This window comes from Gluconobacter sp. P5E10 (assembly GCF_018812145.1).
Taxonomy (GTDB): Bacteria; Pseudomonadota; Alphaproteobacteria; order Acetobacterales; family Acetobacteraceae; genus Gluconobacter; species Gluconobacter cerinus.
On the sequence record NZ_JACRVZ010000004.1, the window covers coordinates 1 to 57671 of the forward strand.

A 57671-nucleotide genomic window follows, 5' to 3' on the forward strand; every position below is an offset into this window, starting at 1 on the left:
GTGATACGCTCGCGTGTCGAGCATGTTTTTGCCGACCAGCAGTCTCAGACGGGGCTGTTCATCCGAACAATCGGCATCACCCGGACCACAATGAGGATCGGACTGGCCAATATCGTCTATAATATGCGCCGCTTCCTCTTCCTGGAGCGGATCGACGCGAGCGCGTAGCAATTTTGCGGATGAAAACTCCAGATCTGCGATAAACGCAGAGCGAAAATCAGCTCCAGAAACCAGAAACCAGGACACAACAGTCGTCATCCTGATTTCGCCACATATGGCAAGCAGTCTCGAGTAAAGTCCAGCCACTCCCGTCCACCGGACATCGCGAGGATGCCATGCGACTTGTCAGTGCCATAAACAGATTCGGCTGGGGCCAACGAGAGAGCGGCTCTTCCGACATACCTCTCCGGGAATGGCTTTCCCGTCAGCTCGATGCACCTGACACGGCCATGTTCAGGACTGTCGGTCCATGTTCGGACGGACTGATCGCCCTGCGGGAGCAGCGCAAGGCCAAGCTACAGGGCGACCCTCTGGTCAAACCAATCTTTCAAACGGAAGTCACAACCCAGCTCGACAATCTGCTTGTAACGGACCAGCCTTTCCGAGAACGGCTTGCATGGTTCTGGTTTAATCATTTCACGGTTAGCCTGCGTCAGGGCGGCACAAGATCGGTCATTGGCGCCTATATGCGTGAGGCCATTCGCCCGCATGTAACCGGGCGCTTCTCGGACATGCTCCTCGCCGTGATGCGTCACCCGGCCATGCTGATGTATCTGGACAATGCATCGTCCATCGGACCCACCAGCCCGGCAGGACGAAAAAGCCATCACGGGCTCAATGAAAATCTGGCCCGTGAATGTCTGGAATTGCATACGGTCTCGCCGGCCTCTGGCTACACCCAAACAGACGTCACGTCCTTCGCAGCCATCCTGACAGGCTGGAGCATCGACATGAAGGCCGAACAGCCCGGCTTCGTGTTCCGGGAAAAAGCCCATGAACCGGGTGAAAAAACCGTCATGGGTCAGACCTTCCCCGAAGGTGAAGACGGCGGCGTGCAGGCCCTGCACTTTCTCGGCACGCATCCTGCAACGTACCGCCATATCGCAACCCAGATGGTCGGACACTTCATTTCCGACACGCCTTCGCCGCAGGATATCAACCACATTACCTCCGTCCTTCGGGACAGTGACGGAGACCTGCGCGAAGCCTCTGTCGCCTTGGCAGACCTTCACGATACGAACCGCTCTGGCAGCAAGTTCCGCTCCCCCATGGACTATGCCACAGCCGTCATGCGAGCCCTGTCTTTAGGGGGCGAACCCAGCCAGCCGGACGACCAGCACTCCCCGGCCCATCAGCTTTACGCGGCCTTCGCTTCACTGGGACAACCATTATGGACGGCCCCCTTGCCCAACGGCTGGAGTGATAATGCGGCAGACTGGAGTGCGCCTGCGGACATGCTGGCCCGCACGGACTGGGCGTGGCGAATGGCGGCTCATGTCCGGGCGGGAGACCCGATGGAGATCGCCCATATCGCCATCGGCCCGGCGCTCCGACCACAGACACAACTCGCCATGCATCATGCCGGCTCCCGTCAGGATGCACTGGCTCTGCTTTTCTCTTCACCCGAATTCCAGAGGCGTTGACCCATGATGATCCATCGTCGCACTGCCCTGCTGGGTCTGGCTGCAAGCTGGACGCTCGGGCGTTCCTCTCTCGCGTTTGCCGGGTCACCCGGAGGTCCGGACGATCCACGTTTTGTGGTCATTATCCTTCGGGGCGCACTGGATGGCCTGTCGGCTGTCACCCCATACGGAGATGCCGATCTCAGAACACATCGCCGGGACCTTGTTCTTCCTGAGCCTGGACAGGAGGGCGGCCTCCTTGATCTGGGTGGCTTCTATGGTCTGCATCCGTCTCTTCAGACGCTTCATAGCCTCTATGGTGAAGGCCAGATGCTGCCTATCCATGCCGTAGCAGGCCACTACCGCAGCCGCTCCCACTTTGAAGCGCAGGACTATCTGGAAAGCGGTGCCGATAACCGCCTGAGCAGCGGCTGGCTGAACCGGGCCGTTTCCGCCCTTCAGGGAAAGGCCAACAGACCGGATGGGTATGGACTAGCCATGGGGCTAACGGTTCCACTTCTCCTGCGCGGGGCTGCCAAGGTCGGAAGCTACGCACCAGCAGGAAGCCAACATCCGGACGAGGATCTTTACAACCAGATCGTTGCCCTGAACGCGTCCGACCCCATCACGGGCCCCGCTTTCAGGAACGGCCTGAAAGCCCGGGGTTTTTCGAACGCCACCATAACGGGAATGAAAAACGACTCTGAGACCGGGAAACCCCGCAAATCCGATGCCTTTACACAACTTTCAACCGCCGCGGGGCAAATGCTGGCCACACCCCATAGCCCCCGGATCGCCGCACTGGAAATCGGAGGATGGGACACGCATGCCGCTCAGCTTGGACGACTGGGAAGCCCCCTCGCCCAGCTTGATCGCGGGATTGGAGCCTTACGTGAGAGCCTTGGGGGCAGCTGGAAACGCACAGTCGTCCTCGCCCTGACGGAGTTTGGCAGAACCGTCCGCATGAACGGAACAGGCGGAACGGACCACGGCACCGGCACTGTCACATTCCTTGCCGGAGGTGCCGTTGCGGGAGGAAAGGTCGGCGGCACATGGCCTGGCCTGCGCCCCAGTCAACTCTTTGAAAACCGGGATCTTGCACCGACAACAGACCTGCGCGCTGTAGCCGCCGGTGTGCTGTGCGACCATCTCCACTTGCCTTCGCAAGCGATTGGCACCGTGTTTCCGGGACCGAAGACTGAAGCCCAGAAAGGCCTGATAGTGTTCACCTGACCAGATACTGGCCAAGTTACGCGCCTACCAGGACCTCGGGATGGAAGCGTTTATTCTATCTGGATATCCTCATCAGACCGAATGTGATCTATTCGCCAGACATGTCTTGCCGCATCTGAACCATGCGCCGTTGTCCCGATTTGACTGACCATCGCCTCCACAATTCCGTACGCAATCAGCAAAGTTAGGAACTTCTCATGAGTTGGACACCAAACCCATCCCGTTATGAAGCGGCAGAATTTCGTCGTTGTGGCCGTTCGGGCCTTGATCTGCCGCCAATTTCTCTCGGCCTATGGCATAATTTTGGAGGTGTCGACGTTTTTGAGACGGGGAGAGCCGTTATCAGGCGTGCCTTTGATCGAGGGGTTACTCACTTCGATCTGGCTAACAACTATGGCCCTCCTTATGGTTCTGCCGAAGAAAATTTTGGCACGATCCTGAAAAAGGATTTTGCGGCCCACCGTGACGAAATGATCATCTCGTCAAAAGCTGGTTGGGATATGTGGCCTGGCCCGTATGGAAATGGCGGATCACGTAAATATCTGTTGGCTTCGCTTGACCAAAGTCTTCAACGAATGGGGCTTGAGTACGTCGATATTTTTTACTCACATCGTCCAACGCCTGATGTGCCTCTTGAAGAAACGATAGGCGCTCTGGTGCAGATGCATCGTCAGGGTAAAGCGCTTTACGTCGGTATTTCGTCCTATGGGCCGGAGCGAACAAAGCAGGCAGCAGCTATTCTGAAATCTGAAGGCGTGCCGTTACTCATCCATCAGCCGTCATATTCAATGTTAAACCGCTGGGTTGAAGTTGAACTGCTCGATACGCTTGAGAGCCTTGGAGTGGGCTGCATAGCCTTCTCTCCCCTCGCCCAAGGTCTCCTGACTAATAAGTATCTGAATGGTACGCCGGAAAACTCACGTGCGGCGGCAGGTGATTCTTTTGCGCGTGCGATGCTCTCAGATGAAAACATCGCCCATGTTCGCGCTCTGAATGATATTGCCCAGAAGCGTGGTCAATCCTTGGCGCAGATGGCCATAGCGTGGATCCTGCGCGACCCGCGTGTCACGTCTGCGCTCATCGGTGCCCGGAATGTTCAGCAACTTGATGATTCATTAAACGCTCTGAAAAATTCAGCATTCCAAGAGGAAGAACTCAAGCTTATCGACCAATATGCACGCGAAGGAAATATCGATCTCTGGCGTAATCTTTCGGACTGATGCTTGAAAATCGTCTGATTTTATAGGTATTGCGACGCAGGTGGCCAAGAGAATGACTATTGGCCACCTGTCTGGGATTGCCGCACAGGCCTGTTGCTGGCCCTACGATTAGATAGCTCTGGCTTGTAACGTCTTCGGTAAAAAACTATGGGTCGTTTCTACAGTTACGCGATGTAGTGGGACAACTTAAACACCCGTGTATCTTATGAGACGCACTTTCCGTCAGCTTAAAAATGCTGATCTAGCCTGATTGGGTGTGCCGGTTCCGCGGCTATTGTCAGCTACATGGATAACAGTGTGCTCTCGTTTTCCTGACATTATGCACGCGGCTTTTGCTCCAGAACCATTGATATGCGCCGTTTTGGCGGCTCCAAAAAATCTCAACCCTAATGATGTTAATCACATCTCCTTGACGCTGATTTAACACAGTGCCGGATAATCCGAGTAAGTCATTAAAATGTATCAACTTATTTATGTAGAAGTAATTTTATATATCGAAAATATATGGATAGCGCGTTTTTATGCGAATGGATGTTAAGACTCTTTTCTTCCAGACAATGCGTTAGGCAGTCCGTAAAAAAACCGGACTTATGGAATGTTGGAAGAAGCGGCTGCGGAATGGCAAAAGCCGCAACAGGAGAGTTGCAATGATTATTTCAGCAGCGACAGATTATCAAAAAGCCGCCGCTCGGAAACTTCCACCTTTCCTGTTCCATTACATCGATGGCGGATCGTATGCCGAGCATACACTCAGACGAAATACTACCGACCTCGCAGATCTTGCTTTGAGGCAGCGTATTCTACGCAATGTCTCCGATCTGGATACCTCTATCGAATTATTCGGACGTAAGCTGGCTTTTCCAGCTGCGCTAGCCCCGGTGGGCCTGACTGGCATGTATGCTCGTCGCGGCGAGGTTCAGGCAGCTCGGGCAGCAAGTCGCAAGGGTATTCCGTTTACGCTGTCCACCGTATCGGTGTGTCCGATTGCGGAAGTACAGGCAGCAGTTCGAGAGCCCATCTGGTTTCAGCTTTACGTTCTCAAGGATCGCGGCTTCATGCGTGACGCTCTGGAACGTGCAAAGGCAGCGGGGGTGACCACTCTTGTTTTCACTGTGGACATGCCTACCCCAGGAGCACGTTACCGCGACGCTCATTCGGGTATGTCCGGGCCGTTCGCCAAGTGGCGTCGCTATGCTCAAGCCGTGACGCATCCACAATGGGCGTGGGATGTCGGTTTGCGTGGACGTCCGCATGATCTGGGCAATATCTCGACCTATCGCGGTACGCCAACCGCCCTCGAAGACTATATCGGTTGGCTCGCTGGTAACTTCGATGCTTCGATAAGTTGGAAAGACTTGCAGTGGATCCGGGATTTCTGGGACGGCCCGATGATTATCAAGGGGATTCTAGACCCTGAAGATGCAAAAGACGCAGTAAAATTCGGCGCAGATGGTATCGTGGTATCCAACCATGGTGGCCGCCAGCTTGACGGCGTTCTTTCGACAATTCGCGCCCTGCCCCCGATCGCAGATGCCGTCAAAGGCGATCTGAAGATCCTTGCTGATTCAGGAATTCGTAGCGGTCTAGACATAGCACGTATGATTGCATGCGGCGCTGATTCTGTTCTGCTGGGTAGAGCGTTCGTTTACGCACTTGCGACCGCGGGAGAGCGTGGCGTCGCAAATGTCCTGGATATCATAGAAAAAGAACTGCGCGTCGCGATGATCCTGACCGGAGCGCGCTCAATCTCGGAGATTACATCGGACAGTGTAGAGAAGCTCGCGCGAGAACGCTGACTTTATAATTACTCGGTAATACTGTCTTCAGGTATGTCGCGTGGCATATTGACTGCGCGCTTATCTGTTCATTGCGTCTTCAAGAAACATTATATGTTTCGTTTACGGAACGTAATAGCGATGTTGCATGTTTTTTCCGAATGCTGGCGGCCGTCGTTATGCGACTCTGGAAGCAGAAAATGTTTCCGAAACATCTGGTATTCAGCGGTAATGCTGTTGGCGGTCTTGATTACAGCTAATTCTGCGAGAAGCGCTCCTGATGGATCAGACGCTGTCAAACAGCCGCGCGCAGGAAAGAGCAGTCAGGTTGACAAGAGTGCGTCTTCTCAATCGAATGGGAACAAAGGTGTAAGAACTCACGTGGATCTTAAGCGTAGTGAGCACCTTGCAGACCCTAACCAACTTGAAAGTCTTTTCAATACTGAGAGTCTGTCTGCGCTCCTCAACCACAGGGATGACGCTTTAAGGGAACGTGATCTTTCAGCTGGCTATTTCGTGCCGGCTCAGGCTTTCGGTAATCTGGTCACGCAGTTGTCCCCCGCACGGGCATGGCTCGCCAAGCGGGGTTACACTTTCCAGTTTGCTTACAAAGGAGAAGCCTTGGCGAACGTAAGCGGCGGCCTGAGCAGAGGCATGTCTTACGCTCATGAACTGACCTGGGTGAACAACTTCGATCTGGGCAAGTTGCTTGGTCTGGACGGCTGGATCTTGCATGGCGTTTTGATGGAACGAGCCGGCCGTCAGATCAGCTTTGATCACGTTGGCGAACGACGCATTCTGCTATCGGAAGTGTACAGCCTTTCCGGCCACATGGCCGCACATCTGGCTGACTTTTATGTGGAAAAAGCGTTTCGTCGCAACAGCATCAACATCAATCTTGGTCGCATTACTCTTACACACACCTATGGCACGTCGCTGTTGTTGTGCACCTTCATGATTCAGTGCTCGGCTCCAGTGGGTATCAAAGGGGTTCAAGGATGGAGCGTCTATCCGAAAGCAACGTGGGGCGGCACGATCCGCCTGCGCCCGACACGTGATCTTACGTTGAGAACAGGTGTCTATGCCTCCTCTGTCCTGACATCCAATCCATCAGGCTGGGCATGGGGTAGCGAAAAACAGACGGGTGTGATGTTGCCGATCGAATTGACATGGGAACCGTTCATCGGACCCCGAAAGCTACCCGGCCATTACAAGCTTGGCTTCGGCCACGATACCAGCGGCTTTGCAGACATGATTGGCTCCGTCCCCTCTTCTATGGCCTTGCGATACGCGGTGCAGAAACCTCAGCCACGCGATACATTTTACATTGAGGCTGACCAGATGATTTACCGCAGCCATGGTTTGCATCAGATGGCAGGAGGCTACCTGATGGCGGGCTATATTCACAATACACCGCAAGTCTCGGTCTTTTCTGATCAGTTTTATATTGGAACGTCGCTTCTCGGCATTATCCCGTTCCGTCCTCTCGATCGCTTCGGCGTGATGTACGCCTATTATCAGATCAGTAAGCGACTAACGCTCGGGCAGCATCTCCTGCAGGATGCAGGTCTGCCGTTCCCAGCGGGAGTCAACAATCCCCAGACGCATACGGCAACACTGGAGGCCTATTATGGCATCCCGGTTGTACCTGGTGTGCTTCTTCAGCCGTCTTTTGAATATCAGATGCGACCCGGAGAGACGTCAGTCATCCCGAACGCAACAGTCATCGGCCTCAAAGTTATCGGAAATCTGTAGACCCCCGCATCCAGAGCCGGAAACCGGCATGGATAAACATTAACGACACGACGTCAGGAGAATTGATCCATGTCCCCCTGGAAGCAGATATACGATCCCGCTGGAAACATTCTTGTTTCAAGTCTGGTCGCCCTCATCCCGATTGCATTTTTCTTCGTTGCGCTGCTGGTGCTTCGCATGAAGGGACATGTCGCCTGTACTATTACGGTCATTCTTACTGCCATCATCGCTGTGGCTTTCTATGGGATGCCGATACCGTATCTGATTGCGACGGGATTATATGGTTTTCTCTACGGTTTGTGGCCTATTGCGTGGATCATCTTGGCTGCAGTCTTTCTCTATAAACTGTCAGTCAAAACCGGATACTTCGACATCATTCGCTATTCGATTGTCACAGTCTCTGACGATCAGCGTATTCAGATCCTACTCGTTTCGTACGGCTTCGGTGCTTTCCTCGAAGGGGCTGCTGGTTTCGGTGCTCCGGTCGCGATTACCACAGCGCTCCTCGTCGGCCTCGGCGTGCCTCCACTGTACGCGGGCGGACTTTGCCTCCTTGCCAATGCTGCGCCTGGTGCTTTCGGGGCGATGGGCATTCCGGTCATTGTCGGCGGTCAGGTGATTGGAGCAGACCCGTTTTTGATCTCTCGGCTTGCGATGCCCATGCTTGCCGTCCTGGCGTTTGTCATTCCGTTCCTTCTGGTGATGATCGTGGACGGCCTGCGTGGCCTACGAGAGGTCTGGCCGATTATCCTCGTTGCGGCGCTGACCTTCACCGTCACGCAGACTTTGGTAGCTGTTTTCGTAGGGCCGGAGCTTCCTGATATTGCGGCGGCTCTGGCAACGCTGCTGGCTATTCCGCTTTTTTTGAAGTTTTGGAGGCCAGCAGTCAGTTTCCGGTTTTCTCAGGGAAACAAGGAGGCGTCCATCACTGGAGCAGAGCAGCATTACAGCGGAAGTGACATTATCCGGGCATGGATGCCATTCGTCATTCTAACCGTTCTTGTTGCACTTTGGAGCATCGCGCCATTCAAAAACCTTTTTAAGTCTGGCGGCCCGCTCGCTTCCACGGTCATCACCTTCCCCTTCCCATATCTTAATGACCTAATCATTAAGATGCCGCCAGTCTCGCTAGAGCCCGCGCCTTATCACTCGGTATTCAAGCTTGATCTTCTCTCCTCAGTTGGCACGAGTATCATGCTAACTGCCATTCTTTCGACATTTGTGTTGCGCGCGCGTCCCCGTGATGCGGCAGTGATCTTTCTGCAGACACTGAATGAACTGAAGATTCCGATCTATTCCATCGGCATGGTTCTCGCTTTTGCTTATTTGGCCAACTATTCCGGCTTGTCTGCGACGCTGGCTCTCCTGTTCGCAGCGACAGGTTCTGCATTTACGTTTCTTTCTCCAGTCCTCGGTTGGCTCGGTGTTTTCCTGACAGGATCGGACACGTCCTCAAACGCGCTGTTCGGAGGACTGCAGGCCGCGACAGGTCAGCAGATCCACGTCAGCGGCCCACTTCTCGTTGCCGCGAATGCCGTTGGAGGTTCAGTTGGGAAGATGATTTCCCCTCAGTCGATCGCTGTCGCCTGCGCCGCAGTTGGCCTGGTTGGAAAAGAAGGGGAAATGCTAAAATTCACGCTGAAATGGAGTGTTCTTCTTGTTCTTATGGTGAGTTGTCTTCTTACCGTGCGAGTGTATTTTTTTTGAAAAAAAATCTGGAGATTATTTGGTAGGATGGAATGTTTGTTTTCAGATGTTGAAATGCTAAATTGCGATCTTCGGAAGGAAGGTTATTTAGTTTTCGTTAAAATAATAATATTATCCTTCTAAATCTAGAGTTTTGGTAAGAGATTTTTTAAAGTGAATATTCATAAATTTAATCGTTCAGATTTTTCTGGTTTTTCTAATAATAAATCATATCCTCGTATTTTTATTTTTTTATTCGGTGTAAGTATCACAACGGTCATTTACCTTTTAGGATACCTCCATAACCCCGCTCGCCCCTCGCCTGCAGCGCGTTTTCCAGAGGGATGGTGGGGGTGGTTCGATCAATCGAAGTACTTGCAATCAGCGCAGGCGATCTCCCATTGGGATTTGTCTCCTGCTCAACATTGGTATCCGTTTGGATATGCATTGCTTGGGGCGCCTTTTGTCTGGATGGGGAATAACTGCTACCTGCTGCCTGATCTTCTGTGCCTTCTCGCAACGGTGGGGGCGATAATTTTTCTTGCAGAAGGTTTAGGGTTGTCTGTGTTTGCAGGCATGTTGATTGCCATCGGCACGACCGTGTTTCCCGCGCCAATTTTGAGTGTTTGGGTCGTACCTTGGAACACAACGCTCTCTGTTCCCCTGATCTGGTGGGCATTCGCACTCGCGACGCGTTTAGTGCTGTTGAAGGATGGCGGCAGGCTTTCAATTGCTCGTCTACCGTTATTTGCCTTGCTGGGGGCCTTACTGGCGTTTATTCCCGTTACCCGGCCGACTGATCTTCTCATTTCAGGAGGTGTAGCCGCGACCTGCTTTCTGACAGCATTGTGGGAACGTGAGTTACGTTGGAGGGAGCTTCTGGTCGCGGTTGCTGGTGCTACGGTCGTGTTGGGCATCGCTGGTGCTCTTTACGTCCAAATTTATGGGTTCCATGCATCGGAATACATGGTTCACTCAAAAGAGCTTGGTTTCCGTACCGACCTTTTGTGGTGGAAAATTTATCTGCTGCTTTTAACCCCGCGCCCCTGGTTTCCTGATGGCGAAGGCTTGATGGAGCAAATCAATTGGCTGTTTTTCGGTATCGTGGGCATCGCAATGTTACCGTGGACTGCTCGCAGCCGAAAAGATATTCCCTATATTCTGCTGGCAGGCCTCTGTATCGGATACAGTCTTCTGTTCTTTTCATACATTGATCTGATTCCGAGCGGTCTGTGGCGCTACAACAACGTCCACTATTTCAAGTGGGTTCTGCCTGCGATGGGTCTGCTGGCATGGCGTTGTGTGACGGCTCTGTTTTCTCCACGGTGGAGGGTGGCTCTTGGCACAATAGCTGCGGTGTTCGTCCTGTCATGCATTAGATTGTTGCCTGTACAGGTGCCAAATGGCAGTTCTGGCGTCTGGATGCTTACACTCCATGAGGCGCCTCCGTCGTGGCCAGACAGCTATTTTCAAGATATGACTGTCGCGGATCAGGATGGGAAACTTGCAAATATTACAGGTTTCAGATCTTTACCGGACACGCAGGGAGAACGATGGATCGCCCTCGCCCGTCCGTTTGATGGTGTGGTGCGCAATCTCACCATGCAGGATCAGAATTCGTTACCCGTGACATCTTGGGGCATGAAGCTTGCATTGAGGCCCAATCCATGTTGGCTCCCCCCATATGCTTGCCACTATAAAGCGCCGGCGCCTTAAGGTTGGTTGTCTAGAATCAGACTGCGGTAGAAAACTGGTTTATCGCCGCGGTCTGTTCAGACCTATGCTTCGTCAACTATGATAACTCTTGGCGACATCGCACAATTTGGCAAATAGAGAGCTTCAAAGCCTCCGAATGTCGCAGTCAATGGACATCACGTGATTTGATCGCGATGAAATCAAAGAGAGCCTTGCGCGAATTTTTGCCAGATTCCTGTAAAGATCAGTTTGCAACGTCAGCCAGTATTTTGGACAAGTCGTAGATTGTCCTGTCCACTAGATGGACGACCTTCCCTTCTTTCTGAAGAATACCTTTCGCACTGAGCATGTTTCCGCCCAAAAATATCCGTCGATAGACCTCGAAGATATTAGGCCGCATGATGATGTTCATGTTCACGGTGTCGGTCTCTAACGTCACAAACATCAAGCGTCCTAGGCCGACCGAGGTCTCTGACGCACCAGAACTAATTTTGCTACTGCTAGATGCTTTTCGTCTATTAAAGACAAAGCCGTTCGACAAGTTGCAACGCCCTGTGTGTTCAGCCCTAGACGTAGCAAGGCCAGTGTATGAGGTTACAGCCTCCTACAACTCGGGCTCCCTACAGCACCATAGTGACCAAAATTACCGAGCCGCTAAGATTGTAGGAAGCAAGAGCTGGTATCTCAGCATTAGAGCTTTCTGGTGCTAAGCCATCTGACTTTCTCCGGATCGCGGTGATCGAAGAAGCTGCTGGCTTTCTGATCAAGCGTGATAATCGCCTCCACATCAGCATCGTCCAACGTAAAGTCGAAGATAGCAAAGTTTTCGGCCATACGCTCTTTACGGACTGACTTGGGGATCGCGACAATCCCGCGCTGGTTTAACCAACGCAGCACGACCTGAGCGATGGTCTTCCCATGTTTCTGCGCAATTGACTGAAGCAGATCATTCGAGAACAGCCCGTTTCGTCCCTCTGCAAATGGTCCCCAGGCTTCCGCCTGAACATCATATTGCTTCAGGATTTTCAGCGCATCGTCCTGCTGATGAAAAGGATGGAGCTCAATCTGATTGATCGCTGGTGTGATTTGGTTGTGCAGGACAAAATCCACCAGTCGGTCAGGATAGAAGTTGCTGACGCCGATCGCCCGAATACGGCCCGCACGATACAGTTCTTCCATTGCGCGCCATGCCCCATAGACGTCACCGTAAGGCTGGTGGATCAACCAGAGATCGAGATAGTCCGTCTGGAGTTTGTTCAACGAGCGCTCAAAAGCTGCCTTGGCTCCCTCATAACTGGCATCTTCAATCCAGAGTTTGGTAGTGACGAATAAGTCGCTGCGGTCGATCCCGTGGTTGCGGATCGCATGTCCCACTGCTTCCTCATTGCCATAGGACGTTGCTGTGTCCAGAAGCCGATAGCCGACATCAATGGCGTCCCGAACACTTTGCTCACATTCGGCAGGATCAGGGACCTGGAACACACCAAAACCAAGAGACGGCATCTGAACGCCATTGTTTAGCATGACTGCAGGCGGGGTGAGTGTCATGATTATTCTTTCCGAGACTGTGGCTTAGCGATTGATCAGGTTCTGATATGAGGCAGGATATCGGTCTCCTTGCAGGGTGATCCCGTTGAGTGCCTCTTCAATGCGGGTCAGATCATCAACCGTCAGACTGACATCAGCCCCTTCCAGATTTTCTTCGAGACGATTAAGTTTCGTCGTACCGGGAATGGGAACAATCCACGGCTTCTGGGCCAGAAGCCACGCCAACGCGATCTGCGCAGGCGTGCAGGATTTTTCAGATGCAATGGCTTTAACAAGATCAACAAGAGCCTGGTTCGCAGCCAGTGCATCAGCCTGGAAACGGGGAACAGAGCTTCGGAAATCATCTTTGGCGAACACGACCTTTGGGTCGAGTTTTCCAGTCAGAAACCCTTTGCCAAGAGGCGCAAATGGCACGAAGCCGATACCCAGTTCTTCAAGGAGCGGCAGAATCTCCAATTCAGGCTCGCGCCAGAACATCGAATATTCACTCTGGAGAGCTGCAACCGGCTGTACGGCATGTGCACGACGGATTGAATCCGTCCCGGCTTCAGACATGCCAAAATGCTTGACCTTGCCCGTTGCGATAAGGTCTTTCACCGTTCCGGCAACCTCTTCGACCGGCACGTTTGGATCGACGCGATGCTGGTAAAGGAGATCAATTCTGTCAGTCCGCAGGCGCTTAAGGGCTTCATCCGCAACCTGTCGAATACGCTCCGGCCGACTATCCAATCCCTGTGCTGGTACGCCGTTTACGAAACCAAACTTGGTGGCAATCACGACCTGATCACGAACCGGCTCTAGTGCCTCCCCAACGACTTCTTCATTAATGCCTGGTCCATAAGCTTCGGCAGTATCGAAGAAAGTGACCCCACGCTCATATGCTGCGCGGATCAGCGCAATAGCATCCTTGCGGTCGGTGGCAGGGCCATAGCCATAGCTCAGGCCCATGCAGCCGAACCCAAGCGCTGATACTTCCAGACCACTCTGGCCTAATAGACGTTTCTGCATGTTTCTTGATCCCGCGTGTTTATCCTTGGGCGTCTGCCAAGGCTCTGAACATGCAAATCATAAGCCCAAACTCATCAATCTATTAGACAAGGTAAATTTCTTGGGTCTATGACTTTTAGTCATGAAACCTGTGAGAAGGCCTGAGCATAATGCGGCGTGAAGAGCTTGGAAGTCTGGCTATGTTCATGGCAGTTGCTGATGAAGGCAGTTTTACCAAGGCCGCAGGCAAGCTTGGGATTTCACAATCTGCGCTCAGCCATTCTCTTCGGCGGCTTGAAGCCAGACTGGGCCTACGGCTCCTTACGCGTACAACCAGGAGTGTCGCACCGACACTGGCTGGTGAACGCCTTATAGAAACACTCCGTCCTGCCTTGGAGGATATTGATCAGAAGCTTGCCGCACTGACCGAGTTGCGTGACCGCCCTGCTGGCACTGTTCGGATCACGACAAGTTCTCACGCGGCGTACACGGTGCTGTGGCCAGCTATTGATCGTCTCACAGCCGAGAATCCTGACATCAACGTGGAAATCAATATTGAAGGAGGCCTCGTCGATATCGTGGCTGAGCGATATGACGCAGGAATAAGGCTTGGAGAAAGACTGGAGCAGGACATGATTGCTGTGCCAATCAGTCCACGCCTTCGGATGGCGGCTGCGGCCTCGCCATCGTACCTGAGCGGAAAGAATATTCCGGAAACGCCTTACGATCTTGCGCACCATAACTGTATCAATCTGCGTTTACCGACTTCCGGTGGATTATATGCCTGGGAGTTTGAGCGCGATGGCAAAGAGATCCGGGTTAGAACGCAAGGACAGCTTGTGTTCAACGATGTCAATCTGATTGTGGAAGCCGCCCTCACCGGGCATGGCATTGCTTTCATGCTTGAGGATCACGTCAAAGATCACCTTTCTTCCGGAACTCTGGTGCGAATGCTGGAAGAATGGTGCGAGCCATTCAATGGCTATTATCTGTATTATCCAAGCAGGCGGCAGCCCTCTCCGGTGTTCACCCTTGTTCTGGACGCTTTGCGTTACCGAGGCGGATAAATTTTAGGGCTGGATGAATGTTCGAAAACTAGATTGACGCTTGAATGGATTGCTCTGCTTCTCGGCGATACCTTCTGGGAGTGACCCCTTTTTCTTCCAAAAATGCTCGATTGAAATTGGATAGATTACTGAAGCCAGATTCTGCGCTTATGACGGAAATGGGGTCTTTCGTTGTCATCAGAAGGTTGCATGCACGACTGATCCGCAATCGGCGCACAAAACTGGTGAAAGTGCCCCCTGTTGCTTGCTGGAACAGACGCGAGAAAGCAGACGGACTCATTTTAACGCGATGGGCGATCTCTGCCTGTTTGATCATCTTTAAATCTGAAGACAACAAGCACCGCATGACCTGATCGATCACCCTGGACTCTTCTGCTTTCGAAGAGCGGGGGTTCCAAGACTGGCATAGAACGTGTCGAGGCACTTGAGCCAAATTTACAAGAAGCGCAATCAGTTTCGAGACCCGCTCTGCTGGGTTAGAGAGCTCTAGGTCTTCCATTTGGTGGCAGAGCATTTCCAGCGATGGCCCATGAAATTCCACCCCGTTGGCCGCGTCCTCAATTAGGTGCAGGATTTCCCCAAATTCCGGGCATAGTTGAATCAATCCCTGAAGCCATGCTGGCTGGATCTGTACGATCAGATCGCGCCCATGACAGACCTGTTCTTGCCCCAGATTGCTTAACCAGTTGTGAGGTAAGTTGGGCCCTATCAGAAACATGCTTCTGGCGTAGAAGGTACCGACATGGTCACCCACGACATACCGCCCACTCCCCGCTGTAATCAGGTGCAGTTCATACTCAGGATGGTAATTCCACTTAGCGCACTCAGCGGGGTAATCATGCCTGGACAGAGTAAAACTGTGCGCTGGCTTGGCCGTAATGAGCTCGTAAACGGGTTGAAGGGGCTGCATGGCAAAGGGTTTTCGGCGATGGGACATGCAATGCCTAATATAACGCTGCCCTAGGGCAAGGCTCTAAAAACTACGGATGATATGAGGATCTGCATTCGGGATCATGGCTTCCAGTAAGGTCTGATTCGTCGCAGTATCATCAGGAATTTTCCTGTTAGCATCTAGCGTTTGATTTTTATTTTTTCGATACTTTTTTGCGGTTTCGTTCAGCGATAAGAGCGGCTCGTCCTTCAGTCTTTTTGCGTTTCTGAAGTAGAAATTTTCCTATAACCGTTACGTTATAATAATGTTATAGTTATTATCAGTTTTGAACCGCTTTATCGCAGCATTGCTCTCACGGTTTCTTGTGGTCTATCGCGCCTCGCTAACTTTCTTGAAATTTTTCCTCAAAGAGACCGCATGACTATCGCAGTACCGCCCGAGAACTCGTCTTTGACGAACGTTCCTTCCCCCCGCACATCTCTCATTTTCTTTGTGCTCGCTCTGGGCGCTTTTGCTATAGGAACTGCTGAATTTACAGCCATGAGTCTGGTGCCTCTGATCGCACGCGAACTTCAGGTTACGGTTCCTCAGGCCGGGCACGCGATTGTTGCTTACGCGATGGGTGTTGGCATTGGAGCGCCGCTCATTGCTGTTCTCAGCGCACGTTTGAGCCATAAAAAAACACTCATTGGGCTCACTGCCCTCTATATGGTTGGAAATGGGCTCACAGCATTTGTCCCATCTTATGGCTACCTTCTGATATGCCGATTTGTCAGCGGCCTTCCCCATGGCGCCTATTTTGGAATAGCTGGCATCATCGCTTCGTCACTCGTTCCTCCAAGTCGCAGGACACAAGCGGTTTCGCGTGTCGTGCTTGGTCTCACTGTTGCAACAGTTGCAGGTGTGCCCCTAGCCAGTATCATCGGAAGTGCCCTGGGATGGCGCTGGTCCTTCGGTTTGATCGCGGCTCTGGCACTCATCACAACTGTCCTTGTCAGTGTGGTTATTCCCACAGATCCTTCATGTCCCCATGCAAATGCAATGGCGCAGCTCAGAGGCCTTAAAAACCGACAAGTGTGGCTCACCCTTGGAATTAGTGCCGTAGGGTTTGGTGGAATTTTTTGTGTTTATACTTACCTGACGGCCATTATGCAGGAAGTTCTACATGCATCGTCCACGATGATTGCTATTATGCTGGCTGTCTTCGGAACGGGAATGACCACAGGAACGGTTGTTTGCGCCTGGGCTGCTGACCGGAAGATGATGTTGACCATGGGCGGTATCTTGCTCGTCAACGCTTCAGCCCTCGCCGGTTTCGCAGGATCGGCGCATAACGTCTGGGAGCTTATGCCTGTTGTGTTCATGATTGGGTGTGGCGGAGGGCTGGGAACAGTGATTCAGTCGCGCCTCCTTGAAGTCGCGGTAGGTGCAGAAGCTATGGCTGCGGCCTTGAACCAGAGCGCTTTCAACCTGTCTAATGCCGTTGGTCCCGCACTGGGTGGGCTTGCCATTGCAGCCGGTTTTGGATGGACCTCCGTAGGCTGGGTTGGCAGTGGCCTGGCTTTTGGTGGTTTCATGATCTGGCTGCTGACTTTGGGTGATATCAAGTCGAAACAACAGCGACCGATCTAATATTTGATAAGGTATCTTTTCATAGACCCGAAAATCGGAAATTTACGTCAAATAACCAGACATTTATTATGCTGCCATCCCGAAAGGGGCTTCTCCACAGGCGTTGGCTTCATCAATCGTGAGTAGAAGCCTTATGCGCTCCTTGGAAGGGCGATGAGAAAGTGGCGGCGAGCGATGGAGGACCTTCTCTGCGTGGTCCCACTGAGGAAAGTGTTTCCCTTTCAGAAGAACAATTGCCCCAGTGGAAGCTTCTTGGATGGTTGACCCGTTGTCGGTTGTCCATTGAACTCCTGGTCCGACATAGGCGCGAAGCAAACGGAGATCGACGCAATCAACATGAAATTTCCTGCAACTATCGGTCGTTATTTTTTCCAAACGAACGCGGAGTGCCTGATGTCGGGAGATATCGCCGTAAAGAGTAGCGATCTCCAGGATATCTTTCTGCAGAGGCAATGTACCTTCTGGAAATGAAGCCTGTAGCTGGGCAGCAATGTCCGCCATTTGACCCCGTGCTATCCATAATCGAGGTCCGTCTTTCAGATAGTCTTTCGCCGCCTGTGTCAGTGATGCCGACAAGCTGTCTTGATGAACACTGATGCTACAGTGAGGCAACAGAATGTCTTTGAGTAGCGACTGACGAGCCAGACGGGTACGAGTGGAACACTGCGGCATGGAAAACGCTTCCTTGCTATTGATATGTTATAACATAACTATTATTGATGCCTCTATCAATCCCCTCTTCTCTTCAGGTGCTTGCCTCATGTCGGACAATCGATTGCCTGTGACCGTTCTTTCCGGTTTTTTGGGAGCTGGAAAAACTACTCTTCTCAATCATGTTCTGAATAATCGCGACGGTCTGAAAGTTGCGATCATTGTCAATGATATGAGTGACGTGAACATTGATGCCGAGCTGATCCGCAATGGCGGTAGCAATTTGTCCCGGACAAATGAAAAGCTCGTGGAAATGACGAATGGCTGCATCTGCTGTACGTTGCGGGATGACCTTCTGACTGAGGTGACACGGCTGGCAGAAGAAAAAAGATTCGATTACCTCCTGATTGAATCAACCGGGATTGCAGAGCCCCTGCCCGTCGCAGCTACTTTCGAGTTTCGAGACGAAGAAGGCCGCAGTTTGAGTGACATCGCTCGGCTCGATACGATGGTAACTGTTGTGGATGCCGTGAACCTGCTCAAAGACTACGGATCAACCGATTTCCTTCGGGATCGAGGTGAGGTTGCGGGAGAAGAGGACGAACGCGCGCTCGTAGACCTCTTCGTCGATCAGATCGAATTTGCGGACGTCATCGTTCTGAATAAAATCGATACCGCCACTCCCGAGCAGGCAGAGGCAGCAAGATTGATTATCCGTTCTCTCAATGCTGACGCAGCTGTGGTTGAAACGAGCCAAAGCCAGGTTCCCATACACCAGCTTTTGAACACTGGCCGATTTGATTTTGAGCGTGCACACCAGAATCCCTTGTGGTTCAAAGAGTTGTACGGGCATTCTGAACATCGGCCGGAAACGGAAGAATACGGAATTTCCAGCTTTGTCTACCGTGCCCATCGGCCTTTCAAACCGAATGCTTTTGCAGACTTCATCGAGCAGTCATGGCACGGTGTGGTGCGCGTGAAAGGCTATTTCTGGCTTGCAACCCGACCGGATTGGGTCGGAGATCTGAGTATTGCGGGGGCTTTAGCGCGCCATCAGGCGGCTGGGCGGTGGTGGGCAAGTGTCCCGCATGACAATTGGCCTGATGACGAAGGCTGGCGAGCGACATTGGCCAAATACTGGGACGATGTTTACGGAGACCGACGTCAGGAACTGGTCTTTATTGGAACCGGAATGGACGAGGCTGCAATTCGTACCGCGCTCGATAATTGCCTTGTTGCACCACCACAGGACGCAATTTTCATGCCTTGGCACTACGATAATCTTCCTGACCCATTTCCTCAATGGTCGTAAATATCTGAGTCATTTTGACGTACGCGCACATATTTTATGCCACATGGCCTGGCGATTAGGACAGCAATTGGAGGGGCTTTCTTCTTAGCCCGTCCCGAACACTCACGGACCCGTAAAATAACCATTCGCTCTGATGCATATCTCGGCAACTATTCTTTCGAACAATGCAGTCAAACTCAGAAATCCGATGAGACCGTCCCCGTCATTGAAAACCTTGGAAGCACATAGAAGGATGCTCCGCTGCTGCCTGCTAGGGTACTGCCATCGAGCAGTGTCACATTATGGTAGTTGTTGGTAATGCCCGTTGTTCCGACACGAATGATCGATCCCGTCAGATTGGAGAAATTCAAACGGAACGTAGGGGTTTTCAGGAAATAGAGCGGTTTGAAATGATACCCAAGCGCGAGGGTATTGGTAACAAACCCTGGCATTCTCTGATCGCCCACAAGCGTTACTGACTGCGGACCGGTATAATGAAGGCTGAAGTTTCCAAAAAATCCTGCATTGCTGTAGGTCAGGCCAAAATTTGCAAGCACTCGTGGCGTGAGAATGGACTGTTTTCCTTTGGTGGGAAGGTATGTGTCACCATAAGGAATATTTGAGTCAAAAGTGCCATGCAGGTACTCCACTGAGGCGTAAGGGCTGAAATGGTGGAAATCCCTTCCCGCAATCATGGCATCAAATCCGCGGATCGTCTGGTTTCCTGCATTGGAAACTGCGTAAGCGGTATTGGGCAGATAGGTGGTGAGAAGACGGTTGGTGATATTGGAATTGAATGCCGAAATATCTAACGTCAGGTACCGGTTGTTATAGCGATATCCAATTTGTTCCGTGATGGAATACTGGTTTTTGGGGAGTGACGTCGAGCCAGACAGCTGTGACGGAGACGGCTGGCGGAAATCACCCTCGGCATTCATGTAAACCTGACTGTGAGAGTCGATTTTATACGATACAGAAAGATGCGGAAGGGGCGCGGTTGAGTTCGCTCCGATCGTAAATTGGCTGAGCCCGGAAGCACGATCCCAATAGTTGGACATGATGTATTTGAAGCCACCGTTTATGGTCAGGCGATCATTAAAATATTTAGCGGTATCTTCGATAAAGAAAGAATTCAGCTCGTAGCCCGCATTGTACCTGTAAATCGCTTCCTGACCATCTGCTGTATAGAGCTTATAGGCATTGTCATTTGTTTTGGCATTTCGTCCGCCAGGTTGTGTTGCCATGGTTGGAAAGAAATAGTCGACGGCGTTGTTCTCATACCAGTATCCGAAAGACAGATGGTTATGACGATCAATGTCGTAACCCAGTTTGGCGACAAGCCCGACTTGCGGGGACCAGTGCTGCGCCCAGTATGTGCTCAACGGTGTAGAAGGGTCAGCTTTCTGCCCGTTTCCATAGAAATATGTGGCGCCCGTCGAGGCTGGCGTGCCGGCAGTTGAGCCGTCCCAGCCGAAGCCTGTCGCAAAATAGGGAGAAAGGTCGAAGGTCAGGCGTTTGTTGATAATGATATGCGCTTGTGTTGTGACGAAAAACTGGTTCCAGGAGTCAATATTGCCTTGCCAGTAATTTCCGGCGGACGTGGAATTCCTGTCCCAGACATTTGTACGGTTATATCCCTGCCCCGTATGCTTATAATTATAAAATGTTTGAGCATCTGGATATGCATCAATTGTGAACATGGAATTGTTCCATGAACCAAAAAATTTGACAGTTGAGCCGTTGGTAAATTCTTTAAAAAGTCCAACGTCTACATGTGTCCGGCGGTTTGTACCTGCACCCATCCATTGTCTCGAATGGGTATTTGAGACTGAGATATAAGACCGAATACCGGAATTTCCGATTTCTCCGGATTCCAGCCGGACGAATTCCCGGGACATGTTGTTGGTGCCGTAAGAAAAATCCATGCTGCCCCCAGCTTTCTTCCCGGGGGTGAGTGTGCGCTCATCAAGCGTACCTGCCGTTGCATTGGATGCAGGCGCATCGATAGGAGAACTCCCAGGCGTCATGGTGACGCTTTCGATGTTCTCTGCGTCAACGTTCTGCTGAAGGTACGCTGCAAGAGATGCAGGAGCCCCATCCAAGAGTAAAGCCGTATCGGCATCAGTAAAACCGCGCATATACAGTGCGCCGCCTTTGATTCCGGACGTATCTGGCATGGCAATGCTGACACTTGGAAGATTTTGGACAACATCAAGGCCGGTTGATGTCGGGCTTCTCATCTCAATATATTGGCGCCCTACAGACTGCACGGCATAAGGTGCAGTTTCGACGCGCATCATGCCTCCCCCAGAGTTGCGTGTGCTTCTCGATCCATGAACACCGACGCTCTCTTCGTTGGCTGCCATCATGGACGTTCTACGGGAACGTGGTTTTGCGGGTGTGCCAGATGTCGCATGATGAGAGCTTGTCACATGACGAGGATGATGGGTCGGAGCAGCACTGGAGCGTCCAGCCTCTGCGGAAAGGAGTACGGAACTCAGAATAGTACCGAGGAACAGACGAGAAGCCAGTGTCTTCACTTTTTTTCTCCGAAAGCTCAGTTGGCGTAACTGAATAATATGCACTCAAACATATTTCGTTTTAATAATGAAACACTAAATAATCTTTGGAGAAAATAAATATATAAATTTAGTATTTTAGGTTAATTCCAGCGCGTTTAGCCGAATGATGCTTCCATCATTCGGCTTTCTGAGGATTACTTCTGAATTCTGAAACTAAAATGAATATTTAGAAGTCTTTTTCGCAGCTCATAATAACCTTTCTAACTTGGGCTATCATTCCTCTTATTTGGTCTGGAGTCGAAATAAATGGAGGGCCAAAAGAAATCGTGTCTCCTGTGACGCGAAGCAGAACGCCCTCTTCAAGCCCTCGCTCAAAAAGCTGAACGCTTCGAAGGGCAGATTTGTCAGAAAGAGGATTGAGTTCGATCGCGGCGGTAAGACCGATGTTCCGTAAATCTTTTACGGACTTCAGGTCCTGCAGTGCATGGATCTCTTCTTCCAGAATGGGTTCCAGCGCCCTGACGGCCGCATTGGTCCCTTCTTCTTCCATGATGTCGAGCACCGTATGGGCCACGGCCGCCGCCATTGGATGCCCTGAATAGGTGTAGCCGTGAGCGAACTCTATGGCTGCGTCCGGGCCGTTCATGAACGTTTTGTAGATTTCTGAAGTGACGATAACGCCTCCCATGGGAATGATCCCATTCGTGACCGCCTTGGCGAAGGTAATCATATCCGGTATGACGCCGAATCTTTGGGAGGCAAAGTTTTCTCCCATACGCCCAAAGCCCGTGATGACTTCGTCGAAAATGAGGAGAATCCCGTGTTTCGTACAGATTTCCCGCAGCTTCTGAAGATATCCGACGGGAGGGACAAGAACGCCGGTTGATCCCTGAACTGGCTCGACAATGACAGCCGCGATTGTGGAAGCATCATGGAGTGCCACCAGTCTTTCGAGATCGTCCGCCAGATGGGCGCCCCACTCAGGCTGCCCTTTTGAAAAGGCGACATGGGCGTGATCGTAAGGGTGTCGGATGTGGTCCACGCCAGGGACCATCACCGTGGCGAACATCTTGCGGTTCGGGACAATGCCGCCGACGGACATGCCCCCAAACCCTACACCGTGATAACCCCGTTCGCGTCCAATGAGACGAAAGCGGCCGCCCTCACCTTTAAGCTTGTGAAAGCCGATCGCAATTTTCAGTGCAGTATCAACAGCTTCCGAGCCAGAATTCGCGAAGAAAACATGCTCCAAGCCTTCGGGGGCCATCTTTGCGATGCGTGCTGCCAGCGTTACAGCCGGTGCATGCGTCATCTGGAATCCGGGTGCAAAGTCCAGCGTTTCTGCCTGCTGACGAAGCGCATCCGCAATGCGTGGATTTCCATGGCCTAAAGGCGTACACCACAGCCCAGACAGTGTATCGAAGACCGTTTTGCCATCGGCCATCGTATAGTAAGGCCCTTTGGCAGAGGCTACAACGCGATGATCGCCCCGACCGTTAACCAGTCTGTTCGCAGTAAAGGGCATCCAGTTGCGTCCCTCACTCATGGCAAGGGCGCACAGGCTTTCGTTCGTCAATGTAGTCACGATACTGCCTCCGTTAGGCTGTCAGATGTTTTTTTCTTAAAAGGTGCTCTCTCGACATACCGGCCCTGCCCGCGCTCGGCACGCAGTGTACCGTCATCCCAAAGGATACGGCTCTGGCTGATTGTCTTTTTTGCCGCGCCTGTAACGGTCATACCTTCATAAATATTGTAATCGACATTCTGATGATGTGTGGCGGCAGAAATGGTTCGTGAGGTCGATGGATCCCAAAGCACAATATCCGCGTCTGCACCCTCAACAATCATACCTTTCCGGCTATGGATATTGAAGATACGGGCCGTATTGGTGGACGTGAGGGCAACAAACTGCTCCGGAGTTATCTTGCCGCCGACAACGCCGTGATGCCACAGAATGCTCATGCGATCCTCAATTCCGGGAACACCGTTGGGGATGCGCGTAAAGTTGGTGAGGCCCATTTCTTTCTGGGAGCGGCAGAAGCAGCAGTGATCCGTTGCGGTGGTGTGGAGCTGGCCGGAAGAAAGGCCGCCCCAGAGCGCTTGCTGATGCGATTTTTCGCGGAAAGGCGGGCTCATGACATAGCGCGATGCCTTCAGCCAGTCTGAAGACTGGTAAACGCTTTCATCGAAAACCAGATGCTGTGGAAGTACTTCGCCATAAACCTGTAGGCCGCGAAGGCGGGCAGTTGCGATGGCTTCGGTCGCCTCGCGTGTTGACACATGCACGATATAGAGCGGGGTATTGCTGACGGCCGCCAGTGTAATGGCGCGCTGAGCAGCCTCGCCCTCCACGCTGGATGGGCGGGAGAGCGGATGCGCCGCAGGGCCTGTGTTTCCTGCTTTCAGGAGAGTCTCCTGAAGAAACGAGACGGCATCTCCATTTTCGGCATGCACAGTGCATAAAGCGCCCAGCTCTCCCGCTCGGCGCATGGAGTTGAGGAACGTCTCATCATCCACCATTAGGGCGTTCTTGTAGGCCATGAAGTGTTTGAAGGAATTAACCCCGCAGTTCCGCACCAGTGTTTCCATATCCTGGTGAACCTGCTCATCCCATTGCGTCACCGCGACATGGAAACCATAGTCAGCAGACGCTTTTTCGGCTTTGCTCCGCCATGTTTTCCATGCGTCATGTAACGACTGCCCGTGTTCGGGAATGACGAAATCAATAATGCTCGTTGTGCCTCCGGCGAGACCGGCGGCGGTGCCTGTATAGAAATCGTCACTGGCCGTCGTGCCCATAAAGGGCATTTCCATATGCGTGTGGGGATCTATCCCCCCTGGCATGACAAGCAGGCCATCTGCATCAACGATGGTACAGCCGGTCGGCGCTTCCATATCCGCCTGAACAGCCGCGATTTTCCCGTCATCGTCACATAGGACGTCCGCTCTGAAACGCCGCTCAGACGTAACAACTGTTCCATCCTTGATCAGGAGCATGACATCCCTTCCCTTCAGGAAAAGTGGTTGGCATTATGTCGTTGTCTTACCGAAACTGTATGGTTAATCTGACCAGCCGGTCAACATAACGATTGCGCTTCCGGAATTTTTTCGAGAACGAGGATCACCAGAATGACACAGTCACCGGACGCGTACGCTACAGGGCGCCTGACCAATGCGGATCTTGCGCCTGTTCAGGACCGGAGCTGGGCATGGAAGGACTTTCTCTTCCTTTGGATGTCTGATGTACACAGTGTCGCCGGGTACATGACGGTTGGTACGCTGTTCATGATGGGATTGCCAGTCAGCAGTGTGCTCATCGGACTGCTTGTTGCAATTGTTGCCGTGCAGCTTCTCTGCAACCTGATCGCGGTTCCGAGCCTGAAGTCCGGCGCCCCTTTTCCGGTCATTATCCGAAGTGTCTTTGGCGTGTACGGCGCGGTCGTTCCGGCACTGGTGCGTGGGATCATTGCCGTCGGCTGGTACGGAATCCAGACATGGCTGGCATCCAATGCCGTGGTTCTGTTTGTTCTTCGAATGATGCCGTCGCTGGCAGACTATAGCGATGTTCATCACCATGGACTGATGGGGCTGTCGCTTCTCGGCTGGTTGGCCTTTCTGCTCATCTGGGCTTTACAGTTGGCGGTATTCTGGCGCGGAATGGAGTCCATCCGGCATTTCATAGACTGGGCCGGCCCAGCCATTTACGTCATGATGGTCATGCTTGACGGCGTGCTTCTCTGGAAAACGCGCGGACAGATCAGCTTTTCAGTCCTTCCCCACTCTGCTCTTTCCGTCGGACAACATCTGACCGGCGTACTGAATGTGATCTCTCTGACGATAGCATTCTTTTCCCCGATTATCCTGAATTTTGGCGATTTTGCCCGCTACGGCATTAGCCCGAGTGCGGTACGACGCGGTAATTTCTGGGGCCTGCCGATCAATTTCATGGCCTTCTGTGCGCTTGCACTTACAACAGTAACCCTCACCCAGCCTGTTCTGGGACAAATCCTCGTTGATCCGGTGGACACTGTGACGCGTCTGGATAGTCAGACAATCATGATCGTGGGAATTTTAACTTTCGTTCTCGCGACCATCGGGATCAACATTTCCGCCAATTTTGTCTCAGCGGCGTTTGATTTTTCCAATATAGCCCCGGCATCCATTTCATGGCGCGGCGGCGGTGTCATTGCGGCGATTGGTGCCATCGCTCTCACGCCCTGGAACCTCTATGCCCGGCCGGATCTGATCCACCTGACACTCGACATACTGGGTCTGTTCATCGCTCCTGTGACAGGAATTCTTCTGGCTGACTACTATTTCGTTCAGCGGGAAACCCTGGACGTGCCTGCGCTGTACAGTACAGACCCATCGGCAGCTTACTGGTACCGAAGTGGCGTAAACCCTACTGCGATCTGGGCCTTGGGTCTGGCTGTGCTGGTGGGGCTCGCAAACGTCTTCCTGCCAGCATTAGCTGTATTCCAGAATTTCGCGTGGTTTACAGGCTTCTTTTCAGGGTTTTGTTTTCATCTGCTTCTGACGCGCCTGAGGCCGGTTGGGAGAACAGCGGACGGACAAGCGTCATAAGAGTGTTGACGGCAGTTTCATAATCGCCGTCAATAAGAGGTGTACGGTCCAGAACAGCCTCATACTGGACCTGCATATCCGCATATGCCTGCGTACCCGACCACAAGAGAAACAACAGATGCGTCGGGTCGATAGGCGCCATGATGCCCTTCGCCTGCCATTCCAGGAAGATTGCGACATGTCGGGCTACATGGGCTCGCAGTTCTCCACGTAAGAAGTCCTGAACCATGTGCCCGCCTGAGAGCACTTCCTGTGCGAAGAGACGCGATCCTTCTGGGCGGGTGCGGGAGAATGCAATCTTGGCTTCTATGTATCCCCTGAGCCCGTCCAGCGGGTCCTTGTCAGAAGAAAGCCAGTGATCGGCATCTGTCAGCCACACATCCAGCAGGCGTGACAATGTGGCGTTGTACAGGTCTTCCTTGGAGCCAAAATAGTAGAGAATATTGCCCTTGGGGATGTCACAGACCTTGGCAATATCTTCAAGGCGCGTTCCCTTAAGGCCGCGGGTGCCAAAGGTCCATTCCGCAGCATTCAGGATTTGCGGAACGGTGGCACGGCGTGGCGCACCGGCACGAGTTCTTTTTCTGGGGCTGGGAGACGCCTCCAGACTGTCTTGTGGCATTGTCTTTCTCCCAGCCTGCTTTGCGGGAGGCGATTTTTGACAGCAGACAGGCTGGACGACAAGCCCCTGATTGGCAGAACCTTAGAGCGTGCTGTCTGCTCGCAAAACAGCACCAAGCAGAACATTGGCTCCGGCTTCGGCCTCGCTTTCCGTAATGCTTTCTTCTTCGTTGTGGCTCAGGCCATCTCTGCAGGGCACAAAAATCATGGCCGTTGGTGCAACGCGTGCGAGATACGCAGCATCATGCCCCGGGCCTGAGACAATCGAAAGGGGATCGTAGCCCATCTGGCGCGCAGAATCCGCGACCATCTCCACGCACCGCGTATCAAAATGAACTGCGGGAGCATCCCAGATGGAGACGATCTCCAGCGTCACTCCGCCAGCTTCAGCAATGCTGTGGAAGCGATCCATAAACTCCCGCTCCATGGTCGCGACGACGGAATCATCCGGGTGACGGATATCCACAGTGAAGAACGTCTCGCCAGGCACGACATTATTGCTGTTCGGGCGATTTTCAATCAGGCCCACTGTACCCACGGCCCCCGGAGCATGGCCCAGTGCTATCTCTGACAGGGCAACGACCATCCGGGACGTTGCAAGCAGGGCATCGTGACGCATTCGCATGGGAGTAGAGCCAGCGTGGGCGTCCTTGCCCTTTACGGTCACCTCATACCACCGCATTCCCTGAACGCCAGAAACTGCCCCGATAACGTGGTCTTTGACTTCGAGAATGGGCCCCTGCTCGATATGAAGCTCGAAATAGGCCGCGATGGGGTGATCGCCACAGATCTCTTCACCGCGGTACCCAATAGAAACAAGCTCATCTCCAAAGCGTGCCCCTGCACGATCTCGCTTGTCCAGAACCTCCTGTTCCGTAAAAACACCTGCGAAAACGCCTGAGCACATCATCGGAGGTGTGAAACGAGACCCTTCCTCGTTTGTCCAGTTAATAAGTTCGATGGGGTGGCGCGTTGTATGACCGGCTTCATGAAGCGCCCGTAGAACCGCCAGTCCGCCCAGAACCCCCAGAATACCATCAAATTTCCCGCCGGTTGGTTGGGTATCCAGATGACTGCCCATCGTGATGGGAGGAAGGCTGTTATCAAGTCCCGGGCGGCGGGCAAACATGTTGCCCATTGTATCGACCGTGATGGTGCAGCCCAGGCTTTCGCAGGTTGAGGCAAACCACTCGCGAACCTGTTTGTCTTCTGGGGTCAGTGTCAGCCGACGGATGCCGCCTTTTGGCGTTCCACCAAACCGGGCCGTATCCATCAAATCTGCCCAGAGAGCGTTCCCATCAATCCGCATATTGCTATGAAACATGCCAGTCCTCTTTCATCCGTTCGTCTGGTGACCCTCTGGCCGCCGCGTCATGCCTCTCAGGCGGGAATACGATTGGGGTTGGAAGGATGATGGGGCCACGTCAGTTCCCCATCTACGGGTTGTGGAACCATTGTGATGCAATCATCCACCGGGCAGACATGCGCACAGAGATTGCAGCCCACGCACTCCTCTTCGATCACTTCGTAATGTCGGCGATCAGCCGTGTTTTTCTTGGAAATCGCCTGATGGGACGTATCCTCGCAGGCAATATGACAGAGACCACACCCGACACAGGCATCCTGATCGATATTGGCGAGGGTCTTGAACTTCATATTGAGCTGGTTCCACGGCACGAACTGCGAAACAGCCCGGCCTGTCAGATCCTCCAGCCGCTCATAGCCTTTCTGGTCCATCCAGTTGGACAGGCCATCAATCATGTCTTCCACGATGCGGAACCCATAATGCATCGCGGCGGTACAGACCTGAAGCGATCCTGAGCCCATTGCAAGAAATTCGGCAGAATCCCGCCAGTTGCTGATTCCACCAATTCCGGAGATGGGAATTCCAGCCATGATAGGATCTCTGGCAATTTCCCCGATCATACGAAGCGCAATTGGCTTCACGGCAGGCCCGCAATAGCCACCATGCGTTCCTTTTCCGCCCACAACCGGCATGGGCGCCATGGCATCCAGATCCACGCCAATGACGGATTGAATGGTGTTGATCAGGGATACAGCATCCGCCCCACCTGCCCGCGCGGCGCGTGCCGGCATCAGGATGTTAGTCACGTTTGGCGTCAGCTTGACGATCACCGGCATCCGCGTGTTCTGCTTGCACCAGCGTGTCACCATTTCAACGTATTCCGGGACCTGCCCGACCGCCGCACCCATATTGCGCTCGGACATGCCATGCGGGCATCCGAAGTTCAGTTCGATCCCGTCTGCGCCTGTCTCTTCAACGATTGGTAGAATGGCTTTCCATTTATCTTCCTCGCAGGGCACCATAAGGCTGACGATAAGGGCACGATCCGGAAATTCACGTTTGACGCGCTTAATTTCCGCGATGTTGGTCGCAAGCGGACGGTCCGAAATCAACTCAATGTTGTTGAGGCCAATTAGCCGACGCCCCTCAAAGCCCAGGGCTCCATAGCGAGAGCTCAGATTGACGACCGGTGGATCTTCCCCAAGCGTTTTCCAGACAACACCACCCCATCCGGCCTGAAAGGCCCGGCGAACGTTGTATTCCTTGTCAGTCGGGGGAGCGGAAGCAAGCCAGAATGGATTGGGAGATTTGATTCCAGCAAAAACCGTGCGCAGGTCAGCCATTGTGGTCAGCCCTTTCCGTGTTGGATGCCATCAGTTCATTATGAAGCGCTTCAGCTGCGTTCCGTCCGTCCCGGACAGCTGCAACGGTAAGATCTTCTCCTGCCGTACAGTCGCCACCCGCATAAACTCCCGGCATAGAGGTGCGTCCTGTTTCATTCACAACGATGCGCCCGTTTTCCACGAGGATCTGGTCGTTTCGCACTGGGTCTGGCACAAAAACCTGCCCGATTGCTTTAAGGACCATGTCGGCCGCGAGTGTGAAGGCATTCTGCGGATCGTAACCGTCATTAGGCGTACCTCGAAGGAATGTGATGCTCCTGATGGCCCCGTCTTCGACATTGAGTTGACTGGGAGACGCCCAGAATCTGACCGTTACGCCGTTTGTCTGGGCCCATTCCCGTTCAACTTCCGTGGCCGACATGTGCTCAGCCCCGCGGCGATAAACCAGCGTTACCTCTTCCGCACCCAGACGTTTTGCCTGCACGGCTGCGTCAACCGCCGTGTTGCCGCCCCCAATCACGACAACCCGCCTGCCAACTACAACTTCCGAGAGATTCCGAGAGCGCAGGGTCTCGATGAAATCGACCGCGTCCAGAACGCCCTCTGCAAATTCGCTTTCCAGGCCGAGAGCGCGGACACCTGCCAGACCCAGCCCCAAGAAAACGCCGTCATAGGTCTCGCGAAGGCCTGCAAGCGTGATGTTCTCCCCGAGCGTCGCGTTACCCTGGAAAGCGATCCCCCCAATTTCCATCAGGAACTCGATTTCCCTTTGGGCGAAATTGTCAGCAAGTTTATAAGCCGCAACACCATACTGATTGAGACCACCAGGTGCATCGTGTCGATCAAAGATCGTGACATCATGCCCATGCATCGCCAGACGATGGGCGCAGGCCAGCCCCGCTGGCCCGGCTCCTACCACCGCCACGCGTTTTCCGGTGCTTGCAGCCCGCTGGAACGGGTGGGTCTTCTGCTGCATTTGCCAGTCTGTAGCAAACCGCTGAAGTGCGCCTATTCGAACGGCATGATGAGCTTCAATCGCGGTGTGAACACATTTCTGCTCACACAGAATTTCGGTCGGACAAACCCTTGCACACGATCCGCCCAAAATGTTGGACTGGAGAATGGTGCGCGAAGCGCCAGCCAGATTGTCAGATGCAATGGCCTTGATGAACCGTGGGATATCAATGTCTGTCGGACAGGCCTCTACGCATGGAGCGTCGTAGCAGTAGAAACATCGATCGGCTTCCAGTGCCGCCTGTTCGGGCGACAGGCCGGGATGAGCATCGGCGAAGTTCAGTTCCAGAGCAGTTTCCGGCAATCGGCCACATGCAATATCGAGTCGCATACTCGTCTCCTGCCTGACTTAGTTCGTAATCGGAATGGTATGAGTTCGAAATACTTTCTGGCAAGGGTTTTCTGACCAAACGTTCAGTTTATGCGAAACTATGGGTTTTAGGTGAGAACCTGCGGCGATCGACGAAACGCCTAGTCATGAGCAATCGCGCCGACAAGATATTAGATCGGGAGGTGCGTTTTCTTCTCCCAAGGCTTTTCCGATGAGAACAAATCCATCATTCAAGAAAGTCTAATCAAGGCTGCCATCATCGTTCGCTCCGTAAATCAATGCATCCAAGTTCAAACACTTAGTCATGCGATCCGGAGTAGCCTTTGGAGAGGAATGTGGTAGGCTGGCACTCTGTTTGTTGGACGCAGAAAGCTTTGACACCTCTCATGCGATTTACCCGCCTGCGTTTTCTCATTCCTGTCTCGTGTTTATTGGCGAGTGAAGGATGTACGCTCCAGGGCGCCCCGTCTTTCCCAGTTGTAGGCGCTTACTTTCCGGACTGGATGGTCTGTGGCCTCGTCGGTGTTGCGGTTGCCGTTGGATTACGAGTGATATTCCTTCTAACCGGCCTTGATGCCATCCTCAGTTTTCGTCTCTTCACCTATGTAGCGTTGGGCGTTATCGCCGCACTGACTGTGTGGACGCTGGTGTTCGGGCCTTGATGATGCAGCGCGTTCATGTCTCAGGCAAAAAGCCTATCGGTATTATTGTGGCTGTCATCTGCGTTGGGGCAGCCATTCTCTTCGGCGTCCATGTCTCGCATGAAGACAGCACTCATCCGTCTTCTGACAGCGGAAGTATTGACGCAGAAATGGTGCACGTCGCCTCCACCGTTGGTGGACGGTTGAAGGAACTCAGAGTTGTCGTCAATCAGCATGTTCATAAGGGTGATGTTCTTTACCAACTTGATCCTGAACCCTACGAACTGATTGTCCGACAGGCTCAGGCCAATCTGGATCTCGCGAATGCAGAGGTCGAGAACCAGACACGGCTGCTCAGCATCAAGACAACCAACGCCGCCACGGCGGATGATCAGGTTGTTCGCGCCAAAACCAATCGTGATTTGGCCGCACGAACGGTCGAGCGCCTGAAGCCGCTTGCCGGCCAGTCCTATATTCCGTGGCAACAGTATGATCAGGCTCGTGTGGCACTCCACGACGCTGAAGTGTCGCTTTCGCAGTCGAAAAACCAGTCTGTCGCAGCGACAACAGCGATCGGAGATCTGAAAAGCTCTCTTGCCGCACGGGATGCCAGTCAGGCAGCCTTGGACCATGCAAAATACGAGCTACGCCAGACTGTGGTTACAGCTCCTGCGGATGGTTATGTCACGAGTTTACGGGTTAAAGCTGGCGAAGTTCTCGCGCCGTCTCAGGTCCTGTTCACGCTCATTGTCGATGACGAGTGGTACGCGACCGCCAATATCCGTGAGATCAATCTTTCTTCCGTTCAGATTGGTGACTGCGTGACCGTTCACTCAATGATTGATCGCCACAGTCCTCTACGCGGACACGTCGAAAGTATTGGTTGGGGCGTTCTGTCTGTAGATTCTGCTGGCATTGCCCGGTCACTGCCCATCGTGCCGCGCCAAATGGACTGGGTTCATGTCGCCCAACGTTTTCCGGTGCGCATCAAGCTGGAGAGGGCAAACCCGCTTTTGCTAAGACTTGGCGCCACAGCAACCGTTGAGATCCGGCATGGCGCTGCCTGTCCCTGACACTCTGGCGAATGCCCCGTCGTCTTCCAGCATGAGAGGGCCGGGACTGGGATTAGCACGGGTCTGGCGGCTGGTCTGTGACCCTGCCCCGGGGCGATTGGGATATGCGCTTCGCATGGCTGCCGCATGCACGACAACCGTGCTGCTTGGGGAAATCTGGCAGGTTCCGGAGCTGGCCGTGCCTGCCCTTGTGACCATGGCGCTGTGGCAGAAAGACCGCGTGACAAATGCTCTGGCCGGGGTCGCTGTCAATGTCCTCATCCTCATTCTGCTTCTGATTATTTACGCGCTCATCCGCCTGACGCTCGATCATCCTATGGGACTGGTGATCGTCATTGCCCTGTTGTCGTTCAGTTTTTTCTTTCTGGGCTCAGCCAGCAAGCTAAAGCCTGTGGCTTATATGCTGGGTCTGATTACGGTTTACGGATTGATTGCGATTGACCAGGTCCCGGTTGGAGAAGTCGTCACACGCGCCCTTCTCTACACGGATCTTTTTCTGGCCGTGCCGGGGGCGGTCATGATTGGGCTGGGGCTGTTGATTTGCCCATCCCCTAAAAAGATCCTGACGGATAGCATTGCTGCTCGGCTCTACATGGCTGTTCGCCTTCTCCAAACTCCTGATGCGCTAACACAGGAACGAGCGACAGATATGCTTCGGGAAGGCACGGCGGGCATGATGAAGTCCGCCAAGATGGCCTCACTTGAAAAGATCTGGTCCATCCACGATTTGGCCTGCTTGCGACAGGCAGCCAACAGCAGTGTTGCCGTTCTTGCGCTTGCTGATGAGGCGAGCCGGGCAAGACTGCCACAGGAGCAGTTGTCTCGCCTGACTGAAACGCTTGAAGGCATGGCAAGGATTTTTTCAGACGGTGACTATCCCACAGCCATCGAAAGCCCTGTGATCGCTTCGGAGCATCCGTCTTTACAGGCGATAACCGCTCTCCTGCCAAGTTTTACAACCGCTCCTGCCCCTGTCGCTGGAAAATCGCCAGAAAAGAAAAAATCGGGTTTCTTTTCTGAGGATGCCTTTACTAATCCAGACCATGTGCGCTTCGCAGTGAAAGGGACTGCTGCGGTGATGCTGAGTTATCTGACCTTCAAGGTTCTGGATTGGCCAGGCATTCACACTTGCATCATCACATGCTTCATCGTCGCGTTGCCTACGATGGGCGAGATGATTTCAAAGCTGACACTGCGCATCACGGGTGCTCTCATAGGTGGGACGCTAGGGATCGCCTCTATTATTACCGTGATGCCACACCTGAATGGCATCACCGGATTTCTGGCGCTTGTCTTTGTGGTTTCCCTGATCGGGGCGTGGGTCAAGACAGGCGACGAACGGATTGCTTATGCTGGTTTTCAGATCGGTTTGGCATTTTATCTGACAGATCTGAAGAGTTATGGCCCCACAGCAGACATGGCCACCGCGCGGGACCGTATTGTCGGCATCATGCTTGGTAACCTCATTACATATGCCATGTTCACCAGCTTCTGGCCGGCCAGTGCCTACGATCATTTGGGAGCCAGCCTTCGCAAGCTGAAAGATTGCCTGAGGCGCCAAGGGACGACTCAGAGCTCTGAAGATCAGCTTCAGGCGGCGGCTCTTAGTCAATCCGCGTTACTGGAAAGCGAACGAACACTGGAATATGCGATGTCTGAGCCAGCACATATGCGCGCTGACCAGCCCCGTCTTCAGGCGGCCCAAAATGCCTTGATCGATGCCTCGAGGCTGGCTGAAGAATTGCTTGTAACTCCCCAGCGGCCAGACCTTGCCGATCGTACGGCACGACTGGAACAGATTGCTTCATGATTCACTTCAAAAGAACCTTTTTGCTACCGCTCCTGCTATCGGGCTGTGCCACCCAGGCACTTGAAACGGCGCCAGCCAGCCCTGATCGGCCATGGCAACCGAATGTCGCTGCAAATGGAGAACTGGTGCCCGGTAAGCCCGGACCACATACATTGGCCGTCCCCGCTGGATACACATTGCCGTCCAATAGTCAGATCCATGTGCGGCCCCCTGCCCCTGAATTGGCGCCACAGGCTGGCCATGCCTATTCCCTTCCTGAATTGATCGATATTGCGCAGTCCGCCAATCCTGAAACCAGACGTGCCTGGAACCTTGCGCGCGATGCCGCTCTGGCTGTGGGAATTACGAAGAGTGCGTATTTGCCCCGCCTGACCGCGACAGTTGTAGGCGGATATAATCATAGCCGTAATGACGGTGCGAACCCGTCGGTTAGCAATGCGGGCATTGCTGAAGACGCAATCAACTCAGGCCTGAGCGGATTAAACAGTGCTTTGGGCGGTGTTCGCAATAGCAGGTCGGGCGCTGGCGAAATCCAAACCCTGGGTATGGAATGGCTGCTGTTCGACTTCGGCAAACGTGAGGCCGTTATTGCCGCCACAAAGCAGGCACAGATTGCAACCAATGTGCTCTTCACTGCGGCTCATCAGAAAATCATCTACGGGGTGACAACGGCCTATTACACCCATGCCGCAGCCCAAAGCCGTGTCGTATTGCTGCGTAAGGCACGGGACAATGCACGCTTCGTGGAAGCAGCCGCAGTCGCAAAGCTACATCAGGGGCAAGGCACCATAGTGGATGTAACGCAGGCTCGGCAGGCTACAGCACAGACTGAACTACGACTTGTACAGGCAGAGAGCGACGAACAGAATACGGCCCTTGAACTTCTGAATGCCATTGGTATTTCCCCGAACACGAAACTTGAGACACTCGATATTTCTGGCCGCCCGCTCGGGCTGGACGATATTCGTCTGACTGATGCATTTGTCCAACAGGCCGTTTCACGCAGACCGGACGTTCTTGCAGCATACGCAAATGCGAAGGCGGCAAAAAGCAGGGTTCGCGCAGCGAAAAGCGAATTTCTGCCCAAGATCTTCATGACAGGAAATGTGGCCTACACCACGGGGCGTCTGGCACTCTCATCCGTGCCGGGAGTGGGAAGTGAGGCTCCCCCCACCCTTAACTTATCGAGTAATGCCTTCAGCAGTTTGATCCTTGGTGGGATTACTGTCCCGATCTTCGACGGGGGAACCCGAGCTGCGTTGCTGAAACAGGCCCAGGATCAGTCTGACAGTGCAGATGCGACATTGCAGCAAACAGTCGACAGTTCGGTGAAGCAGATTATAGTCGCAGAAAATGCGCTCCGTACTAGCCTGAGTGCCTATGCCGCATCAGCAAAGCTGGAGACGGCAGCGATGACAAGTTTTGAGGCATCCTCGGCCGCATATCGTAGTGGCGTAGGCTCCATTACGCAGACGAGTATCGCGCAGAATGCTTACCTTGATGCGACACTGAGCCATTCAGATGCCTATTATGCTGCGTTAATCGCCGCGGCCGGGCTTGCGTTCGGCACTGGAGCACTTAATCACAATTAGAAGTAGCACCCGCCCTTGCTACGAAGGTTTTTAGTGGTTCGAAACTATCGGCGTTCAGGGGCACGATAATGCGTTATTTTTCAAGTCGGACTTGTTCTTATGGAGCCAGTGCCGAAAAGCTGGATAAGCGGCCTGTGAAAGGGCAAACGGTTTACCGTCTATTTCTCCTGGAATAGACGCCACGTTTGTAAAGGGCTTATCAAAAAACAGTTTATGGACGTCTTTTCCGTTGGAATCTCTAATATAGATGGCATTCCAGATATCATGTGACGGGTATTCTTGAGCGTCTGAAACTTTATACGATAAAATTATTTTCAAGAGGCTATCATTTTCACTGTTTATTTTGTGTGTATATGCATTCGCATATATTGGAAGCGTATCTTCATTGACACTGAATCTTGACGTGGAGAGAGGCGCGCGCATGAATATTTTTTCAATATAGCAATTTTTATTTACATCCGATGCAAGCGTCACATTTATTGGCATCAATAAAGAAAAAATTAATATTAGATAATTATATTTTCTCATTTTGCCCTCATTAATATAGATTTCTCTAAATATAAAATTGATTTCGAAATTTTTTCATGATGCTTCTATGAAATTCGATTGGAACTACAAGATAAGAATTTCGTAAAGTAAATTTAAAACTAGCCTTTCGTGAATTTTCTCGAATGGGGTTTAGTTCGTCATATTCATATCGATTAAGATGTATTTTGAGGCGTATGGGGAGTGCTCCATTACTCAGTGATCAGACGCTAAGGCGAATCATAAACTAGCACGTGACAGCGATTTTTTCATATAAGGCCAAACGTGCAACACCACAAAATTATAAAATGATAAAGAAAAATAACCATCTTCCGGTATATCTTTATCGTTATAGAAAATATATAAATAAATATAAAATAATAAAAGCATAAACAAGATGTAGATTACTTACTTTAAAAAATAATTATAAATGGAAAAGTGTTATTTTATACCGGTTATTTCTTTATAAATTTATAATAAAATAAGAAATATTTCTAATTATGCCGAAAACGTTACCAATAACAGTAACTGTAATCACCATCCTGTTATACCGAACAAAAAATAGTCATTTCTATTATTGGGAAAAAATCCGGATGAAGGGACATAACGTATCAAACTATGTCTCTGGAGAGCGCCGTTGGAAAAATTACCTGATCCCAATCCTGTCCCGGTCTTTCTCTCCCGCAGGCGTCTCCTAGCTCTATCTGGCGCCTGCATCACCGCTGCTGCAATCGGAACGATTAAGAAAGGTTCTGCTCAAGAAATAGTAGCATCGAACCGGAATGGCGTTTCAGATTTTATGCAGCTATCAACCTTTGCCACCGGCCATAAAAATCTGGATCTCGCTATTGGATCCGCGCTGCTCCTCGCGTTTGAGGCCCAGACACACGATTTTTCTGCTCGCGTAGCAGCCCTTCGCGAAAGGATCGCGAAAAACGGCTATCAGGATGTTGAGGCGCTGGACGAAGGTCTTAGGGGCGATCCTTTGCATGCCACGCTCCTGCAGATTATCCGCGGTTGGTATGCTGGCGTTATTGAAGGTGGCACGAGCGCCAAGGTTTACGCTTTTGAAAAAGCGCTGATGTATCAATCGTCTCGCGATGTCGTCGTCATCCCGACTTATGCTCACAACGGGCCAAATTACTGGGTTGCAGAGCCCGGTTCCGTCGACGTCATGCCGGAATTCTAAGGAAATTATCACAGTGAAAATGCGATATTTTCGTTCTCTGTCCGGCACTGCCCTGACAACGGTTCTGCTTTTCGCAGGAGCGTCTGCACTGGCACAACCGACGGAACCCACACCCGCTTCAGCTCATCAACCATCTATTAGTCGCGGCCATTATCTTGCGATTGCAGCCGATTGTGCTGCGTGCCATACAAACGGACGGGATGGTCAATTTCTGGCTGGTGGATATGCGATCTCATCCCCGATGGGAAACATTTACTCCACCAATATTACGCCATCCAAAACTCATGGCATCGGAAATTACACGCTTGAACAGTTTTCTCAGGCGTTAAGGCACGGCATTCGCGCAGACGGTGCGCAGCTCTATCCGGCCATGCCTTATGACGCCTATAACCGCCTGACGGATGAAGACGTCAAATCGCTCTACGCCTACATCATGAACGAAGTAAAACCTGTAGATGCGCCCTCGCCCAGGACACAGCTCCCCTTCCCGTTCTCTATCCGTGCCTCACTGGGTATCTGGAAGATTGCCGCGCGCATTGAAGGCAAGCCATATGTCTTCGACCATACCCACAACGATGACTGGAACCGCGGGCGCTATCTGGTCGACGAACTGGCTCATTGTGGCGAGTGTCACACGCCACGCAATTTTTTGCTTGCACCTAATCAGTCCGCTTATCTGGCGGGAGCAGATATAGGCTCATGGCGTGCACCGAATATCACCAACGACCCTCAAAGCGGCATTGGCGGCTGGTCTGACCATGATCTCTACCAATACCTGAAAACCGGCCGAACGGCTCATGCACGTGCAGCAGGACCGATGGCTGAAGCCGTTGAGCATAGTCTGCAGTATCTGCCAGACGGGGATATTTCAGCGATCGTGACCTATCTCAGGTCGGTTCCGCCTAAAGCAGAGGCTGGTCAAACGGTTGCCAATTTCGCTCATCTCGGCCGCCCATCAAGCTATAGCGTTGCTGACGCGAATGCGCGCCGTAACAACAGCACCCTTTCCAAAACAACGGACGGCGCAGCCCTCTATGAAGCCGTCTGCGCGAGTTGCCACCAGTCGGACGGCAAAGGATCAGCGGATGGATATTATCCGTCCCTCGTGGGAAATACCACGCCCGGGCAGCGCAACCCGAACGATCTGATTGCCAGCATCCTTTATGGCGTGGACCGCACAACAGACGATCATGAAATCCTGATGCCAGCCTTTGGCCCGGGAACTTTGGTGCAACCGCTCAATGATGAGCAGATCGCAACAATCGCAGATTACGTTCTGAGCCACTTTGGCAACGCGCAGGCCACTGTCTCTGCCGATGCGGTGAAACAGGTTCGTGTTGGCGGCAAGCAGGTCCCTCTCGCCAAACTCGCAAGCCCAGGCGTGATGCTTCTGCTCGGAGCGGGTGGCGTTTTAGGGGCCATCATCGTGGTGGGTGGCGTCTGGTGGCTGATCAGCCGTCGGAAACAGCGTGTCGCTTAATAGAATTCAAAGGTAAAATCATGTCTGGTGAAACGCTTTCGGCTGATGTCGTCATTATCGGAGCAGGAATCTGTGGGTCCCTGCTCGCCCATAAACTTGTTCGCAACGGTCTTTCTGTCCTGCTCCTGGATGCCGGTCCTCGGCGTGATCGCTCCCAGATTGTGGAGAATTGGCGGAATATGCCGCCTGACAACAAGTCCCAGTATGATTACGCAACGCCTTATCCCAGCGTGCCGTGGGCGCCCCACACCAACTACTTTCCGGATAATAATTACCTGATCGTCAAAGGCCCGGACCGGACGGCCTACAAGCAGGGCATCATCAAGGGCGTTGGTGGTACAACCTGGCACTGGGCAGCCTCAAGCTGGCGGTATCTGCCAAACGATTTCAAGCTGCACTCCACTTATGGCGTGGGGCGCGATTATGCCATGAGCTATGACACGCTCGAGCCGTACTACTACGAGGCAGAGTGCGAGATGGGCGTGATGGGCCCAAATGGAGAGGACATCACGCCGTCTGCCCCGCGCAGAAATCCTTGGCCCATGACGTCCATGCCTTATGGATATGGAGACCGCACCTTCACAGATGTGGTGAGCAAGCTTGGGTTTTCCAACACTCCCGTTCCGCAGGCCCGAAACAGTCGTCCATATGATGGCCGTCCACAGTGCTGTGGAAATAACAACTGCATGCCGATCTGCCCGATTGGAGCGATGTACAACGGCGTCTATGCCGCATTGAAGGCTGAGAAGCTGGGCGCCAAGATCATTCCGAACGCTGTCGTGTATGCGATGGAGACGGATGCCAAGAACCGGATCACGGCCATCCGCTTCTATGACCCGGAAAAACAGTCTCATCGTGTCGTCGCCAAAACGTTCGTCGTGGCTGCCAACGGCATTGAAACACCCAAACTGCTTTTGCTCGCGGCCAATGATCGCAATCCGAACGGTATTGCAAATTCATCGGACCTCGTTGGCCGGAACATGATGGACCATCCGGGCATCGGTATGAGCTTCCAGTCTGCTGAGCCTATCTGGGCTGGCGGCGGTTCGGTTCAGATGAGCTCCATTACGAACTTCCGTGATGGTGATTTCCGTTCTGAATATGCCGCGACACAGATTGGCTATAACAATACGGCTCAGAACTCCCGTGCTGGCATGAAAGCTCTATCCATGGGCTTGGTTGGCAAGAAACTGGACCAGGAGATCCGCCGCCGTACGGCTCATGGTGTGGATATCTACGCCAACCATGAAGTCCTCCCTGACCCGAATAACCGTCTCGTCCTTTCCAAGGATCATAAGGACGCTCTTGGTATTCCTCATCCCGAAGTCACGTATGACGTGGGAGAATATGTGCGCAAATCAGCGGTCATTTCCCGGCAGCGCCTGATGGACATTGCCAAGGCCCTTGGGGGAACCGAAATTGAAATGAGTCCGTTCTTTACTCCGAACAATCACATCACCGGTGGTACCATCATGGGCCATGATCCGCGTGATTCTGTCGTGGATGAGTGGCTCAGAACCCATGATCACGCCAATTTGTTTCTTGCTACAGGCGCAACAATGGCGGCGTCTGGAACGGTGAATTCCACTTTGACGATGGCTGCGCTCTCACTCCGCGCCGCCGATGCCATTCTCAATGACCTGAAACAGGGGTAAGTGTTTTGTACAAACTATTTCAGCGCCGGACCATTGGCGCCGTCCTAAGTATTTTCATCGCAACAGCAAGTCTTACGGGGCTTGCATCAGCGAAGGACCTGGCCGTGAATTTAGAGACGTCAAATACCCTCATCGATCAGGCCAAGAAGCTTGCGGTGGCCAGTCATGCCCGTGTCGCCATCGCTATTGTTGATGCGGGAGGAAATCTGGTGTCTTTTCAGAAGATGGATGGGACACAACTCGGGAGTATCGAACTGGCGATCCGCAAAGCCAAGACCGCGCTCTCGTTCGCTCGTCCGACTGCTGACATGGAACATGCCCTCAATAGTGGGAATTACATGATTAGCACGCTGCCGAATGCCCTTCCCGCCGGCGGTGGATACCCGATCATGGTGAACAACGAACTTGTAGGGGCTCTTGGTCTGAGTGGTGGCGAAGGTGAAACCGATGCTCATCTTGCTCAGTCCACAGTCACCACCTTCCTGCAGACTTCAAAGGCAAAGAGCACTGAATGAAAACCCGACGTCCAATGCACAGGAAAAAACTTGCTGGCTTTTTTCTGTGCGCGGCCCTGGGTATCGTTGGTCCCGGCCGTCAGGCGCTCGCCCAGAGCGAAACTTCCCAGAACCTTGCAACACCTGAATCCTACAAGTCCCGTGCTTTTGCGATGGAAGGCATGGGCACCTTCGCGGTCGGTCCCCTGGTCCCGTCTCTTTATGGGAATCCTCATCTGTTTGGAGACTGGGGCGGTGCGCAGACATGGCTGACAAAGCACGGCATGTATCTGAATGTCGCGCTCAATGAAGAATACATGGCCAATGTCACGGGTGGTCGCACGCGGGATAACGTACTGGCCGGTCAGGTGGCCGCCGAACTGGATGTGGATTGGCAGCAACTTGCAGGTGTGAAGGGTCTTTGGACGCATCTTCTCGTCATTAACGGCCATGGACGCAGCTTCAGCCATACACTGGGCGATTCAGTCACCAACCCTGAACAGATCTACGGTGCCCGTGGTAACGTGGTTGCCCATCTTGTTTCCATGTATGCGGATAAGTCTTTTCTGAATGACCGCATCATTTTGTCCCTTGGTGATATTCCAACGGGAAGCTTCTTTGCGTTTGATTACGTCGCCTGTTCCTTCATGAACGTATCGGTTTGCAGTAATTTCGCTCCCGGAAAATATGTCCCGGGTGGACGCGATTGGCCCTCCGGAAACCTTGGTGGTGTGCTGCGTCTCCGCCCGACGGAGCAAACTTACATCATGGGAGGCGTCTTCGCGGTTTCACCCCATAGTTACAACGGTGGCATTTCAGGCTGGGCCCTTGCTCAGAGTGGGCTGGGTAAGGTCTCGTCGCAGATTGAAATCGGCTGGATGCCGTCTTTTGGTAAGAACAAACTGCGAGGCAATTACAAGCTCGGCGCCTGGTACGATAACTCGCGCTATCCGAACCTCTACGAGGACGTGAACGGCAACTCCTTTCAGGCAACAGGCCTCGGGCGGCGCTATGAAGCCGGGATGACGTCTGCATGGTTCATGTTTGACCAGATGTTGGTCCGCAATGGGCCCGGCATTACCGATGGGCTTATTCTTATCGGCGGTGTTGGGTATGCGCAGGGCAATCTTGTCGCCATGCGAGATCATGAGTGGATCGGAATAGTCGATAGCGGAACGCCGTGGCACCGAAGTGGCGATCAGGCTGGTATCATGTTCCAGCATATGGACATGAGCCATACCGTCACCCTTCAGCAGGAATCATCCCTGGCGCTTGGCCTGCCCTATCTGGATAATCAGTGGGGGCCTGTTTACGGGGTGCAGCATTGGGAGAATGTGTATGAAGCGTTCTACAGCACCCATCTCATGCGCGGCACAACGTTGCAGGCAGACTTTCAATATCTCCAACGCCCAGGGGCTACGACCACCTTCAAGGACGCCGCTGTTATCGGAGGGCAGCTGACGTCCAATTTCTGATTGCCGGAAGTTCGCGGTTCAATCAGATTGGCTTTTTGCACTCCAGATGACAGGACAAAAGCTGACATAGCTTCTTCCCGTCATATGGTATCACGGCTGAAATTCCCGTTCTTTCAATCAAGGAATTTCAGTCTTCACTCTGGTAGAACGCAGGTGAAGCTGGCCGCCGTGATCATGGGGCCGTGTCCGTCATATCGGGCGACTTGCGGCCATGCACAGAGCGGTCTTGTGCGTATGACTTTCCCGTCCTCGACCCGAGAGGCAATAATCGTTTGTGGAGCGTCGTGACGTACGACCCACGCATCGATCGCGCCAAGCTTGTTAAACGTGTCGCACCCTGCTCCGCCATAGCAATGCCCCATACCGGGGATTTCAAGGAGGCGAGCAGACTTCTGTTCTTCTGGTCCGGCATGCTGCATGAGGGCCTGATAGTATCCGGCGAGTTCCTGCGGGTTATGCCCGTCATTCCAGCCAATATACATTAACAGCTTCCCACCACGCTTGAAGAAAGGCGTCAGATTGTCATCGATATGAAGCAGCGGACCAAGCTTGCTGGTTGCGGAGGCGATGTCAGTGTCCCACTTCAGTGTAGTCCAGTCCCATGCGGGGTTCTGAAAAGCAGCATATCTGAACAGATCGAGAGCCACAGGAAACGCTTTTCCATCCGCTGAAAATCCGTCTTCACTGCCCTTCGCAGGCCCGGGGAAGATAACCTTGCCTGTTTTGGGATCAATCGGGCCGCGATAGATCTGCTCCACCGCTTTGACCTCATTGGCCGTCAGGCAGCTTTTCGTATCTTTTCCCTCGCACAAAAGTTGCTTAGGCTCGAACTCGCACTTGTCCGGATCATCAAGAAAACCCTGGCTTTTCCCGACTGGAGAGGCACATGCCGCCATGACTGCGCGGTTCAAAAGCTGGAACTTCTCGCGTCCCACACGCAATACGGGATCATGATAGCTCATCCACCCTGCCCAGAGCTGCTCACCGTTGAAATTGACAATCGGGTTAGGAGGCGCTCCAGCAACGATGCCATCGTAATCATTAGGGTAACGCTTGGCTTCGATCAAGCCTTCCAACCCGCCCAGGGAGCATCCAATCCAATATGCATGGGAAGCGTCTTTCCCATAAAAACGCCGGACGAGCTGCTTTGCCATCACCGTCATCAGGTGGTCAGCGCGGTAAGCGTAATCCACCAGCTTTTCTGGATGCCCTAGCGTGAAACGTCCCCCCTGTCCTTCGGGCGTAGAACTGTCATGGCCTGTATCTGTGCTGGCAACAGCATATCCTTCACCCAGACCTGTCACCATGCCGTCATACATGAGGGAGCCTGCCCATCCGAAATTTCCGACCCCAAGCAGCTTTCCGTTCCAGCCCTGTAGCGGAAGCCAGATTTCTGTTTGGATCGCTGAATCTGAAGACGGACGGAGCGTCATAGCTACACGGCAGAATGCCGGGTTAGCGGCCTGAACCGGATGTCCTGCAAGGTTCATGCCGGGGGCTGTCATGATCCGGCTCAGATTTGTTTGCGGGCTGTGCCACTCTCCGGCATCTATGGTTTCAACCTTGGTAAAGGTCGCATTGAGAAGTGCTAGTCGCGCCAGATCCGCGCAGTTGGCAGCATGCGCCTCTGAAGACAAAAGCAGAGACCCTGAGGCCAAGAGGAATGCTCCAATTGCACAAGTTGCCAAAATTCGATGCGGCAATTGCGTGTGGCGAGAGCGGCGGGGTTGCATGATTGGCATAGGGTCCTCGGCTTTTTGCTTCCGTGGCGTTGTCTGGCGTACCAAAGATCAAGCCTCTGCAACCTAAGACAGCACGACGCAGTCTGAACACCTCAAAGCTGAAGAGGTAAAGCCTTGATCCGTTCCGTGCTGCAATGCAGTGTTTCAGTCTCGCTTTTCGGAACAGCGCGTGAAGCGGTATGAGCACCAATGAGGGTGGGCGGGATGAAGAGCATATTTGGGATAATTGGTAGCCTGGTTATGGCCAAATCTCCGTCCATTGCAGCCAGTACTCTACAATTTCGGACGAAAGTGCCGTCAGGATCAAACATGGTCTTCACGCAGACGAGCGTCGCCATAAGGTACAGTTTCCTTTTGTTGCACAAAAGTCTGGTAACCTTCCCTGCTTCCGAAGACTGGCTCCACTTATCTTGCTTGTATTAGTTTTGGATTACGGTCTGAAACAGCGTGGTTTATGAACTGCCCGCTTCCCTACGATCCCATATTTTCCGGCAAAAACGTTCTCCGAACCAGTCGGACTATCAGCTGAACTTCTCTTCTGGAGACTTTTTTTGCCGGAGACATCTCATAAAACCGTGGCCTTTTCTGCTCAGTCTGACGCGGGAGAGGCTCTGCGTTACTCCCCGCTTATTGCTTTTACCATGGCTATTGCGACGTTCATGCAGAACCTTGACGGAGCCATCATCAACACCTCCCTTCCAGCAATGGCGCGTTCCTTCGGGGTAAAGACGCTTGATCTCTCGATGGGCGTGACTGCCTATCTTCTGGCGTCGGTTGCTATTTCACCCATCTCTGCCTGGATGGCCATGAAGTTTGGTGAGAAGCGCGTCATGTGTCTGGCTGTAGCGTTTTTTACGCTTTCGTCCCTGCTTTGTGGTCTGGCGGAGACACTTTCTATTTTCGTCTGCGCGCGGATCGGACAAGGTTTGGCCGGTGCCGTCATGATGCCTGTAGGCATGTCCATCATCCTACGCCACACGCCTAAAGGCGACCTGATGAAAGCGCAGTCCGTCACTGTATGGCCTGCTTTGTCCGCTCCAATCATTGGCCCGGTTCTAGGCGGCTATCTGACCGAGACCGTCGGATGGCGCTGGAATTTCTGGCTTAATCTGCCCATCGGAATTCTAGCCGTTCTGATCATGCTGCGTGTGGTCCCTGTCGAACCTGCGGAAGGAGCAGGAAAGCTGGATATCAAGGGTTTTGTGCTTTGCGGGACAGGTCTGACCTGCCTGCTGTCTGGCCTTCAGCGCATTTCTGAAATGGGAACGGAGCAGATTGTTGCATGTGGCCTTACAATAGCAGGAGCCATCATCAGCCTGTCAGCCGTTCGTCATCTTAAAGCTCACCCTACTCCCATTCTTTCTCTGGAACCTCTTAAACGCGCCAGCCTGCGATATGCGGCCTTCTGCCCTGGGCTAATTTTCCGCGCTGTATTTTCCTCTGCCCCATTTTTGCTTCCGCTGTTTTTACAGCTTGGGCTTGGATTTTCTCCCATGCAGGCCGGAACATGGCTGCTGGCCTATTTCTGCGCCAATCTCGGTATAAAACCCTGGACGTCTGCCATCATTCGGTGGGGCGGCTTCCGGAACGTCCTCTTCTTCAATGGCTTACTCGTTGCGCTATCGCTGCTCCCTTTCACTTTGCTGAATACCCAGACATCTCCGGTCTTGCTAGGTCTTTCCCTTGTAGTCGCGGGGTTATGTCGCTCGCTCCAGCTCACCAGTCTTTCGACGATGGCGTTTGCAGACGTCGGTCACAACGAACGGAGCAAGGCCGCTGCCATCATGTCCATTCTAGGACAGGCGGGCTCAACTGTGGGCGTTGCCATTACTGCTTTCGGGCTTGCCATGCTCTCTCACTTGTATGGTCACGCCTCAATCAGTCTGCGCGAACTGCATATGGTCTTTCTGCTGACTGCTTTGATCGTGCTGATTGGCACATCTGGTTTCTGGAAAATGTCACGCAATCTCGGGGCAGAAATTTCAGGAAAGCGAAGCTGAATTGAATGCAATATGCGGCTTGCGGTAAGGTGAGATGACGACGCGAATGCTGTAGTCCTCCCGCTCATTGCCGTTGCTACAGCACACGGTTTCTGCTTCCCCGCCGTGATGCCTAAAAAATCGTGATAGGATACCAGCAAGCAATCTCTCTTTTTTCGAGAACTCTCGCGCGGTTGGGAGCGTTGACTGAGTATCCAGCTTCCAAAGGTCCGTTTTTTCACTGGACCTCATTGCAAATAACGAAACTGATTGTTTTCGGTTTGTGGGCGGTTGACTAGCCGAAACAGACAATTACCAGTCAGCGGAGAAAATGACACCATGGCTTACCAGACGGTCAATCCTTTCACCGAACAAACTGTAAAAACGTACCCTGGACACACGGATGCGCAGGCATTCGAAGCTCTCGGAAGAGCTGATGCAGCTTTTAAATCAGCTGACTGGGGTCATGGGCCGATCGAGAAACGGCTATCTGTATTATCGAAAATTGCAGATCTCTTTGATGAGCGCGCTGATGATTTGGCGCATGCCGCGAGCATCGAGATGGGTAAGCGGTTTTCTGACGCGAAAGAGGAAGTCAAACTCTGTGGCGGTATTGCACGCTTTTATGCTGATCACGCAAAAGAGCAGCTGAAGCCCACACCCTGCGAGACGTCTCTTGGAGAGGCGTGGATCGAAAATGCGCCGATTGGAACGCTCGTTGCTGTAGAGCCATGGAATTTTCCTTTTTACCAGTTGGTCCGTGTTGTTGCACCAGCGTTCGCGGTAGGGAATTCCGTTCTCATCAAACACGCGGAAATTGTCCCGCATTGCGCAGAGCTTTTCGAAACCCTCGTTCGTGACGCAGGCGCGCCGGACGGTGCTTGCGTCAACCTATTCATAACGCCTGACCAGGTCGCTGCTCTCATCGGTGATGACAAAGTGCAGGGCGTCGCGCTTACAGGATCAGAACGCGCTGGCGCAGCGGTGGCGGCTACCGCAGCCAAGCATCTGAAGAAGTCCACTCTTGAACTGGGTGGCATGGATATCTTTGCAGTTCTCGATGACGCTGATCTCGCCCGCGCTATTAAAATCGGCACAGCAGCACGGCTCTCAAACGCTGGGCAGGTTTGCACCGCGGCAAAGCGCTTTATTGTTCATGAGAAAGTTGCAGACGCGTTTATTGCTGGCCTGAAAACAGAGTTTGAAAAAGCCCGTTTGGGCGACCCTTTGGATCCGACTACCACGCTGCAACCGATGTCGTCCAAGGCCGCATTGGAAACAATCGCCAAGCAAGTAGACGAAGCTGTGCAGCATGGTGCTCAAGTTCTGACGGGCGGAAAAGTCGCTGATCGGACCGGATTCTTCTACGAACCGACCATTTTGACCGGTATCGACAAGAACAGTCCTTCGTTCAAATCGGAGTTCTTCGGACCGGTGGCGCAGGTTTATGTTGTGAAAAGCGAAGACGAGCTGGTTGCGTTAGCCAATGACTCTCCATACGGCCTCGGTGGATCGGTATTCTCGAAAGATCATGAACGCGCCAAGAAGCTTGCCTCTCAGATAGAAACCGGCATGGTTTTTATCAACCAATGGACCAGCACGGCGCCGGAACTTCCTTTTGGCGGGGTCAAGCGATCTGGCTACGGGCGTGAACTGGGCGACCTTGGGATTATGGAGTTTGTTAATCGCAAATTGGTAGTTGTCGCGCACGGCTAACAGCCTCCTAGACCCACGTCTGCGCTTTTATCTAGTGCTCAATATTATGGGCGCTGGATGAAGTGGCATGACTTGACGCTCACTCTCGTCGGCATAGTTCATGTCTGTATCACAAGGCTCTCTTTCGGCGCCGTGTATGTAAGTGAGCGCGGGTAAATAACACTGAAAGATTTCCATAGCCCTCAGACTATGGAACCGACGACTTCTTCCAAATTTCAGTGGCTGGCCATCGAAATGATTGATGCTGTCATTTCTACGCGTAAGCCTTCGGGATCATAGTGAAGTTCGGTCTTCCCCTGATGTCCCAGGCCGGCTTGTAACAGGCGAATTCCGAAACCCGTCCGGTTTGGCATTGTCACTGATGGGCCGTCAGTTTCCTGCCAGGTCAGCAGCATAGCTGCCTCTGGTCCATACCCTTCGACCGTCCAGTTCAAACTCACGATCCCACCAGGGACACTCAGCGCGCCATGCTTCAGCGCATTCGTGGCCAGTTCATGAAGGACCATTGAGAAGGATGTTGCCGTATCGGGCCCAAGGCAAAGGAAAGGTCCGTTCACCTTCACCCTTCCTTCCAAGCCGAGGGGCGTCATGACTGCTACTGTTAGACTGGCAAGGTCTGTAGATTGCCAGTTTCTTCTCATCAATTGATCATGCGCTGATCCTAACGCGATCAGTCGCGCAGTGAATGTTGTGAGCGCGCTCTGGTCCTCAACACCTCGAAAACCCTGATGGGCCAAGCTCTGGACAATGCTGAGCGTGTTCTTCAAGCGATGAAGGATTTCATGGTTAATCAGATCCTGGCGGGACAGAGTATCCCACTCATCCAAACCAGCAAAAATTCTGTCGGCAGCAGTGCGGATGAAAGACGTCTCGTCCACAGTCCATTCTCGAGGCTGAGAGCTATGGACAAAAAGGCAGCCCGTCAGGTCTCCTCCCCTTATTTTCGGGACCAGTACCTGCGCAATGACATTCACGGACTGATAGGCGGCCTGCTCCACACTCATCCACGACGTATGGGTGATATCATCCAGAATGAAGACGGAACCTCCGCGAAGGAAATCTGATGTATGCCGAAAGGCTTCGAATGAGAATTCTCCGCTGATGGGCGGCATGTCAGCCGCACACCAACTCTGCTCCACAGTGAAGCGCTCTTCCCGCATGGAAATGCGGGCGAAACCAACGCGCTGCGCATCAAGACGGTTTCCAAGCAACTGACATGTTTCCTGAAGGGCCTTCTGGCGCGTTTCGGCAGTACGAAGGGCATCACCAATGGCGAGAAGCGTTGTCAGCCTGGCAGTCGCATTTCGTTCGGGTGTTACGTCCTGAAGAGTTCCGATCAGCCGGATCGGGCGCCCCGCTTCGTCATGATCAAGAATACCCTGACGGAGAACCCATCGCTCCTTTCCGTCACTGGCCCGAAGGATGCGGTACTGCAGTCTTAAGGGAGCAGTTCCTTCAAGAATTCGGTTCAGAGTGGGGATCGTCACCTTGTCATCGGGATGGATCAGGGCAATCCATTGCTCTGCCGAAAGAGTAGGAATCAGATCGATGCCTGCAATCCGGCAGACCTCGGGCGACACGGTGATGTCTCCCGACACCAGATCATACTCATAGATGCCTATGCCGCCAGCCGCTCCCGCTGCTTGTTGGAGAGCATATTTTTCCAGAGCATGGCGCCGTTCTGCTTCGGCCTCCCGCACCCGCTTCGCAGCACGCTGGCTGCGAAGCTGCTGCGCCGTAAAACGTCGTTCCTGAGTAACTGACGCCTGCCTCAAATCCATCAGACGCATGGACTGGCGTGCCAGTGCAGCGAGACCATCTTTCTGATGTGAGGACAAGCCATCAGATCGTGTTTCAAGATCGACAACGCAAAGGGTACCGACTACCCTTCCCTGGGTATCGAACAGTGGATAGCCCGCGTAAAACCGTAGTCCAGGTACACCGCAGACAAGTGTGTTCTTCTGGGTGTAGGGATCTGCCAGCATGTCAGGAATAACAACCGGAACCTTACGGGCAATCACTTGCCCACATCCTGAATTTGCAAGCGGACCGAAAGGCTGATCTGTGCCGACACGGGCTGAAAACCACAGTCTGTCCTGATCGAGAATACTGACAAGGGCTATGGGAGTTTGACACAGTGCAGCGGCGGCCACCGCGATGTCATTCAGGTCCGCGTCGGAAAAGGCCGACAGATCTCCGTAGGCATTCACCCGGTCAAGTCCGTCGGCAGAGCCCATTCTCAAGGTATGTCCAAATCCTGCATGGTATCCAGCATACCGCGACTGGGGCTTACCTCCAATCCTGTTTTGGAAGAACGCACCTTCAAATATAACGGCTTTCATACGTCCGGAGTAGAACTGCCAATAAGTTGTATCTGGAGGGAGCATCGCTTGAGACAAAAAACCTCCCTGGCCAGCTTTGGCAAGGGAGGAAGAGGCTAGCTAAAATGCAGGCGATGGACCCCTTGGACGATCAGCCGTTGATAATTATGCCGCCGTTCACATGAAGCGTCTGTCCGGTCACGAATGATGCATCGTTACTCGCGAGGTAAACATATGCTGGGCCAAGCTCGGAAGGGTCTCCACAACGTCCCATGGGTGTATCTTTCCCAAGATCTGCGACAGACTGCGGGTCAACTGGCCCCCAGCTTGCTGGCTGTAGAGGGGTCCAGACCGGGCCAGGAGCGACGGCATTCACACGAATACCTTTCGAAACAAGCTGAAGCGCCAGTGCACGCGTGAAACCCATTTCCGCAGCTTTGGTGGTTGAGTAAGCTAAGAGGGCTTTGTTGCCGGCGAACGCGTTGATGGAGGACGTGTTGATGATAGCACTTCCATTCGCGAGATGCGGGAGTGCTGCACGGACCAGATAGAAATATCCGTTGATATTGGTGTCCATGTGTTTTTGCCACTCTTGGTCCGATATGGCGCTGATATCTTCCTGAACGATCTGGACGCCAGCATTGTTGACAAGAATATCAAGTCCACCAAGCTCCTTGACCGTCTCCTCCACAGCTGAGTTACAGGTTTGACTTGAAGAGACATCCCCCGCGATAGCAAGGCCTTTGCGGCCCTCCTTCTCAATCAGGCGAATAGTCTCTTTCGCATCTTCATGTTCCTCAAGGTAAAGGATTGCAACATCTGCCCCTTCACGGGCGAAGTGTAAGGCTGCAGCACGTCCAATCCCGCTGTCTCCGCCACTGATCAGTGCTTTTTTTCCGGTGAGCTTTCCGCTTCCTTTGTAACTGGCACGGATATGCTCCGCTTTAGGCTGCATTAGTCCTTCAAGGCCGGGCTGATGATCCTGCGACTGGGGAAGAATATGGTCAGGCATGCAACTATCACTCCACAAAGGATGATGCGCCTAAAACAAAGGCGCTCCTGACATAATCAACATCCAAAAGTTCAAAGTGTTTCTTCGAAAATTTTTCCCTCATGGAAGTTTTACCAAGCGATGAGAAATTCGTTGGTGGAGTAAATATTCTATCAAGAATGTTAATTATTTTAAGTATAGATAGAACGGAATAAATCCGAAAATCGTCCAGGCGATAATGAATATGAATGGCGCCTGATGTGCAAAAAGTGCACCTCGTTGTGCTCTTCGCATCATGTCGCGTGTCTCGTCCTCATTTGGGGCAAGAGTGAAATCAGTCAGTGCTGGGCTGCGCTGATGTAACATACGCTGCTTTCCCTCCCATTTACCAATCGCAGCGTATGCCGCACGGATACCAGGAAGGGCCATTGCTGCCAGAACAAATCCCAATAGCGAAAACAGGGGCGGCAGAAGAAGCACCATGCTGTCGCCCCACCTTTTTGTAGAGCCCGTCATGGCTGTGGCGTAGGCAATGACAAGAAATGCCTGTGAACCAAGAAGAGCCTGCAAGCGACCGTTTACAACTTCAGTCTCAAACCGGATCTCGGAGCGGTAAAACGCTAGTAACTCGTTGTCTGTCGGATGACCCTGCGCCACGATCTGGCTGGTGTCGGGGGACGGTGACGCTGTTTCTACCATCAGGACCTTCTGCAAAACTGTAATGACGTTTAGCGCAAGGGTATCCTTCAAGTTTCCTGCAAAGCAGGTTTCAGAAAGTATCTCGGTCTGTAATTATGGTCAGTGCGAGTGATTTTCCTCGATTCATAGGGCTATACGGGCAATAGAAGAGTTCATTCCATTACCCGTAAATCATAACGCGGCCGTCAGTAGCGCTGTGGAACCAGCATGGTTTCTGGCGTGGGCTCACGCTCATAGTCGGGATGGAATACACGCTCGGGAAGAACAACTTCCGGGCGGCTAACAGGTTCGTAAGGCAAAAGAGACAGGAAGTGAGCAATACAGTTCAGGCGCGCCCGCTTTTTGTCTACTGCCGGCACAACCCACCAGGGAGCTTCCGGAATGCTGGATCGTTCGAGCATGATTTCCTTGGCTACCGTGTAGCTTTCCCAGCGACGACGGCTTTCAAGGTCCATCGGGCTAAGTTTCCATTGCTTCAAGGGGTCTTCAATGCGGGCGCGGAAGCGTGCTTCCTGTTCTTCGTCCGTGATCGAGAACCAGAATTTGATCACCCGAATGCCGCTGCGGACGAGCATGCGCTCAAATTCTGGCACTGATCGGAAGAATTCCTCGTATTCCTCGTCGGTGCAGAACCCCATGACACGTTCAACGCCAGCGCGGTTATACCAACTGCGGTCAAACAGCACGATCTCGCCTGCTGCGGGAAGATGCGCAACATAGCGCTGGAAATACCATTGTGTCCCTTCACGGTCATTAGGTGCCGGAAGCGCTGCTACGCGACAGATCCGCGGGTTCAGCCTTTGGGTAATACGCTTGATCGCACCACCTTTCCCGGCAGCATCACGGCCTTCGAAAACGACAACAACGCGTTCTCCCGTTGCCTTGACCCAATCCTGAAGTTTGATGAGTTCGGCTTGCAGGCGAATGAGTTCGCGAAAATAGGTGCGGCGGAACGTACGATCTGCAGGATCAAGCCCCTTGCCTTCGTTTTCTTCCAGCGAAAGTTCGAATTCTTCATCCAAATCGTCGATGATTTCGTAGCGCATACGTTCCCGCGCCTGTTCGGCCGAAGAATTGGCGCTGAAATCTTGGTCCTGCGTCATGGATAAGTTCCTTTATCACCGACCTTCAAGGCCGTGAAAGAAACTATACTGTGGAAACCAGACTGAGAGTTTGAAGGTTAATTGACATTACGTTGGCCACTTGTCAGAACGTCGTTGTCATATTCAGGCCAAGAACAGCGCCTTCTGAGGCCGCTGCTTGACCTTTTTCTGGCGCCTGACCTCCAACATGCCAGAAATACTGAAAATCAGGCTGAACGGTCAGGTAATCGCGGACCGGAATTTGCCAGGTGAGTTCAATATGATCTTCCGGTACGAGCAGTCTGGCGGAGCTGTCTGCGAGGCGTATCGTATCTTTGACGTTGTCTCGTGCACGGTGCCCGTAAAAGCTCGTTCCCCAGCCAATTCCAACAACATCATTGGGCCGAGATGGCACAAAACCCTGAAACGTCAGCCCGGCTTCCACTTCGTTTGTAAATCGGTTGCGCGTCCCGCTGGCAATGGTCGCCCGAACAAACGTATTGATAGCCTTCGCTGGCCCCTGAACCGTTCTCCAGAGGGTTTGGTCCAGCACGATGTAACCCAGCCAGTTTCCACGGTGATATGCCGGTATTCCGGAACTGTCAGGGCTGGCCAGGAAGCCGCCACGACTGTCATATCGGGGATCAGGGAAATGGCCGGTATCGTAAAGGCCGCCGATTTTCCATGTCCCGGGGAGTGCGGGTGCATCTTTTCCTGAAAGGCTTTGGGCAGCATCGACCCAGAGCTGCGCCTCCCCTAAAAATAATGTGCCACCACTTGTCGAGAAACTGGTGCCCGAAGGGTCCATACGAGTAGGGCTGAGTTGACTATAAAATGGGCCTTTGGTTGGATTGTCGTCCGTAATGGCCAGCATAAGCACAAGCGGATAAGCTGGAGACCACTTGATCCGTGTCCCGACAGCCGAGAAAGGCCAGGACGGGCCGCCCGAATACAGATTGCTTGACGTCGAGAGCGGCCAGCCAAAGCTTGCATTCAGAAACAAAGACGCGTTCTGGCTGACCAGAAATTCAGTATCCAGATCAATTGTGCCAACGCGAATATCAAGCCGGTTTCCAAAGAAGCCCTGCCCATACCAGAGCTCGAACAAGCGTGTGGTCCGGCCAGCGTCATAGCCGCTCACCGGGTTTAAAGACCCAAGGCGCTCTCCCGCCAGAGACCGCCCCCTGACCTGAATGGCGCTGATATTGAGAAGGCCATCATGCCAGCCAAATGCGCGGCGGGTTTCCAGCACAAGAGTGGCGGCTGTCATGCCGTCATATGTGGGGCCCGGATGCATTCCGCCTGAGGCTAAGCCCCATATTTCCTCAACATCCTGAAGATTAAATCTGATCCCTTTTCGGCCCAGCCACGCTCGTGCTCCACCTGCATCGCCCAACAACTCCGTTCCTGTGTCTTCCGGTGGAAGAACAAAACCTGGTGCCGGAGATGGTAACGGTACGCCTGACGGTAAAACGTCAGTTACGAGAGGTGCCGCTGCCGCCTCGGCTTTCCCGAAAAACGTATGGAAAATGGTACCGAAAACTGCAAGGTGCGCCAGTGAGCGCATTTTCCCAAGCATGCGGAGATCCCGTCAAAAACCTGGAGAAGTTATGCCGCCCTCTATAATTAGTGGCCTTCTCAGCCTTACGGTGCCGGGTGCGATAAAAAAACGACGATACTGAGCACTCGTAAGCACGACGGTCCCCTAATTCCGAGATGCCGGAAGGCACAATTCATTCACAGAAATGAGAGGAAAATGGGAGTGAAGTTATTATGACTTTGCCAGCCTCGCTCAGGGCCACTCTGCAAGGATTTTGTTTTTTACATCGTTCGGCAGCGGGATGTAATCCAGCTCCTGAAGGGCCTTATCGCCGTGACGCAGCCCATAGGTGAAAAATGCCTTCACTGCGCTTGCAGTCGTCTGGTCTGATGGATGAACCGGGACGAGCACGAAAGTTGCGCTCATGATCGGCCAACTTTGCGAGACTGAGGCGTCCAGTAAGCTCACCGCGTAATGATCCGTGTGCTGCCAGTCTGCACTGTAAGCAGAGCTTTTGAAGGCAGATGTCTCCGGGGTGACGAACAGGCCTGAATGATTTTTCAATTTTACTGTGTTCAGATGATTTCGGCGCGCAAAGGCATATTCTACAAATCCAATCCCGCCGATGGACTGACGCACACTTGCCGCCACACCATCATTGCCGCGTGCCTCGGCCCCCTCGCCCCATGATCCGGGCTTCCAGGATGGCGACTGTGTGCGAAGGTAGTCTGAAAAGACTTGGCTGGTTCCGGATCCCTCTTCACGATGAACTGGCAGGACATCCAGGTCCGGGAGGCGAAGATCAGGATTCAGGGCGCGAATGCGTGGATCGTTCCAGGAAGTAATGTCGCCTCTAAAAAGGGCGACGAGCGTTGAGCCATCCAACCGCATCTGGTCAGCCCCTACGCCGGGAACATTGATAACTACGACGATAGCTCCGATCGCGGTTGGAAACTGATAAAGCCCCTGCATATCAAGAATATTGCCTGGGAGAGAATTATCTGAGGCCCCGAAATCCATCTTGTGCGCCATGACAAGTTTCTGCCCCTCTCCTGACCCCACACTGCGATATTTCAGGGACAGGCCAGCTTGAGATGGAAGACTGTCACTCCATGCTCGATACAGGGGCGCAGCGAAGCTTGACCCGGCTCCAGCAATGGGAGCTGAATATGCAGCGCCGCAAATCATGAAGAGAAGCGTGGGCATCACTTTGCGTGCCAAAACTCTTATCGAGAAAAACATGCGCGCCGACGCTCCGTCTGCTCTGGGATTTTCTGCGCATATCACTGAGGAAGGCCGTGTGACTATGCTCTTCCAACACATCAAAAAAGACAGTTTCAAGACAAGCGTTTCGGAGTGTCTGCGTGAAATAGTCCACGAGAGGGTTTAGAGTGCCCTCTCATGGATCTGGTCGACTTTTTAAGCGTGACTGCCCTATGCTCAGAAAGACGCGTTCACCCGGCCGAAATAATATCCGCCGGTGAATGGTACCTGGTTCGAGAACTGATCATACATGCTGCCACCTGCAGAAATCAGCTGGTCAGGCAGCTTGCGAGGGCGAACATTGAAAATATTGTTCGCGCCCACTGCGACATGAACATGTGACGTGACGCGATAGCCGATTTCCAGATCTGTCAGCCAGCGCGGCGTATTCTTGAACTGTGCAAAACAACTGTTGGAGTAACGCAGCGCTCCACCTTTCGGGCATGTGGCTGAGGCTGGCGTCCAGTCCTGATACGTCATCATTCCTGTCGTTTCACCATAACGGCTCTGGCGGATGTTTACGTCCCAATCGCCCACAGTCCACAGGGCATTCAGGATCATTTTGCTGCGTGGGGTTGCGGTCGTGATGTAGGCAATCGTCTGATCGTTTAGCAGCGGGGTCCCTATCGATGAAATACCATTATGATGCAGACGGGTCCGGTTGAGATTTAGCGCAGCCGTCAGGGCGATATTGCCCCACCGATGCAGATGCACGAGGTAATCGGCTTTCAGGTCTAGCCCCTGCGTGCGTGTGCTTGCCCCGTTGGACAGGAAGTAAGCGGACGAAGCCGCCGCATTGGTTGCTGTTGGTGAGACGTCGAACCCGAACGAACGGATGGCATCCAGCGCCTGTGCTCCGCGCACCGTTCCACCCTGCACAATGCGATCACGCAGGTTGATCTGGTACACGTCAGCTTCGACATGAAGGCCGCGTACCGGCTCCATGGTAAAGCCGCCGCTGGCATTCACTGAGCGCTCAGGCTTCAACCCTGATGCACCGAGAGACCGTGCAGCGGCAGATTCAACCGGGAGCTGGCCTCCGACGCTGCCTGTTCCAGCGAAAATGCTCAGGCGGCTGAAGTGGGATTCCTGCAATGTCGGAGCGCGAAAGCCGTTGCTGATCGTGCCTCGGAGTGCGAACCGACGAGACACATCATACCGGGCGGAAATCTTGCCGTTTTCGGTGTTATTTGTGTCTGTATAATACTCATATCGGCCAGCGATATCGATCGAAAGCTTGCTTGTGGGCCGTAGCGTCGTGTCGACATACGCTGAGTATACATTGCGATACCACGTCCCTGCGGATTGGGGTGGAATTCCGGCGTGCTCTACTGGTCCCCCATCAAGATAGGATTCCGGATTGCCCGAGATGATTTGATAGGAATCCAGCCGATGCTCTCCACCAAAAGCAAGGCTCACAGGCATCCCCATAACCGTGAAGCTGCGTCGCAGATCGAGATTATTGGTCCATTGTGCGTTCTTCTGAGTGTAGTCCCAGAATTTGGACGGTGAATATCCTGTCCGGGTCAGCATGCCGATATTGACGTTGTCACGAATGCTGATCCGGGAGTTGTCGCCGCCGTAAACTGTGGAAAGGTTCCAGTCGAACCCAGCAAAATCATGGCCCTT

The 57671-nt window shown here is 53.0% G+C and carries 44 protein-coding genes and 1 pseudogene (1 of these 45 running past the window's edge); 23 read left to right on the forward strand and 22 right to left on the reverse strand.

The features are described 5' to 3' along the window. The 8 genes and pseudogenes from KP707_RS08925 to KP707_RS08960 all read left to right on the forward strand — a co-directional run. Window positions 1-168: pseudogene (locus KP707_RS08925) on the forward strand (IS5/IS1182 family transposase); the annotation flags it as partial. A 167-nt stretch (window positions 169-335) separates the two neighbouring features. After that, entirely contained in the window at window positions 336-1643 is a 1308-nt protein-coding gene (locus KP707_RS08930; RefSeq protein WP_211503160.1) for a DUF1800 family protein, read from the forward strand. 3 nt (window positions 1644-1646) lie between these two features. Then, window positions 1647-2855, forward strand: a complete 1209-nt coding sequence (locus KP707_RS08935; RefSeq protein WP_211503159.1) for a DUF1501 domain-containing protein — start codon at window positions 1647-1649, stop codon at window positions 2853-2855. Window positions 2856-3052: 197 nt separating this feature from the next. Beyond that, complete coding sequence (gene mgrA, locus KP707_RS08940; protein ID WP_211503158.1) at window positions 3053-4075, forward strand: L-glyceraldehyde 3-phosphate reductase; 1023 nt, start codon at window positions 3053-3055, stop codon at window positions 4073-4075. 647 nt (window positions 4076-4722) lie between these two features. Then, window positions 4723-5871, forward strand: coding sequence for an FMN-dependent L-lactate dehydrogenase LldD (gene lldD, locus KP707_RS08945; protein WP_211503157.1), 1149 nt, complete (start codon window positions 4723-4725; stop codon window positions 5869-5871). A 210-nt stretch (window positions 5872-6081) separates the two neighbouring features. Further along, the gene (locus KP707_RS08950; protein WP_249202930.1) at window positions 6082-7605 is read left to right on the forward strand and encodes a carbohydrate porin; all 1524 of its coding nucleotides are present in this window, start codon (window positions 6082-6084) and stop codon (window positions 7603-7605) included. 69 nt (window positions 7606-7674) lie between these two features. Then, window positions 7675-9312 (forward strand): lactate permease LctP family transporter, encoded by a 1638-nt coding sequence (locus KP707_RS08955; protein ID WP_211503156.1) that lies wholly within the window; start codon window positions 7675-7677, stop codon window positions 9310-9312. 153 nt (window positions 9313-9465) lie between these two features. Next, window positions 9466-11007, forward strand: coding sequence for a hypothetical protein (locus KP707_RS08960; RefSeq protein WP_211503155.1), 1542 nt, complete (start codon window positions 9466-9468; stop codon window positions 11005-11007). 223 nt (window positions 11008-11230) lie between these two features. Here the strand turns inward: KP707_RS08960 and KP707_RS08965 are convergent, their stop codons facing one another. From KP707_RS08965 to KP707_RS08975, 3 genes are all read right to left on the reverse strand, one after another. Then, window positions 11231-11431 (reverse strand): hypothetical protein, encoded by a 201-nt coding sequence (locus KP707_RS08965; RefSeq protein WP_211503154.1) that lies wholly within the window; start codon window positions 11429-11431, stop codon window positions 11231-11233. Between the two features lie 245 nt (window positions 11432-11676). Next, entirely contained in the window at window positions 11677-12534 is an 858-nt protein-coding gene (locus KP707_RS08970) for an aldo/keto reductase (RefSeq protein ID WP_211503153.1), read from the reverse strand. Window positions 12535-12558: 24 nt separating this feature from the next. Next, window positions 12559-13542 carry an aldo/keto reductase gene (locus tag KP707_RS08975; RefSeq protein WP_211503152.1) on the reverse strand — a complete coding sequence of 328 codons (984 nt, stop codon included), beginning with the start codon at window positions 13540-13542 and terminating at the stop codon, window positions 12559-12561. Between the two features lie 149 nt (window positions 13543-13691). Between KP707_RS08975 and KP707_RS08980 the strand changes: the two genes are divergently transcribed. Next, complete coding sequence (locus KP707_RS08980) at window positions 13692-14588, forward strand: LysR family transcriptional regulator (RefSeq protein WP_211503151.1); 897 nt, start codon at window positions 13692-13694, stop codon at window positions 14586-14588. A gap of 28 nt (window positions 14589-14616) precedes the next feature. Here KP707_RS08980 and KP707_RS08985 read toward each other — a convergent pair whose 3' ends face one another. Further along, entirely contained in the window at window positions 14617-15342 is a 726-nt protein-coding gene (locus KP707_RS08985; protein ID WP_317214235.1) for an AraC family transcriptional regulator, read from the reverse strand. 555 nt (window positions 15343-15897) lie between these two features. On the opposite strand from KP707_RS08985, the gene KP707_RS08990 reads away from it, so the two are divergent. Then, the gene (locus tag KP707_RS08990; RefSeq protein ID WP_211503149.1) at window positions 15898-17112 is read left to right on the forward strand and encodes an MFS transporter; all 1215 of its coding nucleotides are present in this window, start codon (window positions 15898-15900) and stop codon (window positions 17110-17112) included. A gap of 66 nt (window positions 17113-17178) precedes the next feature. Here KP707_RS08990 and KP707_RS08995 read toward each other — a convergent pair whose 3' ends face one another. Continuing rightward, window positions 17179-17784 (reverse strand): DUF1826 domain-containing protein, encoded by a 606-nt coding sequence (locus KP707_RS08995; RefSeq protein WP_215751577.1) that lies wholly within the window; start codon window positions 17782-17784, stop codon window positions 17179-17181. A gap of 88 nt (window positions 17785-17872) precedes the next feature. On the opposite strand from KP707_RS08995, the gene zigA reads away from it, so the two are divergent. Then, complete coding sequence (zigA, locus tag KP707_RS09000; protein ID WP_211503147.1) at window positions 17873-19075, forward strand: zinc metallochaperone GTPase ZigA; 1203 nt, start codon at window positions 17873-17875, stop codon at window positions 19073-19075. A 176-nt stretch (window positions 19076-19251) separates the two neighbouring features. On the opposite strand, the gene KP707_RS09005 is transcribed toward zigA, so the two are convergent. From KP707_RS09005 to hydA, 3 genes are all read right to left on the reverse strand, one after another. Beyond that, complete coding sequence (locus tag KP707_RS09005) at window positions 19252-21594, reverse strand: TonB-dependent receptor domain-containing protein (protein WP_211506714.1); 2343 nt, start codon at window positions 21592-21594, stop codon at window positions 19252-19254. A 208-nt stretch (window positions 21595-21802) separates the two neighbouring features. After that, window positions 21803-23122 (reverse strand): aspartate aminotransferase family protein, encoded by a 1320-nt coding sequence (locus KP707_RS09010; RefSeq protein ID WP_211503197.1) that lies wholly within the window; start codon window positions 23120-23122, stop codon window positions 21803-21805. A 35-nt stretch (window positions 23123-23157) separates the two neighbouring features. Beyond that, entirely contained in the window at window positions 23158-24573 is a 1416-nt protein-coding gene (gene hydA, locus KP707_RS09015; protein WP_215751578.1) for a dihydropyrimidinase, read from the reverse strand. Window positions 24574-24705: 132 nt separating this feature from the next. Here hydA and KP707_RS09020 point away from each other — a divergent pair, with 132 nt between their 5' ends. Beyond that, window positions 24706-26160, forward strand: a complete 1455-nt coding sequence (locus tag KP707_RS09020) for an NCS1 family nucleobase:cation symporter-1 (protein ID WP_211503144.1) — start codon at window positions 24706-24708, stop codon at window positions 26158-26160. On the opposite strand, the gene KP707_RS09025 is transcribed toward KP707_RS09020, so the two are convergent. The 4 genes from KP707_RS09025 to KP707_RS09040 form a co-directional block, all read right to left on the reverse strand. Next, window positions 26072-26782, reverse strand: coding sequence for a TetR family transcriptional regulator C-terminal domain-containing protein (locus tag KP707_RS09025; RefSeq protein WP_211503143.1), 711 nt, complete (start codon window positions 26780-26782; stop codon window positions 26072-26074). The genes KP707_RS09020 and KP707_RS09025 overlap by 89 nt on opposite strands. Before the next feature lie 81 nt (window positions 26783-26863). After that, window positions 26864-28105, reverse strand: coding sequence for a Zn-dependent hydrolase (locus KP707_RS09030; protein ID WP_211503142.1), 1242 nt, complete (start codon window positions 28103-28105; stop codon window positions 26864-26866). A gap of 56 nt (window positions 28106-28161) precedes the next feature. Continuing rightward, on the reverse strand, window positions 28162-29430 hold the full coding sequence (preA, locus tag KP707_RS09035) for an NAD-dependent dihydropyrimidine dehydrogenase subunit PreA (protein ID WP_064274843.1): 1269 nt from the start codon (window positions 29428-29430) through the stop codon (window positions 28162-28164). Continuing rightward, window positions 29423-30775 (reverse strand): NAD(P)-dependent oxidoreductase, encoded by a 1353-nt coding sequence (locus tag KP707_RS09040; protein WP_211503141.1) that lies wholly within the window; start codon window positions 30773-30775, stop codon window positions 29423-29425. The genes preA and KP707_RS09040 overlap by 8 nt, the downstream gene beginning before the upstream one ends. A 386-nt stretch (window positions 30776-31161) precedes the next feature. Here KP707_RS09040 and KP707_RS09045 point away from each other — a divergent pair, with 386 nt between their 5' ends. From KP707_RS09045 to KP707_RS09060, 4 genes are read left to right on the forward strand one after another with little or no spacing between them, the layout of a single operon-like run. Then, window positions 31162-31437 carry a YtcA family lipoprotein gene (locus tag KP707_RS09045; protein ID WP_099213009.1) on the forward strand — a complete coding sequence of 92 codons (276 nt, stop codon included), beginning with the start codon at window positions 31162-31164 and terminating at the stop codon, window positions 31435-31437. A 2-nt stretch (window positions 31438-31439) separates the two neighbouring features. Next, a complete protein-coding gene (mdtN, locus tag KP707_RS09050; protein WP_211503196.1) occupies window positions 31440-32489 on the forward strand; it encodes a multidrug transporter subunit MdtN in 1050 nt (349 codons plus the stop codon). Next, a complete protein-coding gene (locus KP707_RS09055; RefSeq protein ID WP_211503140.1) occupies window positions 32470-34299 on the forward strand; it encodes an FUSC family protein in 1830 nt (609 codons plus the stop codon). The genes mdtN and KP707_RS09055 overlap by 20 nt, the downstream gene beginning before the upstream one ends. Further along, window positions 34296-35891 (forward strand): TolC family protein, encoded by a 1596-nt coding sequence (locus KP707_RS09060; protein ID WP_211503139.1) that lies wholly within the window; start codon window positions 34296-34298, stop codon window positions 35889-35891. Before KP707_RS09055 ends, KP707_RS09060 begins: the two co-directional genes overlap by 4 nt. A 54-nt stretch (window positions 35892-35945) precedes the next feature. On the opposite strand, the gene KP707_RS09065 is transcribed toward KP707_RS09060, so the two are convergent. Continuing rightward, window positions 35946-36419: a hypothetical protein gene (locus KP707_RS09065; RefSeq protein WP_211503138.1), complete on the reverse strand. Its 474-nt coding sequence runs from the start codon at window positions 36417-36419 to the stop codon at window positions 35946-35948. A 634-nt stretch (window positions 36420-37053) separates the two neighbouring features. Between KP707_RS09065 and KP707_RS09070 the strand changes: the two genes are divergently transcribed. The 5 genes from KP707_RS09070 to KP707_RS09090 all read left to right on the forward strand — a co-directional run bounded on the left by KP707_RS09070 (window position 37054) and on the right by KP707_RS09090 (window position 42709). After that, a complete protein-coding gene (locus tag KP707_RS09070; RefSeq protein WP_211503137.1) occupies window positions 37054-37605 on the forward strand; it encodes a sugar dehydrogenase complex small subunit in 552 nt (183 codons plus the stop codon). A gap of 19 nt (window positions 37606-37624) precedes the next feature. Then, complete coding sequence (locus tag KP707_RS09075) at window positions 37625-39085, forward strand: cytochrome c (protein WP_211503136.1); 1461 nt, start codon at window positions 37625-37627, stop codon at window positions 39083-39085. A 20-nt stretch (window positions 39086-39105) separates the two neighbouring features. Beyond that, window positions 39106-40740, forward strand: coding sequence for a GMC family oxidoreductase (locus KP707_RS09080; protein ID WP_086634285.1), 1635 nt, complete (start codon window positions 39106-39108; stop codon window positions 40738-40740). A gap of 104 nt (window positions 40741-40844) precedes the next feature. Continuing rightward, entirely contained in the window at window positions 40845-41255 is a 411-nt protein-coding gene (locus KP707_RS09085) for a heme-binding protein (protein ID WP_046902109.1), read from the forward strand. Next, window positions 41252-42709, forward strand: a complete 1458-nt coding sequence (locus tag KP707_RS09090) for a carbohydrate porin (RefSeq protein WP_143412309.1) — start codon at window positions 41252-41254, stop codon at window positions 42707-42709. Before KP707_RS09085 ends, KP707_RS09090 begins: the two co-directional genes overlap by 4 nt. 134 nt (window positions 42710-42843) lie before the next feature. Here the strand turns inward: KP707_RS09090 and KP707_RS09095 are convergent, their stop codons facing one another. Then, entirely contained in the window at window positions 42844-44451 is a 1608-nt protein-coding gene (locus tag KP707_RS09095) for a tannase/feruloyl esterase family alpha/beta hydrolase (RefSeq protein ID WP_211503134.1), read from the reverse strand. 92 nt (window positions 44452-44543) lie between these two features. Beyond that, a complete protein-coding gene (locus KP707_RS09100) occupies window positions 44544-44789 on the reverse strand; it encodes a hypothetical protein (protein ID WP_211503133.1) in 246 nt (81 codons plus the stop codon). A gap of 237 nt (window positions 44790-45026) precedes the next feature. Here KP707_RS09100 and KP707_RS09105 point away from each other — a divergent pair, with 237 nt between their 5' ends. Both KP707_RS09105 and KP707_RS09110 read left to right on the forward strand, forming a co-directional pair. Beyond that, entirely contained in the window at window positions 45027-46451 is a 1425-nt protein-coding gene (locus tag KP707_RS09105; protein WP_346343893.1) for an MFS transporter, read from the forward strand. A gap of 318 nt (window positions 46452-46769) precedes the next feature. Then, window positions 46770-48146: an NAD-dependent succinate-semialdehyde dehydrogenase gene (locus tag KP707_RS09110; RefSeq protein WP_211503132.1), complete on the forward strand. Its 1377-nt coding sequence runs from the start codon at window positions 46770-46772 to the stop codon at window positions 48144-48146. Window positions 48147-48361: 215 nt separating this feature from the next. On the opposite strand, the gene KP707_RS09115 is transcribed toward KP707_RS09110, so the two are convergent. From KP707_RS09115 to KP707_RS09145, 7 genes are all read right to left on the reverse strand, one after another. Then, window positions 48362-50383, reverse strand: coding sequence for a GAF domain-containing protein (locus KP707_RS09115; protein ID WP_211503131.1), 2022 nt, complete (start codon window positions 50381-50383; stop codon window positions 48362-48364). Window positions 50384-50618: 235 nt separating this feature from the next. After that, window positions 50619-51479 carry a glucose 1-dehydrogenase gene (locus KP707_RS09120; RefSeq protein WP_249202928.1) on the reverse strand — a complete coding sequence of 287 codons (861 nt, stop codon included), beginning with the start codon at window positions 51477-51479 and terminating at the stop codon, window positions 50619-50621. Between the two features lie 165 nt (window positions 51480-51644). Beyond that, complete coding sequence (locus tag KP707_RS09125) at window positions 51645-52208, reverse strand: hypothetical protein (protein ID WP_211496981.1); 564 nt, start codon at window positions 52206-52208, stop codon at window positions 51645-51647. A gap of 134 nt (window positions 52209-52342) precedes the next feature. Next, window positions 52343-53260, reverse strand: a complete 918-nt coding sequence (ppk2, locus tag KP707_RS09130) for a polyphosphate kinase 2 (RefSeq protein ID WP_211503130.1) — start codon at window positions 53258-53260, stop codon at window positions 52343-52345. A gap of 103 nt (window positions 53261-53363) precedes the next feature. Then, window positions 53364-54818: a carbohydrate porin gene (locus KP707_RS09135; protein ID WP_211503129.1), complete on the reverse strand. Its 1455-nt coding sequence runs from the start codon at window positions 54816-54818 to the stop codon at window positions 53364-53366. A 213-nt stretch (window positions 54819-55031) separates the two neighbouring features. Next, the gene (pstS, locus tag KP707_RS09140; protein WP_249202927.1) at window positions 55032-55985 is read right to left on the reverse strand and encodes a phosphate ABC transporter substrate-binding protein PstS; all 954 of its coding nucleotides are present in this window, start codon (window positions 55983-55985) and stop codon (window positions 55032-55034) included. Between the two features lie 234 nt (window positions 55986-56219). After that, a protein-coding gene (locus KP707_RS09145; RefSeq protein ID WP_211503127.1) for a TonB-dependent siderophore receptor crosses the window boundary here: on the reverse strand, window positions 56220-57671 show its 3' portion. 1077 nt of this gene lie beyond the right edge of the window; the window shows 1452 of its 2529 coding nt (coding positions 1078-2529); its start codon lies beyond the right edge, outside the window; it ends in the stop codon at window positions 56220-56222.

Excerpts from the sequence above, each read along its gene's own strand:
- KP707_RS08930 (WP_211503160.1), top strand. The coding sequence starts at position 336 with ATGCGACTTGTCAGTGCCATAAACAGATTCGGCTGGGGCCAACGAGAG.
- KP707_RS08935 (WP_211503159.1), top strand. The coding sequence starts at position 1,647 with ATGATGATCCATCGTCGCACTGCCCTGCTGGGTCTGGCTGCAAGCTGG.
- mgrA (WP_211503158.1), top strand. The coding sequence starts at position 3,053 with ATGAGTTGGACACCAAACCCATCCCGTTATGAAGCGGCAGAATTTCGT.
- lldD (WP_211503157.1), top strand. The coding sequence starts at position 4,723 with ATGATTATTTCAGCAGCGACAGATTATCAAAAAGCCGCCGCTCGGAAA.
- KP707_RS08950 (WP_249202930.1), top strand. The coding sequence starts at position 6,082 with ATGCTGTTGGCGGTCTTGATTACAGCTAATTCTGCGAGAAGCGCTCCT.
- KP707_RS08955 (WP_211503156.1), top strand. The coding sequence starts at position 7,675 with ATGTCCCCCTGGAAGCAGATATACGATCCCGCTGGAAACATTCTTGTT.
- KP707_RS08965 (WP_211503154.1), bottom strand. The coding sequence starts at position 11,431 with ATGTTTGTGACGTTAGAGACCGACACCGTGAACATGAACATCATCATG.
- KP707_RS08970 (WP_211503153.1), bottom strand. The coding sequence starts at position 12,534 with ATGACACTCACCCCGCCTGCAGTCATGCTAAACAATGGCGTTCAGATG.
- KP707_RS08975 (WP_211503152.1), bottom strand. The coding sequence starts at position 13,542 with ATGCAGAAACGTCTATTAGGCCAGAGTGGTCTGGAAGTATCAGCGCTT.
- KP707_RS08980 (WP_211503151.1), top strand. The coding sequence starts at position 13,692 with ATGCGGCGTGAAGAGCTTGGAAGTCTGGCTATGTTCATGGCAGTTGCT.
- KP707_RS08990 (WP_211503149.1), top strand. The coding sequence starts at position 15,898 with ATGACTATCGCAGTACCGCCCGAGAACTCGTCTTTGACGAACGTTCCT.
- KP707_RS08995 (WP_215751577.1), bottom strand. The coding sequence starts at position 17,784 with ATGCCGCAGTGTTCCACTCGTACCCGTCTGGCTCGTCAGTCGCTACTC.
- zigA (WP_211503147.1), top strand. The coding sequence starts at position 17,873 with ATGTCGGACAATCGATTGCCTGTGACCGTTCTTTCCGGTTTTTTGGGA.
- KP707_RS09010 (WP_211503197.1), bottom strand. The coding sequence starts at position 23,122 with ATGAGTGAGGGACGCAACTGGATGCCCTTTACTGCGAACAGACTGGTT.
- hydA (WP_215751578.1), bottom strand. The coding sequence starts at position 24,573 with ATGCTCCTGATCAAGGATGGAACAGTTGTTACGTCTGAGCGGCGTTTC.
- KP707_RS09020 (WP_211503144.1), top strand. The coding sequence starts at position 24,706 with ATGACACAGTCACCGGACGCGTACGCTACAGGGCGCCTGACCAATGCG.
- KP707_RS09025 (WP_211503143.1), bottom strand. The coding sequence starts at position 26,782 with ATGCCACAAGACAGTCTGGAGGCGTCTCCCAGCCCCAGAAAAAGAACT.
- KP707_RS09030 (WP_211503142.1), bottom strand. The coding sequence starts at position 28,105 with ATGTTTCATAGCAATATGCGGATTGATGGGAACGCTCTCTGGGCAGAT.
- preA (WP_064274843.1), bottom strand. The coding sequence starts at position 29,430 with ATGGCTGACCTGCGCACGGTTTTTGCTGGAATCAAATCTCCCAATCCA.
- KP707_RS09040 (WP_211503141.1), bottom strand. The coding sequence starts at position 30,775 with ATGCGACTCGATATTGCATGTGGCCGATTGCCGGAAACTGCTCTGGAA.
- KP707_RS09045 (WP_099213009.1), top strand. The coding sequence starts at position 31,162 with ATGCGATTTACCCGCCTGCGTTTTCTCATTCCTGTCTCGTGTTTATTG.
- mdtN (WP_211503196.1), top strand. The coding sequence starts at position 31,440 with ATGCAGCGCGTTCATGTCTCAGGCAAAAAGCCTATCGGTATTATTGTG.
- KP707_RS09055 (WP_211503140.1), top strand. The coding sequence starts at position 32,470 with ATGGCGCTGCCTGTCCCTGACACTCTGGCGAATGCCCCGTCGTCTTCC.
- KP707_RS09060 (WP_211503139.1), top strand. The coding sequence starts at position 34,296 with ATGATTCACTTCAAAAGAACCTTTTTGCTACCGCTCCTGCTATCGGGC.
- KP707_RS09065 (WP_211503138.1), bottom strand. The coding sequence starts at position 36,419 with ATGAGAAAATATAATTATCTAATATTAATTTTTTCTTTATTGATGCCA.
- KP707_RS09075 (WP_211503136.1), top strand. The coding sequence starts at position 37,625 with ATGCGATATTTTCGTTCTCTGTCCGGCACTGCCCTGACAACGGTTCTG.
- KP707_RS09080 (WP_086634285.1), top strand. The coding sequence starts at position 39,106 with ATGTCTGGTGAAACGCTTTCGGCTGATGTCGTCATTATCGGAGCAGGA.
- KP707_RS09090 (WP_143412309.1), top strand. The coding sequence starts at position 41,252 with ATGAAAACCCGACGTCCAATGCACAGGAAAAAACTTGCTGGCTTTTTT.
- KP707_RS09095 (WP_211503134.1), bottom strand. The coding sequence starts at position 44,451 with ATGCCAATCATGCAACCCCGCCGCTCTCGCCACACGCAATTGCCGCAT.
- KP707_RS09100 (WP_211503133.1), bottom strand. The coding sequence starts at position 44,789 with ATGGCGACGCTCGTCTGCGTGAAGACCATGTTTGATCCTGACGGCACT.
- KP707_RS09110 (WP_211503132.1), top strand. The coding sequence starts at position 46,770 with ATGGCTTACCAGACGGTCAATCCTTTCACCGAACAAACTGTAAAAACG.
- KP707_RS09115 (WP_211503131.1), bottom strand. The coding sequence starts at position 50,383 with ATGGGCTCTGCCGACGGACTTGACCGGGTGAATGCCTACGGAGATCTG.
- KP707_RS09120 (WP_249202928.1), bottom strand. The coding sequence starts at position 51,479 with ATGCCTGACCATATTCTTCCCCAGTCGCAGGATCATCAGCCCGGCCTT.
- ppk2 (WP_211503130.1), bottom strand. The coding sequence starts at position 53,260 with ATGACGCAGGACCAAGATTTCAGCGCCAATTCTTCGGCCGAACAGGCG.
- KP707_RS09135 (WP_211503129.1), bottom strand. The coding sequence starts at position 54,818 with ATGCTTGGGAAAATGCGCTCACTGGCGCACCTTGCAGTTTTCGGTACC.
- pstS (WP_249202927.1), bottom strand. The coding sequence starts at position 55,985 with ATGCCCACGCTTCTCTTCATGATTTGCGGCGCTGCATATTCAGCTCCC.